Genomic DNA, 57,671 nt, shown 5'->3' with positions numbered 1-57,671 from the left:
GCAAGCGCGTGCAGCATGCATTGGTAAATACAATAGATGCCGGTGAAATTGCCTCAGTTAAGAGTATTTTTGAGCGCCTAGGGCTAGAGGTGCTTAACGTGCGCGAACGAATCGACGGCCGAGATTGGGACATTATCGCCATAGATATGACAGATACAACGCTTGCCAGCGCTAATGAGCTATTACCAGAGCTAATACAGCTCTATGGGCGAACTTGCCGACGCTACGAATTAACCGTGCATAACAAAGCCGATGTGTCGCTGAGCGTAGGATTAACCCACGTACAGTGGGATAGCTGCCACATTGATCACCCACTGCATTTAGCCGCACAAAATAAAGCCCAGCAACAATACAGCCACGGTTTTACTGATTTGCAAAACGAAAGTAGCCACGCGCCACTGCATGCAATAACGCACGATGTAAAACACACATTGCTACTCGAGCAGCTTTATCAATTTTTAGGGTGCGACAACCATGTAAGTAATACACATCACCAAGCAATCACCACCGATGTACAGCATGTTATTGCCGCACATCATCACTATGGATTTTTAAGTAAAGAGGGCGGTGTCAGTATCGCCAAGGAGCCATTATGACCCAAGCGATCACCGGCATTATGACCAATGCCGGTAAAGGTTACATCACAGCCCGCGCACTAGAAAATAAAGGGCTTGATGTAAAGGAGTTGGTATTAGCAAACGTACCAAATCTAAACGAAAGCGCACAGCGTAACCCGAACGAAAAAATGCCCAGTGCGCTACAAATAGTACACAGACGCGACATTGATGCAAAAGGTTATGTGGATGCAAATACCGTCGCCTGGGCAGTAATTCTTGAGCAGGACGTTGGCGACTTCGACTACAACTGGATTGGTCTTGTAACAAATGATGGCACATTATTAGCCGTCGATTACTTGCCATTGCAGCGTAAACGCCAAGGCGTGAATAACGTACATAACCGATCGTTTGTACTCAAGTTTGCAGCGGCTGCGGCACTAGCTCGCATTACCATCCCTGCACAATCATGGATGTTTGATTACAGCCCACAGATTGATGCAATTAACAGTGTGTTACTGATCACGGCCACAGCGCAAATTAATAATATGAAACGACATATTCACCGAGTATTAGAGGATAAATAACCATGACAGATATAAACCAGCAATTAGGTAATTTGATTGCATCAGCGGATGCATTAACGGAAGTCGTTGCAGGCCAAGTTGGAAAAATTAACGATACATTGGCAAAGCAAGAGCAGCGAATTTCGGCTAAAGAAGCGCAAGTTGATAATTTTATAAGCAGTGCACAACCTGAAAAGCGGATCGTGACGGATATAACGATAGGTGGATCTAGTGATTACTTATACCCGGTGTGGTTCACTTTCCCTCAAAATGGCGGAAAGCTAAAAGTATGGCGCTCTTATAACTGGAATAGCGACACAAAACCTTTAAATCCACTATCGGCGCATCAGTGTGGTTTGTTTGCTGAAATAGAAGGCTGCTCAACACCTTGGTCTGGTAATCCTCCCTTTATGCATTTTAAGCGCTTTGATGAAAATTATAACCAAGTATTTAGTCATCCTAGTTTTAAAATGAATTGCTTTAATGAAAAACTCGACCCTGATTTACCGCTTTATGGTGGTGGAACTGACGGTTTAATCGGTCCGTATTGTTATCGAGCATCTGGGTTTTACTTACGAGGAGGAGGCATTAAGTATCAATTGATTAGTAACTGGAATATTGATGTTAAATACAGTGATAAACATGAAACCACGCTCATTGATGAAGGTGTTGTGTCTGAGGCATCAGGTTCTTATAAATGGACAGTAAAACCTATTCCGTTTACTGAGCTTAAAAGCCCAATAGGTACACTTACACCATTTGATTCAATGCTTCAGCGCAAAGCTTAAATAAGGAGGAAACATGTTTTTTAAAGAATTAACCATTAACGGGGTTAACTTTGTAAATGTACCCGCAGACCCAAATATTTTACTTGAAATGGGTATTAGCGAAGCGGAAGTTGCCACGATGCTAGATACCTTAACCAAGGAAAGTGGACGTTTAGAGGTACTTTCTGAGCGGCTAGCGGCATACAAAGCAGAGTCTGACCCTTTGTATATGGAAGCGCAATTTGATGGCACACCCGAGTCACTGCAAAAGTGGCGCGATAAAGTGACTGAAATTAAAGTTCGCTATCCACTGCCTGACAATGCATAACGCAGCGCTTTGTTACCACCAAACTGCGGCCCCTTGCTCTATGCAAGCGGGCGCGCAGCTGCTTGCGTCTGCCATTAAAGATGATTCGCGCACCGATAAACCAACAAGCTATGGCGGTTTATTGTTATCAATGAGCGCAATTGATCCCTCACTACTAGCCAGTAAACTTGAATCAATAAACAGCTATTGCCCAATCCCTGAGTTCATCGCCTGCGCCCAGTATGCCAGAAGTCAAAGTACATTAGAGCAAACTCAGCTCGCAACCTATGACGGCCAAAGTATCGAATGGCAAATCAACACCCTGCAAAATTTATTGCCTGTACGCGAGCAGCTAATAGCTGACGAACTCGCCACAGTAAACAGCAGCGGCCAGCAATTAATCACCACTATTGACGATGCATTAACACAAACAGCAGAGCTAAAAACAGCCCGCGACGAGCGACTAAACCAGGCGCAATTCACTGTTAAAAATAGCGGGGTAGATGTGCAATTAATAACAGCAGGCACAGCAAAGCAGCTAGCCGACTCAGTTGCTAGCAAAGGCAATGATCATAGCTACTGGGCACTATGTTTATTCGTTGGTGAAATGGGCGAAATTAATAAAATTAAAGAGGTGTTATGAGCTTAGCAATTGATGGCTGGAACATACCGGGGTTTGAAACCCGTGTTGATGCATCGGTAAAACTCGCCGGTGGTGACATGTCGGGGTTTGGTAGCTTTGCGCTTAGTAGTGATCAGGGTGTTAAGCCAGGTTTAATAACTGTAAAAACAAAAATACCCATGCTGGATGAAAGCGAGCTAGCAGCCCTTATCGCTAAATCAAAAGCGCTAGACGAAAACGGCGCCCGCGTTGTTTACACAATTACCAATGCATTGGCCGAGGCATATAAAATTCGTAAAGCAAAATTTGACGGTGAAGTAAAAGCAATCGAGCTTGAAGAAAAACGCGCCTGGCAAGTAACATTTAAACTCGTTGAGGTTCAATCAGTCTCAGAGCGCGAACAACAGCAGTTAGACGAGCAAGCCAGCACCAACGCCGAGCCACAAGCAGCAACCAGTAACGACGATGTGCAAAACAAATTCAACGAGGTCGAAGGGCCATGACCGCGCGGTTATCTAACACCTTAAAAATAGCAGGTCAGCCGGTTACTAACATAGTAGCTAAAACCGTACAGCTCGATATTGCCAGCACAGGCCGCGCAAAGTTTGAGGTGGTTACAAAGCAAGAACCAAGCGGCTTAGTAGAGCTACACCTAGGTTACACGCTAGATAATATGATCCCGTATTTTCTTGGCGTCATAGAGTCAAAACACCAAGCCAACGGCCGCTGGTATTTAACTTGCCGCGAATTACTCGGCGCGTTAAGTTTTCCCGCGCTGATGGCTGTTCGTCATCCAACCATAAACGCCGTGCTTGATGAATTGGCAAAGCTCGGAGTTGAGTTTGTAACCCCTGAAAACGCCGAATACTTAAATCAAATAACGCCAGCGTTTTATCATAGCGGTACAGGCATTGAGGCGCTAAGACAAATAGGTAAAGTATGGGGTATTAATGATTTTATTTTTCAGCAGCGCCCAGACGGCAAAATATTTGTCGGCAGTTGGCACGACTCCCGCTGGCCGCTCGCAGCTATCAATGACTTTCCGGAGCACACAATAACCGCTAAAAGCTCAACCACCGGCGAGCTAATTGCCATTCCAAAACTAAGACCAGGCATAAAACTAAATGGCCGACACATTACCGAAGTAACCTTAATCAACGACAGGATGCACATACGATGGTCAAACAAGCCATTAAACGCCTAATACAGCGCTACTTTCCAGAGTTAAACGAGCGTAAACACCTGCCGCAACTGGCGCGTATAGAAAAAATATATGACCTGCCAAGTGACGGCGCAGCAATAAGCACCGCATTTAGGTCGCTAAAAGCCGCCGACGTACAGCTATTAAACCCGCTAACCTCTGAGCCATTAGCCGTGCCCGTATTTCAGCAAGTAACACTCGGCACAGGGCAAGCATCCGATCATGGTTTATTAAACGAACCCATGCCAGGCATGCAGTGTTTAATACAATATATCGACGGCCTAAACAGCCATCCCGTGATCACCAACTTATTACCATGGCAATGCTTAGTGCCAGAGCACAAACTTACCGATGTAACCCTACAGCAAAATAGCCGCAGTAAACTACAAGGGCGCGACGGCAATTGGCATTTAACCACCGACGGCGATATAACCCAAACTAGTGACACGAGCAAAACAGCAGCACGCAAAAGCGAACAAAACTACCATGAACGCACCTGCAGCATAGACACTCACGACGTTACAAAAATAGACGGCAACCAAATCACAGAGGTAATGGGCGCCTTAAAAACAGTGGTCGGCGAAAAAGCATTGATCATAGCCCTTGAAGGATTACTACTCGGTAGCAAAGAACAGGTAGATATTGAAGCCACCGAAAATATGAACCTAACAACCCTGAAAACCTTGCACGCCAAAGCCACCGAGCTTGCAAAGGTCGAAGGTGCAACTGTGTGGCTTGGGGATAGTTCAGTAAACGTGGCTCAAGTACTTCTTGATTTAATAAGCCTAGTAAAAGACATAAACCAAAGCCTAGAAACTCACGGACATACCGGAGCTGGTGCAGGGTCGCCAATAACAAAAGCCGAATTCACCGCCCATAAATTAACAGCTAATAGTTTGAAAGTGACACTAAAACCAGTAGTTGAGTTAAGTAAAAATTAAGTTTTAAATGTGAATTAATTGTGTTAGGTTGGTTGCTTAAGTATCATTTAAAGGAACGAAAATGAAAGCTAAATACTTATTACTTACTACTTCTATTATGGCTTTGAGTAATGCCGCACTTGCATATGACAATATTCCTTATGGCTGTACCCACAAAAAACATATTGACTACTCTGATGGCAATAATAATTTAGCTGGTTCAATAGAGTCAGGTTTAAATGCAGTTTATGGGGGCATTAACAATCAGTGGAGTTACTTAGATTGGGGCTCATTTATTTATAATGTTAATTCTTTGGTGAGTTCAGGTGCTGATATTGAAATAAGTGGTCCTGATTATGTAGTTCAAGGGGAGCCAGCCCGTTTTAAGGCTGATTTACCGTACGAACCAAATAACTTTTTACGGTCAGTTAATTTTGGTACTAGTGAATACAATAGTAAAGTCAAAAAGAAATCTGACTGGGATGCTAATGCTTATGCACAGTTATCATTTGACTACACATATGGTGAAGGGCTTGCGTGGAGTGTCTATTCTGATGATATTTGTTCTACTAAATCTGTCATGGTTCAAAAAAGGCCATCTATAGAAAAACTATCACTTGGTAAATATGGCAACTTAATCGATGTAACAGTGTCGTATTCCGTAGATAAGTATTCAAAGGCTAAAATATCGAATCAAAGTCCCCGTATAAAGTTTAGATATGTATCTGAGGAGGGGGAGTTGAATGTATCTGATTGGGTTGAAGTTAGCCTGAACAGCAGTGTCCATTCTATTAGGTTAAGTACACAATACGCAGGTACATTCCGAGTTACTGCAATAATTAATGATGGTACTTATACTGAGAGCCTTTATTTGGGTAATGTTACTGTAGGAGGAAGTCCCCACAGACCATGTCCCCAATGCCATCCTGATGTTTAGCTTATAAAAAGCCTTCCATTTTATATTTAAGTTTTTGTGGCCTCTAACTTGGGCCACTTCATCTATTATTTGGCTTTATTTAGTCCGTCTACTTGAATGATGAGCAGATACTGGTGTGTATATATGTGTGTATAAAATAACTTTATTTTAATTTAAATGTTAGTTTTATCAAATTCTTACATTTTTAATCTCATAATCGTGCCAATAAATAGTTGCTTGATTTTGCTCTTGATAAGCCATTTAAAAACCCTTTAAGTTAGCTTGCAGCGGTTGCAATACCGCCAAGTTACTAAATTCATGAATTATTTAGATTATGGCATATGGGCGCAGGAGTTTATAGGTTTAAAGGGCAAAGTTGTATTCGTTTAAATACTCAGTTTGGCCATCCATGGCTTATTTGTAATGTGTATGTCAGTGATTTTCACTTTATTTGATAAAAGAAAGCGTGGGGTCTGTTGGCTTTAGTTTATCGATTTTTAGTAAACCTTTTAGGCTAACTAACAACATTGGCAAAACAATCAATGTGAAAGCAATATTTGATAAAGGCACTGCTAACCATACTCCATTTATGCCTAAAAATTTTGGCAAAATAAATAAAAACGGAAACTGGATCAACATATTCCCCAGTGAAACAAGCAGTGCTTGGCCACTTTTACCCATTGCGACAAAATAAGTGGCGGCCATAAATAAAAAGCCATCTAAAAAAAGTGCAAAAAGATGTAAACGTATGGCATGTTTGCTTGTCTCCAAGAGCGTATTATCTGTGGTAAAAATATTAATAAAAATGTCAGGAGCAACATTCAACATGGCCACGAATACAATGCCAGATCCAACGGTCACAGAAAAAGCCAGTTTTACGGTATCGGTAATACGCTTGTATTGCTTAGCGCCCAGATAATAACTAACTGGTGGCTGCAAACCGCTTACTAATCCTTCGGCAAAAAGTAGTAAAAGCTAGCCAAATAACCAACAATTGCAAATGCTGCCAGCTCGGTCGTATTACCGTAGAGCATAAATAATTTGTTATGAACGGCGACGACAAAACTAAAATAAATAAACATAATGAGGTTTGATGCCCCTAACTGCACAATGCGAGTGGCTATCGCTTTATCAAATTGTTTAATGGCTAATTTGGTTTTGGCCTTTGCCGAAGTAAAGTAATGTAAGCACAACAAACAAGTGATTAGCTGAGCAATTAAAGTTGCAATGGCTGCCCCTTGTAAGCCCATGTCAAGGTGCGCTAAAAAGACGTAATCCAGTACAATATTAAGCACTGCACCAACAATAATAAAGAAAGTAGCCAAGTTAGGGCTGTCGTCATTTCGCACTAACATGGACATAGCACTGGCTCCAATCGAGATGAGCGCACCAAAAGACATCATTTCAATATATTGCCAGCTCATCTGTAAAGTAATGCCAGATGCTCCTTGCAAATGTAGCAACGGCTGAGCAAAAACAATAAACATCAGAGTTACTAATAAGCCAATAATGACGAGTAAAAAAAGTGCGGTTACTAAGGTGGCTTGGGTCGCTGCAAGATTGTTTTCTCCGCGATATTGAGACAACACACTGCCTCCGCCCATACCAACAAGCATACCAAAACCCATCACTAAACCCAGTAATGGCAAGGCCATGTTGATCCCCGCGAGGCCATCGGCACCAACAAAGTGGCCAACAAAAAAGCCATCAATAATTTGATATAAACCACTGACCAACATGGCGACAATAGCTGGAATAGCAAAACGCCAAAACGCGCTAGCTACGGAGTGTGAATTGTGAAGTGGTTTAGCAATTTGCATAAGCGAATACCCATAACGTAAGAATGAGGGCATAATATAATAAATTAAGATACAACAAAGTTAGTTGCTATCTTATTTTCGGATGGGTTGGCCTTTTGTTAAAACAACTAAATACGTAAGGAGAGGTAGATGAACTGGACACTTGATCAATTACTGGCTTTTGTTACGGCGGCTGAGCTTGGCTCTTTTTCAGCAGCCGCCAGAAAGTTACAAAAAGCACAATCGAGGATCAGTAGTGCTATCGCTAATTTAGAGCTCGATTTAGGCTTTGAATTGTTCGATCGCAGCGCCAAGTTTCCTGTACTGACCGTGTTAGGGCAAGAAATGCTGCCTGAAGCTAGAGCAGTATTAAATCAGTGTTTGCGCTTAAATTCGCGAGCGCTCACAGCCGCAAATAATGAGCCAATTTCATTACGTGTTGCTATCGACGAATCGCTACCGCTTGAAACGATGCACTCTATATTTTCTCAAGTAGGCACTTTATTCCCTAACATTCACTTGGTTATTACGAATGGCTCACAAGACGATATTGCCCTAGCGATTGCAAATAAAAAAGCGGATATCGGGTTTATGATCAGCAATAGTGCCTTACCAGCCCAGTTAACTTTAAATTCTTTAGGCTATTTTAAAAAAATATTGATTGTCGGTAAGCAGCATCCTTTAGCCAAAGAGAGCGTACTTAGCCTCTCACAATTGCAGCAATACCGGCAATTGGTACTTTGTAATCGCTCTGGAGAAAATCGTGAAAGCGCGCTTAGTCCTAATCATTGGGATTTAGACAGCTATTATTTTATTTGTGAGTTAGTTACACAAAACCAAGGATGGGCAATTGTGCCAGAGCATATTGCCAAAGCGCCTTGGTTTTTTGAACAAATAAAAATTGCTAAAAGCGATTTTTTAACAGATGTACTAATCGAAGTAGGCATAGTAAAACGCCTCGATAGTCCAAACAGCAAACTGACCGATTGGCTCACAGAGCACATGCGTCATTTAATGGACAAGCGCTTATATTGATTTGCTAACTAAGAAGGGTAATTGTGAGTATCAGCCTTGAAGTCTTTATAAATCAGTGTTCTAAATTAAAATCCATATTCAAATTTTTGTTGACCTTTTTGGCCTATAAGTAGAAGTATGCTTTAGCCACGAATGTTTTTTACCTTTTCATCATGCTCTATACTTTAAAGCTTTTCCCATTACTCAGATTGAATTTCATCAATTGCTTATTTTCAGATTGTTAAGACGAGAAAGGACTTAAAAGCATATTTGCAGCTAATTTATATAAATGGCGCACGGTAATCAGAGGTTCGTTTAGCCAGTGAGAATATTTTGATTTTGACAATAACATTTGGGCCGTACCGGCTGAGTATTGAAAAAAAATAAAGCCATCTGCCGGCCAATATCAATCAAAATGAAAAGTATTTTAAACACTCTTGCCGTGGTGTATGGCCGAAGCGGCTATTTAATACCGTGCAGCAAACCAATGACTATCCGCAGCATTAATCGGTATTGTTGCAGAATGTGGAGTTACCTGTTTGAAAAATACAAAATGCCTAAGTTTCTACCTCACGATGCCCGCCGTTCAATCTCAACATTACTAAGCGAAAGCGGTGTTGCACTGCACGTAACTGAAAAAATGTTAGGTCACACAATGCGCGGAGTAATGGTCGTATACAACAAGCACGATTGGATAAAAGAGCAAGCAGAAGGATATGAGCTTTATTGTAAGCTTATTGAAGATATAATTAAAATAGAGCTGCAAAAGAAATAGAAACGGCAGCAGACACCAAAAGACTTGTGCATACATAATTATTGACATAGTCGTCAATAGCTTTATTATATTACAGTGCATACAAAATTATGCATACAGCATAAAAAGTTATCAAAACGGCATTAAGGAGCTTGTTATGGCTACCACGTCATTTGAAAAAAACTTTGTAGTAACAGACCAAAACGCAATCAAAGCGTTTAAAGAAAACTGCAAAAAAGCCCATAAAGTTACAACTAATAACCGTAACCATGAGGCCGATAGAGTAAAAGGAATAGCGTTATTAAGACAACGGTTGTCCAGCTCTCAGAGCTAATAAAGGAGTTTGATGCACCCCAGCTACATCAACTCCTTTTTAGTTTTTGCAGCACAAAAAATACAGATGTTGAATCATTCCTAACTGATAAAAACAAAGCTATTCGCCTTGAAAACGCCTCTAAATCACGCACCTATTTAATATTGGATGATGGCAGTGGCCAAATACTTGCCTACTTTTCATTGTCTATCAAAGAAGTGTCTCTGAATCAAAATAACGAAACTAAAATAAGTAAAGGCCTGCGGAAAAAGCTTGACGGAATTTGTAAAAATAGTGAACGTGTAAACGCCTACCTTATAGGCCAGATAGGTAAAAATGATTCAGTAGCAGATAATCAAATAAACTTATCGTATATTCTTGAAGAAGCCTACACAATTATAGACAAAGCAAACCAGCTTGTGGGTGGCCGAGTAATAATACTCGAATGCGAAAAAGCTGAAAAATTGGTGGCGCTATATCAAAAAAATGGGTTTAATATTCTTATTGATAACCCCGCAGAGCGACTTATAACAATGTATATTTGTGTTAGATAGAGTAAATAATACAGAAGGTGAATCCATTAAAAACACTCCCGGATCATACTTTGTAAATAATTCTAATTTATAGTTAAAAACTTCAAATTCTAAAAAAGGCTGACATGGGGTGTCGGCCTTTTTTATGTTTGAAATTCATAGACTTTGCATACAATCCAATGTTATACACTTAAAATAATTATAATAAAGGGTTCAATGGAATGCTTAAAAGTCTGGATAAATACATGGATAATTTAAAATCCCCTTACTGGGAATTTTACTTTTTGGCGGGCGCTATGATATTTGGTATCTCAGGTGGTTTTGTTATTTTTATTGACCCAAATGGGTTAGCCGAAAAGTTTACTAATATAGCAAGTTTTTTGGGTGGTTTGTTTACTGTGGTTGGTGTAATTATTGCGTTTATTGCATACAGAAAAAGTAGGATAGAGCACAAAGAAAATTTATTATTTGAGGCACAAACAGAAATAGAAGTTAATTTATTATTAGGGCTCGATCAGGAAATAATTATTTTTATTAATAAGATAAATAAAATCATAGCTCAAATAAACGATAATAAAAGCGTAGGCAAGTTGCAACTTGAGAGAAATATAAGCGAATTAGATGTATTCAGATTGAAATTTGAACGTATGACCTTATATTTAAATAGGCTAGGTGCTTTAAATCAAAAGTATGAGAATGGATACGATAGTTTTATGCATACTCTATGTGATATTAAATTAGCTAATACTTATCTAATAAAAATTATTCAAAGTACAGATGATAACAAACAAATTTACAAAGATCAGTTAGAAAAATTATTAGATTCATGTGTCTTTTGCAAAAAATATCTAGTTAAATTAGGTGCTAACAATCAGTTAAGTATCAAAGATAATTTTACGATATATATCGACATAGGAATTATGAAAACCAATTTAGAAAAATTCTATAGTCTAAAACCCAATTAACTCTAATTGTTCTTCATGAGGTAAATTTCTAATCAGCGTAGCGGCAAGTTGTGCGGTAGATTTACAAGGCGGGTTTAGGTCGTAAGCTCACGATCAATTAAAGTTTCAAGTGTAGTACGCCTTGGGCGTTTTCTTTAACCCTTTGAGGGCGTAATCAAATAAGCCTCCGGCTTTGGCTTTGCCGGAGGTCAGTTAACTTCTAAAATTGATAACTCGCAAAATTAAAGCTTAAGGCGCTAGCTATTAACTAGCGCTTTCCTTCTTTTCCCGACTTCCCCAAAACGCTCTAAATAAACGCATTAACCCAAGCGTTGAAACGGTAAACCTACAATCACAAACTCAAAGTACCAGGGCGCGCCGTTATACTCCATAGCCTGCCAGCCTTTTTGCATATACGGTTGTATGGCGGGGATAAAGTGACACACAAATAAACCCAAAAAGAATAAAATGATCACTTCATCCATAATGGTTTTGTCGCGGTTCTTAAGTACCGGCAAGCCATAATCAGCGTCGTTGTTTTTCATTTTTTTGCTCTTTAGTGTTTATGTGTACTGCTAATGCATTATTGTAACTATTTCTATTTAAAGAGTAACGGCCATACTTAGCCGTTTATCCTAAAATAATATGCGGTTATGGTCCTGTATTACTTATTATTTACAAGGTTCAGGAATGCGTTTGAGGGTAACTAACCGTGGCAGTAATAAGCCGATGATCACAACAATAATGCCAATTAATTGTAGTTCGGTAATAGGTTGGCCCATCAAAAATGCTGTTAACATGGCAAATACAGGAACGAAGTTAAAAAATAACGACGCATTCGCTGAGCCAAGTTGGCGTATGCCATTAAGCCACAGCAGATAGCCGGCAACAGTTCCAAATAAGCCAATATAAATAACATCGATAATACCTACCATTGAGCTATTAATGAGTTCGCTGAGTGGGTGTACATTAGCGGTAATTAAACACATTAAGCCAATGATTGTTGCACCACTTAGCATACTAACAAAAGTATAAGGTAATACAGGCATGTACTGATTGATCCCTTGGCTAAAGTAAGTGTATGAACTCCACGCTAACATACCTAAAAAGATCATTTTGTCGCCGGCATTGATTTGCATATTCAAAAGCACGGCTAAGTCGCCATTGGTGATAACTAATAATACACCTGATAGGCTAACGATTAAGCTAAAACATTGCGCTGCAGTAGGCATTGAGCGCTTTGCAATTGAGCTTATTAATGAGGTTGCAAGTGGGCTCAGCGCCATTATTAACGAGCCGTTTGCGGCACTGGTATGCTCTAGCCCAGTAAATAAACCGAGGTTTAAGCCACCTACGCCAACAGCACTAACAATAATCACCCAAGCCCATTGGTTGAACGTTAAACTCGGTTTTGCACTGTTAATTATTTTTAAGTAGATAGCCAAACAAATTGCGGCAATACTAAAGCGCCAAAATACTAAAGTCAGTGCGTGTACTTGATTTAATGCATGTTTACCAATAGGAAAACAACTTCCCCAAAAAAATGCACATAATAACAGGAGTAAAATAGCTTTTGTGTTGGCTGAGAAGTTCATCAGCAATCCAGAGATGTTGAAAAGTTGCGACAAGTGTATTACTTTCCATAATGTGGATAAATGAGCAAAAATAAGAGAGTAGATTCCAAAAATGAAATATAGATATTCACTAGACGATTTACGCTATTTTTGTATTGTTGCCCATTTAAAAAGTTTTAAAGATGCTGCACTGGCTTTATCAGTGCCTTTATCAACATTGAGCCGTCGTATTCGACAACTTGAAGATGATTTACAGCTTAGATTGTTAAACCGTGATGCTCATCGCGTATCGCTGACCCATATGGGGGAGTTGTATTACCAACGTTCGAGTGCATTGTTTACTGAGTTAGATGGCATTAATGATGATCTTCATATCGAGAAAAATCAACCGAAAGGTAAGATCATAATCAGTGCACCTATTAATGCTGGCTCGCAATTTTTAAGGGATATTTTTTATGATTTTTTACTGCAATATCCTGAGATCCAACTAGATATTAGGCTCTCGAATACTTTAATTGATATTGAAGCGCAAGCAATGGATGTGGTGTTTAGGGTGGGTAATACGGTGGTTGATAATTGGATTGCGAGGCCACTTAAAGATATTCACTTTATTTTGTGCAGTAATTCGCAGATGGTGGCCGACAGTGTTAAGCATCCCACTGATTTATGTGCAAAAAGCGCTGTGATTTGCCAGCCGATGTCTATTTGGCAATTAGTAAATAAACAAAATGATGACGCTTATGATTTTCAACCCAGTAAGGGCATTCGTTTAGAGCTTGATGAAATTCAAATGCTCACACACGCGGTTAAAAAAGGCTTGGGGATTGGTTATATTCCTGACTATTATGCATTACCAATGATAGCTCAAGGTGAGCTTCAGCATGTTTTACCTGATTGGCAAAGCAAGGCACGCACTTTATTTATGTTATATCGGGATCGAGACCATTTACCATTGCGCGTCAGATTATTCATCGAATATGTGCTAGCTAGATTTGAGCAAGGTTAGTATGCTTTTTTATTACTTTTCTGAACTGTTGAGTAAGTAAAATACAGTCTGTTTGGTTATTGATAGCGCCGGACTACAAATTTTAGTGCCTGTATATTAAAAGGAGATATTAAATATGCAAACCAATTTAGTGGTTGAACGGTTTAAGCAGCAGGGGTTTGTACAAATTAAACAAGTACTTAAACCAAGTGTAATCACAAAGCTGCAGCACTTTTGTGATGAGTTAGTTGCTCAAGCACAGTCACACTATGTAGCCGGTTTACCATTTGATAATATTGCTGTTATGCAAACTGCAGATGAGCCTTTTGTTTATCGCGTTAATGAACTTTTTCAATTTCAGCCACAATTTGCTCATCTGCTAGCGCAAACCGAACTAATGAGTTACGTTGAGGCTATTATCGGCGAAGCTGTTTTACCTAGCTATGAGTCACTTGTGATAAAAAATTCATTAGATGCACGCGGATTTGATTGGCACCGTGATATGGCAGTGAAAACTCAAGAGCCTATTTTTACCGTGGGGGTATATTTAGATGATGCAATAGCGCAGCAAGGGGCGTTAACAGTGATCCCGCAATCTCATCGCAGCCAAGCAAGTGTGTGTGATTTAAAGCGCCAGCTATCCAATGCACAATTACAGTATGTGGATATTACGGCCAATGCAGGTGATGTGGTAATTCACCATGTAAACACGGTTCATGCATCAGGTAGACAGAAAGGTTCAGCTATACGAAGAACTATCTACTTTGAGTTCAGAGCTGTATCACATTTTATTGATAATCCATGCTTTCCTAGTGAGTGGATCGAAAAGCGCCAAGCGCTAATGGCTCACCTCAACACGCTTAATTCAGATCAAATGGCAAATAACTTACAGTTATCCAAAAATTTCTATGCAACTCAAATACAAATAGAGCCGGCAGAATATTGTATTGAGTTTGCCAGTTAACTGTATCACCACAGGTAGTTGCATGTGTGTAAAGCCTGTATATAAATTTGATCAGAACTAATACAGCCTATACAAGTTAAGCGACTACGATACAATTACGACCTTGTGCTTTTGCCTCATAGAGTGCTTTATCTGCGCGATTAAAAATAACTGAACTCGAGTCATCTGTCTGATAACATGTTACCCCAAAGCTTGCAGTCACTTTAGGTAAGCTTACCTCATCTAATTCATTAATATACACTCGTAATTGCTCTGCAAGTTGATGGGCTTGTTGCTTATCTTGTGTGGGGGAAATAATAGCAAACTCCTCACCACCGATACGAAATATCATATCTTCGGTGCGAATTTGCTGTTGTAATTGTGTCGCAAGATGTTTTAATAATCGATCACCTATTTGATGGCCAAATTGGTCGTTAACTTGTTTAAAGTGATCAATATCTAATATTATTAATGCAAACTGATACTCACTTCGTGATGCCATATTGATCTGGTTTTCTATCTGTTCTTCCCATTTATGGCGGTTAAATACACCGGTGAGGCGATCTTGTGTTGCTAATATTATTAATTGTTTTTCAATTTCCTCACGGCTGGTCATTTCTTGATTTAAGCGTGAAATGACAATTTTGATATCGTGTTCTAATGCAGCTAATTCATCTTTGGTTTTTATACCATTTTGCAGCTCTAATGGTAATTCGTGATGCTCAAAAGAGGTGCTTAAAGTCTCGATGTTAGATTGAATTCGCTGAATACGGCGTAAAATAATTTGAATAATATAGCTAGTTAACAGCAGCCCTAAAATAATTGCGCATAGGCCTAGGAGGGTGCTTACAAATAAAAAGTCTTTTTCGTGTTCATCTGTGTAATAAGCATCATCAGCGGTTAATTTATTTAATTGCAGTATGATTTTTCTCTGTGCATGTTCTAGTTCTGTGGCCATTTCTTCAACACGCTGGCGCTCTAGTTCAGTCAGTTGCTCTCGAGCGTATATATTAGAGAGGTAATTTTCGAACTCGTTACTTTTTTTTGCATAGTTTTCAATTTTGTTGGCCACCTTTTGATGAGCTTCAGCTTGTAAAACCACTTCTTTTGATGCTAATGAGTGGCTGATCAGTGCTACGGCTTTATCAAGCAATTTTTTTATTTGTTGTTTTTCAAAAGTAAACTGTTGGTGAGGGTTGAGTGGTTTATCACCCATCTGTTTTTTTAGTTGAAATTGTTCAAATTGCAGGTGTTGCTCAAGTTCTATGAACTCAACTTGTTGCATCAATTGACTTAACGGAATATCCAAAAAGGCTACAACGCGCATTTCACGTTCGATCTGATTGACTTTATAGGCCGAAAAAACGATAACACAAAACATAAACGCTAATAGAAAAACAAATAGTCCACCAATTTTTTGCTTAATTGATGCATGATACCAACTGAATACAGACATAAAGTTTTTCACTGCTAAAATCGTACCTTAAATAGAGTTTTAAAAAGCCGACAATTTAGTTTACTCAATATGACAGCAGCAAGATTATAAAGGAATTAAGCCAATTAGTAATATTAAATAAGGGTTAAAAAATTAACCTTAAATAGTTGCTGATTTTTATACGCTAACTTTAGAGCCGAATATGCGTTTTAAAAACTCTTTATGAAGGTAAATTTTGTAGTAGTTACATCGTAACTGCAGGTTTAATAAGGGGTGTAACTTGTTTTGTATTAGCCTCAAGTCTACGGGTTAGTTTTCTTCACCTATTGAGTTTATTTATATCGTTTGTAGAAGTTGAGTCAACACTCTAAAGTTCAGTTGTCGGCAACAAACACGACTAACCTAATAGGAATATCATTATGAACAAGCTAAAACGATTTGTACTAAAGCAATTACACTTTTACAAAAAAGCAGTGAGCCATAATTTAGAGTACATGAGTTTACAGCATAAAAAGTGATTAACCGTTTGTAGCGCTCATGATTGTTGCCAACAGCGAGATGGTTTTTTATAACCTAATTTACGCTGAATAACACTCTTCTTTATAAGCTTACGACTTATAGAAAAGCCCATATTGATTGATTCAATATGGGCTTTTGCGTTTATAAGACAGGGACCAGAGTTGGTGTGTTTAAAAATCTGGGGCAAACCTTGCCGTTATCACTTTACTACTATTTGCGTGACGGCTATATCTACCGCGACTACCACAAGCAATGCGGCCATCAATAAATTTATTATTTTAAAGTACGTTGCGTTGGTCATGTGTTTACCTATGGCTTGTCCTGCGAGTGAGTAGCTTGCCGGTGCGCCGAATGCTAATAGTGCGAGAATACATGACCACAACACAATACTACTGCCAGCAATGCCCGCTGCTGGAAACTGAATGGTAGTGATTGGCAAGGTTGCCGCTAGTGCTTTGGGGTTTAGCAGTTGCATAAATAGGCCGTTACTAAAGGTGAGCGGCTTTGTGCTGGTGGTTTGGTTGTCAAAGTTGACCTGTGTTTTAGCTATTCTCACCGCGATATAGAGAATATATAAACACCCTGCAAAGCTTAAAACCGGTAGTATTTTCGCTGGGATCAACTCAATCCCCACATAGCCTAAAAGTAAAAATAACAACAGCATCGCACTGGCTACACCGGCAAAAAAGCCTAAGTGAGCGGTGGTTTTATTATTGATACCACTTTGCAGACCGAGCAAATTTATAGGCCCAGGGGTATACATTATACCAATGGCATAAGCGAATATTTCTAACATAGTGAACCCTTGTAATTTAAAGCGAGAGTTGTAGTTGGTATTGTTTGGGTGTTAAACCAAAAACACGTTTGAAGTGACGGTTTAAATGACTGTTATCGGCAAAGCCCGTATCTAATGCGACCCGAGAGACATTAAAGCCAGACTCAATGTATTTTCGAGCTTGGTTGATCCGACAATTCAACACATATTGGTGCGGTGTGATGCCAAATTGTTGGTTGAATAAACGAATAAAATGATATTTCGACAACGTGGCGGCAGCAGCAATTTCATCGATCGAGATGTCATTGACTAAGTTTGCCATGATGTAATCTTTTGCCTTAAGTAATAAGGTGTCTTTTTTTGAGCTGATACTGAGTGCGGCAATAGCGCAGCCGGTTTGCTTGATGATCGAATGGGCAATATTAAACAGCGCAGCTTCGCCATCTATGCGTGTGTAGTTGCCGTTATTTGTGAGCCGTTTAAGGGCTAGGATTTGCTGCGCTAATACAGGGTTGTTTAATAAAGGGGATGCCACTCTAGGCGCTGCGTTTTTAGTGTAGCCCAATGCTTTAAACATTGGTTCAAATTCACTTGGGTGTACATAGAGCATCACGTATTCAAGATGTTCTGTTAAACCTGAGTGACCATCGTGAACGTCTTCTGGGTTAAATACTATCACTCCACCAGTAGGGCTTTTGTGAAACGCACGTTGACTGAAAAAATCTTGCCGACCTTGCAAAGTTACACCTAGAGAATATTCTTCATGGGCGTGTTTTGAATAGCTAAAGTCAGTCATCTTCGCATCAAGCAGGGTAAACTGGTTTAATGTTTTATCGTTGCTGTACTGAAATTGATTCATTTGCTTCACGCTCTTTACTAATAACCTATTGCCTGAGTATAAGCAGGTTGAAACTTAAAAACTTGAACAAAATTGCGCAATTTATCTGAGTTTTTTATATCTGATAGATTTCTGCATCACATTTAGTCACTGCGTATTTAGTCACGTAACTTGCAGAGTCCAATAATACCCACGCAGAAAGCCTGAAAATAGCTGAGGTAAGCAATAGCTCAAGCTAATTGTTGCCTTAAATCAATCACTACCTTTGCGTTAATCAATTCTTAATAAAATGTAATGCCTTGTAATGTTTCTATAGGGTTTGATCAAGTAATATGAAACTTAGCATTGAGGGTTGACTTATAAATACGCCTTTAGGGTGGTTTTTGGTGTTAATTTGTAAATTATTGGTTTTGTTAATGTTGGTCTAGTTTTTTTGTACTACTCTCTAGTCGCAATATTAATTATTTTTATCATAGTAACTTTATTTATTGGTATTTATATACCAAGTTTTAAATGAAAGTTATTGCAAAGTTAAGGTGCAGTTGATTAGCGTAGCTTGTGGTTTTAGCGGTTAGTTTACCTTTAAGTTTCAATACGTTACTTATATTTTGCGGATCACAAGATCTGCAATCGTTAACTAATGTAATGTTATGAATCTATGTAATTGATTATATTTCAATTTTAGTGGTTTATACACTGAGGCAACCAAGCTGTAGAAGTGCAGAGCTTTATTTTAGGCTTTGGTGTTGCAGTGAGCCGCAAACAAAAATAGGTCATGGAATGAATATAAATTTAGCGGCTAGGTTAGTTAAATTAGCTAACACGCGTGGTAGTGACACTGCATATCAATACTTTTATGACGATCAGCAACCTTGTAAAACACTCACTTATGCACAGTTAGATGAACGTGCTAAGCAAATTGCTCGGCACTTGCAGGAGCATTTTTCGCAAGGGGATAGGGCGCTATTGCTATTTAATTCTGGTTTTGAATTTGTGGAGGCATTTTTTGCGTGTCTGTACGCTGGCATTGTTGCTGTTCCTGTCTATCCTCCCAAAAAGAATCAAAATATTGACCGTTTAAGAACTATTGTTGTTGATGCTGGTGCGAAAGGTGCACTGACCACAGAAAAAATTAATGAAATAGCACGTCCATTATTTGAAGCTGAACCTTTATTGGCTGATTTAGCTATTTTTACCACTGACGCTGAACCCACTTATCAAATTGACACTATAGATTTTCAGCACTGCGAAGTAGCAGCTGACGAATTAGCCTTTCTACAATACACATCTGGCTCAACGGGTGAGCCAAAAGGGGTAATGGTTAGCCAAGCCAATATTCTCGATAATCAAGAAATGATGAAGCAAGCCTTTGGCCATGATCACACCACCGGCATTGTTAGCTGGTTACCGCACTTTCATGATATGGGTCTTATTTTTGGTATTTTGCATCCGATCTATATTGGTGCACCAGCGGCTTTGATGAATCCGACTTACTTTTTACAAAAGCCGTATCGCTGGCTCAAACTGTTAAGTGATACTAAAGCTGTAACCTCCAGTGCGCCTAACTTTGCTTATGATTTATGTGTCGATACAGTTAAAGATGCTGATTTAAAAAATCTCGATTTATCGCATTGGCGCTCTGCATTAAATGGTGCGGAGCCCGTTCGATCGACGACGTTGGAGCGCTTTGTTGAGAAATTTAAAGCCTGTGGTTTTCGCCGTGACAGTATTTCTCCTTGTTATGGCATGGCGGAAACAACTTTATTTGCAAGCGGGGGTAAGTTATCACACCCACCAACAGTGTTACGCCTTGTCACTGCCGAATTGCAAGCAGGTAAACTAACCAACGTAACGCATGGCGATGATGATTCATTTTGTGATTTACACACATCATCCGATAACTCGCCTTATTATGCGGTGTCGTGTGGCATTACCTGGCACAACCATACAATGGCCATTGTTAATACAGACACTAATAAACGTTGTGCTGACGGCGAAACCGGCGAAATTTGGATCAAAGGTGCAAGTGTTGCACAAGGTTATTGGGGAAAAGCCGCATTAACAAAAGAAATATTTCAGGCCTATATTGATGATAACGATGGTCCATACGTACGCACTGGCGACTTAGGCTTTGTATATCACGATGAGTTGTTCGTCACCGGTCGCTCTAAAGACGTATTAATTTTTCGCGGTAAAAATTATTACCCGCAAGATATTGAATTGACGGTAAGTAATGCAAATGCGGCACTTGATAATAACGGTGGTGCGGCATTTTCGATAATCTGCGAACAGCAAGAGCGACTCGTCATTGTGCAACAAGTAAAGCGTACTGCGGTGCGTAACCTTGATCCTGAAGCGATATGTAAAGATGTGATCCAAGCGATTACAGAGCATCACGGTATTACGCCCTATGATGTGGTACTGATAAAACCTGGGCGGGTATTAAAAACATCGAGCGGAAAAATTCAACGTCAAGAAAACAAACGTCATTACTTAGCGCAGCAGCTAACGCCGCTTTACCAATTGCGTGGTTGTTTTGAGAGCGAAACGTTTGCGCCACAATCAGCAGATATATTGCGTAGTCACTCTGTGCATGAAGATGAACAACAGGCAAATTTACTTAGCTTGTTGCAAAGCGTCGTTGCACAGGAAGTTGATATGGATCCGCAATTACTTGCTGTTGATGCCTCATTTCAATCTTTAGGGGTTGATTCAATGAAGGCGGTGCGTATTTCGGGTGAGTTAATGGAATTGCATGATATTGAGTTAGAGCCGACGGTTTTATATGACTATCCATCTATTTCACAGCTTGCTAATTATTTATGGCAATTTGCTGCGATCCGCACCGCTGCTATATCATCAAATGCAGTCACTATGCCCGCAGATATACCCACATTTAATGAAGCTGCTCACTCTCCAAGGGACACCACGAACAAAGACATTGCTATTATAGGAATGGCATGTCGTTACCCTGAAGCTGAAAGTATAGAAGCGTTTTGGCAGCTATTATGTAACCAACAAGATGCAATTGGCCTGCCAAACGAAAGTCGCGGCATGTTATGCCCACATTTGGATAATACCCGTCTAGGTGGTTACATCAGTGACATTGAACAATTTGATGCAAATTTATTTGGTATTTCTCCAACCGAAGCTAAGCATATAGATCCTCAGCATCGCTTGTTGCTAGAAACCAGTTACCATGCCATTGAAGCCGCAGGTTATGCGCCGATGCAATTATCGGGGGAAAAAGTAGGGGTTTATATTGGTATCTCGCAAAATGATTACTTCTTACTTTCTCAGCAATATGAAAAGCAAAATGCTTATTTAGGTACTGGTACTGCGCTGAGTATTGCGGCTAATCGGTTATCGTATTATTACAACTTCAGCGGGCCAAGTATTGCAGTTGATACAGCATGCTCATCTTCGTTAGTTGCATTGCATTTAGCCATGCAAAGTATTCACAGTGGTGAAATAGCCCAAGCTTTGGTGGGCGGGGTGAATCTGATCCTCAGTGATGAGGTAACGAACGCCTGTGAAAACGCGCAAATGCTTGCAAAAGATGGCCGTTGTAAAACGTTTTCAGACGCCGCAGATGGCTATGTAAGAAGTGAAGGGGTGGGATGTTTATTATTAAAATCGTTAGCGCAGGCAGTACAAGATAACGACCCTATTTACGGCGTACTAAAAGGCAGTGCAGTCAATCAAGATGGCCGCAGTAATGGCATTACAGCACCTAATGGCTTGTCACAGCAAAGTGTTATTAAGTCGGCGTTAGCTAATGCACAAATTGCAGCAGCTGACGTGCAATATGTTGAAGCCCATGGCACTGGTACAGAGCTGGGTGATCCAATAGAAGTATCGGCGCTGAGTAAAGTCTATAGGCCACAAACAAGCCTAGCTGAGCCACTTACTGTGGGCGCTGTGAAAGCGAATATTGGCCATTTGGAATCGGGTGCAGGCATCGCTGGTGTGATCAAAACCATGTTATGTATGCAACATAAAAAAATACCCGGCCAAGCTCATGCTAAAGCGCTTAACAAGCACATTGCTTGGCATAAAATTGCGTTAAAAATTAATCGTGATTTACAGCCGTGGCCTGTTAGTTCAGATAATGGCTGTATTGCTGGTGTTAGCTCGTTTGGTTTTGGTGGCACCAATGCACATATTATTTGTGCGAGTGCACCACAACGTGCGGTGGATAGCATTGATTTAGCCTCGCAAACGGGATTTTACCTGTTACCGCTATCAGCGAAAACTCCTGATACGTTAGCCGCTTTACTGACGCGTTATGAAGCGAGATTAACGAGTGCATCTGAGAATGAATTTGATGCGCTGATCTACACAGCAGCACATCTGACTAAGTGTAAAGAAGCAAAACGTGCCGTATGCGGCGTAGATCGTGCTGATTTATTACGTGCGATGCGTGGCTTAAATACAACCTCGCATTTAAGTGCGGCTGAAAATGATAAAGCTGCGACAAATTATGAGTTAGTAATGCTATTTACTGGTCAGGGCTCGCAATATCCTGCAATGGCAAAACAATTGTATGATACGCAAATTGTATTTAAAAACGCGCTTGATGAATGTGACCGTTTACTTGGCGATAGACTCGGTGAGTCATTGCTAACGGTTCTGTATCAGCAAAGCCATAAACAGTTATTAGAACAAACTAACTGGACTCAAGTCGGCTTATTTGCAGTTGAGTATGCTACGGCGAAACTAATGATCCACTTTGGCGCCACCCCAAAGCTGTTATTAGGTCACAGTGTTGGGGAGTATGCAGCGGCATGCATCGCTCAGGTGTTTTCGTTAGCTGATGCTATTTTATTGATAGCTGCGCGTGGCCAGCTCATGCATCAACTTGCTGATAATGGCGGCATGTTTGCAGTGCGTTGTAGTGAGCACGTTGCCCAGCAAGTCATTACAAAATGCCATGACAATGGCCAGACGCAAATTGCAATTTCAGCCTATCATGGTGCTTCTGGCGTGGTGTTGTCAGGCGAAAACTCAGCGCTTGAGATGGCCATTGAGTTGTTAAAAGAACAGAATCTAACGGTTAAACAGCTCAACACAGCACGCGCGTTTCACTCACCACTGATGGAGCCAATGCTTGATGATTTTGCGGCTGTAGCAGCGCAAGTAAACTATAGCAAACCTTGTTATCCCTTGTTGTCGTCGGTGACGGGTCAGTTAGAAACAGACGCTTTAGCAACCCCTCAATACTGGATTGAGCAGATCACTAAACCTGTTCGCATTGATTTATGCGTGAAGGAGTTAGAAAAACGTGAGCATTTGTGTGTGGTAGAAGTTGGCCCAAAACCTGTGTTGATGGCGTTATTGCAAGAAAACTTGCCCCATTTAGCTGCTGAATATTTACCTATATTGCACAGTCAAGGTGCTGATAAAACACGCTTAGTAACCAGTTTAGGGCGTATTTTTGAATTAGGCATTGAGCTAAATTGGGGGCATATTTATCCACAAATAAATGTTCAAAAACAGCCATTACCCGCTTATCCGTTTGCAAAAACTGCACATTGGATAGTGCCAACAGCAAAGCAACCAGCGCTAAAAAGTACTGCAATGCAGGAAAATATGCAGGCCAATAAATCGGCAACAAACATAAGCCAAGTTGTTGCGCGAACTGAGCTTATTCGTGACATCGTACTCTCTAATCTTGCAAATTTATTATCATTACCAGTTGCTGCTATTAAAACGAATGTGCCCTTACTTGAAATGGGGGTTGATTCATTAATGATAATGCAAGCCGTACGCACCTATGAAAGAGAATTTGGTTTAGAGTTTAGCGTACGCCAGTTTTACGAAGAACTAAGCACAGTGGACAGTTTATTGGATTATATTGCGCAACATAGTGATTTTTCCCCAGACACTGACGATGCCCAGTTAACCTCGGATATTGCACTTGTAGAGCAAAATAAACCTTCGCACTCTGATACCACAACTTCTTCAGCCAATATGGGTGTCGATCAACAGACTATCATGGCAATTTGCCAGCAGCAGCTGCAAGCGGCCGCGAGTGTAACTAATGATTTTGGCCGTCAAAGCATTGCCGCGGTGACAGCGCAACAATTAGGTTTTTTACAGGGCAGTGCTATAACCGCCACGGCAAGTGTTACGCCAGACAATATGCCTCAGCAGCAAGTAAAAACAGTTGCAATGCCGGAAAATAAACGCGCCACAGAACTGCCTGCATCGCAAACTAGACAATTACACATGCAGCACCAGTCACCCGCTATGCAGCAGCATTTTGCACAACTAAAAGCTGACTACTGCGCAAAAACCAGCGTATCTAAAAAGCTGGTTGCTCAACATCGTGGCTACTTAGCTGATTGCAGAGCCTCAGCTGGGTTTAGGTTATCAAGCAAGGAAATGCTTTATCCAATTTATGCAAAGCACTGCGAGCAGGCCAGATTATGGGATATAGACGGCAATGAATACATCGATATTACCATGGATTTTGGGGTTAATTTATTTGGCCATCAAGCCGAGTTTGTGACTGCTGCCTTAGCGCAACAACTAGAGCAAGGTATTCAATTAGGCTTAGCCAGTCCTTTAGCATGTGAAGTGGCTGCTTTGATCAGCGAATTAACTGGTTTGGCGCGTGTGACGTTTTGTAATTCAGGCACCGAAGCGGTCATGACTGCACTGCGTTTAGCACGCAATCATACAAAACGTGACAAAATTGTGCAGTTTAGTGGGGCATATCATGGTCATTATGATGGTACTTTGGCGCACTCTGTGGGCCAAGGAGACATTGAGCCTATGTGCGCAGGTGTTCGCCAAAGTGCAGTTAATGACAACTTAGTATTAGATTACGGCAGCCCGCAGGCGCTGGAAATTATTCGTGCAAATGCACATACAATTGCTGCGGTATTGGTTGAACCGGTTCAAAGCAGATACCCAGAAATACAACCGTGGGAATTTTTAAAAGAGCTCAGAGCAATAACCGCAGAGCATGGCATAGCACTGATCTTTGATGAGATGATCACCGGCTTTCGCGCTCATCCTGGCGGCGTACAGGGATTAGTGGGGATCCAAGCTGATATGGCAACCTATGGCAAAATTGTTGGTGGAGGGTTACCAATCGGAGTTGTTGCTGGTAGTGCCGATTACTTAGACGGCATTGATGGCGGTGCATGGCAATATGGCGATCAGTCTTATCCACAAGCTGATACGACTTTTTTTGCTGGAACATTTTGTAAACACCCAATGGCAATGGCCAGTGCAAAAGCGGTTTTAAGCGAAATTAAACGCCAAGGACCACAGTTACAACAAAGGCTAACTGATAAAACCAGTTATTTGAAAACAACCCTTAATCGCTTTTTTACTGATGCAATGATCCCAATCCAAATTGAAGCTTTTAGCTCTTTATTTCGTTTTAGATTTAGCCAAAATCTAGATATGTTTTTTTATGAAATGCTTAATCGTGGCATCTTTATTTGGGAAGGGCGTAACTGCTTTTTATCAGCAGCACATACCGATGCAGATATAGCGATCATTATTACCGCAGTTAAAGACAGTGCCTTGAGCTTAAAGGCGGCAGGTTATTTCGGTAGTGACCGTGATGATAAGACGGGCTTAAACACCTTGCCGGCGACATTTCCATTGACCGAAGCGCAGCAGCAATTACTTGCCTTAGCGTCAAAGTCACCAGAGGGGGCTTTTGCGTATCATTTACAAGCCGTACTTAAATTAACAGGTAAGTTAGATACAAGTCGCTTAGTTACCGCAGTTGATAAAACAGTACAAGAGTGCACTATTTTACAGTATGCAATTGATAGCGATACGCTTTGCCATAGGTTAGTGGCTGAGCATCGTCCTCAATTGTTAGTTATTAATCTACAACACTCAGATAATAATATCGCTGTAGCAACTCAATTGCAGGAGTTACGTTACCATGCTTTTGATTTTAATAATGAAGTTGCATGTCGCTTTGCGCTACTAAGAGAAAATGATAATACTGCTTACTTAAGTGTGGTTACGCATCATTTACTCTGTGATGGCGTATCGTTGCAGATTATTTTGAGTAAAGTTGCCCAACACTATAACAACACCACAACAGAGGCGTTGGCAGCACCGGTAGACTTTAGTGCATATGTTAAAGCACTTGACCACTATAAAGAGTCTGCTAATTACCAGCAAGATAAGGCATTTTGGTTGGCACAACTAGCGCCAAGTATGCCGTTGCAACTACCAACAAACACTGCGATTGCAACGACAACGAACTATGCAGTATCGGTATTGACTGTTGAGCTTAATGAGCACACCAAAGGAAATATTGCTGATCTGGCTAAACAGCAGGGCTGCGGTCAATTTGCCACTTTATTGGGGTTATATATAGCGTGGTTAAGTAAGCTTAGCCAGCAGTCAATGATCACCGTTGGGATCCCTTGCTCTGATCGACAATTACTCCCTCAAGCTGATAGCGCAGAATCTTCCGATAGCGAATTAGTCGGGTATTGCACGAATATTTTACCAATTTGCATTGATGTTGCAAACATCAGTAGTGTTCGAGCGTTAATCAAAACAGTGCAATCTGAATTATTAACTGCATTTGAACATCAACATTTCCCTTATTCAGCGTTAGCAAATGAATCGCTTAATTTACCTAATACTTTATTTAATTTAGATAAAGTTACGGCCTTACCGGCATTTACTGAATTGCAATTAAATACCATGCCAAGCAATAGCTGTTATAGCCAATTCCAATTAAGTTGTAACTTAACTCAGTTTGCTAACAGTTGGTCACTCACCCTTGAATATCAACAAGATAAATTTACATATGAACAGGTAAATCATTGGTTATCTGGGTTAATAGGGTTGTTTAGCAACGCTGTTGGGACAGACGAACTAAACAGTGCGAACTGTTCATTGTTAGATGATGTACAAATAGCGACACTAGTTACTGAGCAATGTGAGCGTGTTGATAAGCCACTTTGTGGCGATTCTTGTATCGTTGCATTTGAATATGCTGCGACTCAATATCCTGACAATATTGCTATTACCTGTGATGGCCAAAGCCTTAACTATTCACAGTTAAATCAACGCGTAAATACCTTCGCCCATTATCTTATAGAGCAAGGTATTGGGTCCGGCAGCTTAGTGGCAATTGCACTACCAAGGCGTGCGGAGCTAATTATTAGCTTATTAGCGGTATTAAAAACCGGGGCTGCATTTTTGCCACTCGATATTACTTTTCCGCAAGCACGGATTGAATATATTCTGGCTGATGCACAAGCTGATTTACTGTTGTGTGACAGTTTTAGTGATAGTAGCCCAATTATCGCGAGCAACAAATTGCCAGTATTAGATATTGATACTGTGGTGCTTACAGGCTTGCAAAGCAGTAATCCAGATCGCATTATTGCTCCTTTATCAACCGCTTATGTTATTTATACATCGGGCTCAACGGGGCAACCTAAAGGTGTGGAAATTAATCACCAAGGGCTACAAAACCTGTTGCTCGCTATCACGGTACAGCCTGGCATCGAGCCAACCGATTGCTGGTTAGCAGTTACCACTATTGCCTTTGATATCGCGATGCTAGAGCTGTTTTCGCCCTTAATTGTTGGGGCCAATGTACTGCTTGCGAGTGAGCAAACATGCAGTGATCCATATGCAATTACCGATCTAATCGCACATTTCCCAGTGTCTATTATGCAAGCGACTCCGACCTTATGGCGATTAATAATAAATGCAGCACCTGATTGTTTAGCGGGTATCAAGGTCTTGTGTGGTGGCGAGCCGCTTGATCCAGCACTTGCTCAGGCGGTGCTGTCGCAGCAGGGGGATTTATGGAATATGTATGGTCCAACCGAAACCACCATTTGGTCTGCAATTAGCCATATTCAGCACAGTGATGATATTACCATAGGTTCAGCAATTGCTAATACGAGCTTGTATGTTATGGCTGAGGATGCACAAAGTCCATGTTTACCGCTACCCATTGGCGTGTGGGGGGAGTTATGGATCGGTGGTTTAGGATTAGCGACTGGCTACTTACAGCAACCAGTACTCACCGCTGAACGTTTTGTTAGTCATGTTTTTAATCGTCAATCGCATCAGCGTTTGTATAAAACGGGCGACCGTGCAAGGCGTTTACTCGATGGTCGGATTGAACTACAAGGGCGGTTAGATCAACAAGTTAAACTCAATGGGCATCGTATTGAATTAAGTGAAATTGAACACCACCTGCGCTTGTTATTTGCGAACCAAGATGTACGTGTTTTTATCAAACCAAACAATCAAGGCCAGCCGAGTTTATGTGCTTACAGCCTTGAGGACGACAGTTTAGAAAGTGTTTGGAGTGTGAGTGAATTACGCCGTGTGCTATCACAATCACTACCAAGTTATATGGTGCCAGAATCAATCTGTTGGTTAACGCAGTGGCCAACCACACCAAATGGAAAATTAGACACTAAAGCATTACCGCTGCCGACTGTGGCTATGCAATCGGCAATAGTGCGTATTGCCCCCAGCTGCGCGACTGAAATGAGCTTACTGCAACACTATTTAGCATTGCTTAAGGTTGCAGTATTAGGTACCCAAGAAAGTTTCTTTGATTGTGGTGGTAACTCTGTACTCGCTATGCAGCTTGTGTCACGAATTAATCTGCAATTTAAAGTACGGGTGACGGTAGGCGATATTTTTGACTACCCTAGCGTGGCGCAATTAGCGCTACGAATTGACGATTTATTATCAGCGCGAGCAGCAAGTACCGAGCAAAGTCAGCCTCAGGTTACTGTTGTGAGCGATATAGTGAGCGGCCGTGATATTAGTAAAGCCCTTGATGATAGCAGCATGACAGAAATGGACTTGTAACATGGATAATGTAGCAATTAAAACTTTACTGGCCGAATTGGACGCACAAGGTATCTACGTTTATTTGCAAGATGGGCGGTTAAAGTTACGAAGTAAGTTAACGACAGTCCCAGCGCCAGAACTGGCAAAGATCAAAGCATCTAAGGATGAGCTGATTGCCTATATGCAACGTCATCATCAGCAACAAGGGGATTTATCAAGTGCGCAACAACGTATTTGGTTTATTGATCAATATGAGCAACAGTCAACTGCATACAATATGTGTGGTCTGTTGCAGCTGTCAGACTCATTGACAATAAATGAACTACAGCAGGCATTTGACACATTGTTGGCTCGCCATCAAATATTAACAACGCAATTTTTTAACACCGAGCAAGGTGTTGTGCAGCGGGTTAATAGCCAGTTGCGCTTAGCATTGAATACACTAGATATAGCAGGGCATGAAATACCCACACAAATAGTTGAAAAATTACACGATGAATTAAGTTACCGCTTTGATCTGGAAAATGATTTACTGATACGTGCAACGTTAATTGGCCACTCAGGTGCAGGTAAATGGTTATACATTGCGATGCATCATATTATTGCCGATGGTTGGTCTGTGCGGCTTTTGGTGCAAGAATTATTGGCGATACTTACAAATAATAATACCGTTAATAATGCGGCTGCATGTAAACCGTTACAGTATTTAGATTATGTACATTGGCAAGGTCAGTTTAAACAATCAGCTATATATCAACAGCAGCTAAGTTATTGGCAACAAGCGCTAACAGGGATGGAGTTATTTGAGCTGCCAACGAGTTATCCTCGTGATAAACAAAAAACCTATCAAGGCAAGAGCCAGCACAGTGTTATCGATACACGGCTGGTTACCGAATTTGATAGTTGCTGTCAGCAATTAACGGTGACTCGGTTTGTCGGGCTGTTAAGTGTGTTTTATGTACTATTACAGCGCTATAGCCAAAAGCAGGATATTACGGTTGCGGTGCCGGTGTTGAATCGTGAACAGCCCGAATTTGAGAATGTTATAGGGTGTTTTATCAATACCTTGCCGATGCGACAAATGGTGTCACCGCAGAGCTCTTTTGCACAATTAATAGCGCAAACCAAAGTGCTAGTGGCGCAAGGGCTCGCAAATCAAAGTGTGGCAGTTGAAGATATTATCGAAACACTTGGCTTAGCTAAATCGTCAGCACATTCAGCCTTATTTCAAATACTGTTTAATTATAACGGTGTAGATACCGGTACTGTGGAAGTCGCAACATTGTCGGCTAAATTGTTGCCATTAGATAACGGTACTGCAAAATTTGATTTAACCCTGAATGTAAGTGAATCAGAGCAGGGCTTAGAGATTAGTTTTGATTATTGCAGTGCGCTATTTGATGACCATGTTATTCAGCAAATGAGCAATGATTTTAATCAGTTAGTTATATCTCTTGGCAATAACGCAGCACAAACTATTGCAACCGTTGAGTTACCCTCTGCGCGTTATGCCAGCCAGTTGCTAGGGCGTAAAAAAGCTCATGAAAAAGTCAGCAGTGATGTGCTTGCATTACCTGTACAGGTGATAAAGCAGGCTGAGCTTAGCGCTGAAAAAATAGCCTGCATTGAAGCTGACCAACATGGCAAAACAGCACGAAGTTTGAGTTATCAACAATTAGTGCAACAAAGCGCAGCACTCGCCAGCCATATTTTAGCGTTGCAAACTCATCACCAACAAACAACTTCAGCACCCATTGCATTATTGGTATCTCGCTCAATCGATGCCTTATTAACGATGTTTGCACTATTGCAAACAGGCCGTGCTTACTTACCGATTGAGCAAGGCACGCCAGTGGCGCGTATTGCGGAAATTTTACAGCAGGCAGGCTGTGAATATTTAGTAACATTTGCTGATACAGCGCTCGAAAAGCAAGCAGTTACGGTATTAAATGAGCAACAGATTACATTATGGCCGTTTGCGCAGCTGTTAAAAGCGGCGGTTAATGCAACTGACTTACCCAAGTTAAACCTTGCTGATGGCGCGTACGTGATATTTACCTCAGGCTCAACAGGCACGCCAAAAGGGGTAGAAATTAATCATGCTGCATTAGCGCACTATGTACAAAGTATTACTAAGCGGCTTGAATTTAATAATGATACTAAGTCAGCTGTGGTGACAGGGCTGGCGACCGATCTTTGTTTAACTGGCATATACCCAGTATGGGCGAATGGCGGCACTGTGGTATTAATTTCGCCACATGTAAAAAGTGATCCTGTTGCGATTGTCGATACGTTCAGTGAGCAAGCAATTAACTTTTTAAAGATCACTCCCAGCTTTGCTGCTGAACTATTAGCCACTATTGCTACGAGTCAAACACCTCGCGCACCTCTGCAACAGTGGGTGTTAGGGGGGGAATCATTAACAGCGCAATTAGTTGCGCAAATTCGGGCGCTTTATCCAAGCGCTAAATTAATCAATCATTATGGGCCGACAGAAACCTGCATTGGCGTGACTAGCTATGAAATTGAGGATCATCAAACTGCTGAGCAGATGAGTTATCCTATCGGTAGCGCGCTTGCGCATGTTGAACTTGCCATACTAGATGCACACCACGAGCCCGTTGCTATGGGCATGCCTGGACAGCTTTACATTGGTGGTGAGAGTTTAGCAACTGGTTATATTCGTGCAGCGGAGCAGACTGCGCAAAGTTTTGTCATGCTTAACACCACCAAGGGACAACAGCGTTATTATTGCTCTGGTGATAATGTCCGATTGCGCAAAGACGGTACGCTGGAATATTTAGGGCGTTTAGATAAGCAACCTAAAATTAGAGGCTTTCGAGTTGACTTACTTGATATTGAGGCAAAGTTAACGGCTTTATCTGTGGTTAAGAATAGTGCTGTGATTTGTCGTGAAATTGCCTCTGCGGATACTTTAGTTGCCTACTATGTGGCATCTGCTGAAGGCCAGCAATTAACTGCTGAGGCCTTACAACAACGGATCAAAACAGACTTAAAGTGTGTATTACCAGAGCCGATGATCCCCAGTTTCTTTGTGTTGCAAGAGCAATTACCTTATCTTGAAAATGGCAAAGTTGATCGTAAATTTTTACAACAACAAATGGTACGCAGCAGCGATACTTTTGTCGCACCAAAAACGCTAATGCAGCAGCAAGTAGCGGCGTTATTTGCACAGTTAACGGGCTTTGCTAGGGTGGGTCTAGAAGATGACTTTTTTGCAATCGGTGGGCATTCCTTACTAGCAATTAGATTACTTAATCAAATTCGCCAGCAGTTTGGCGTTTCATTGTCACTTAAAGACATCTTCAATCATGCAACCGTTGAGGAGTTAGCCCAGTATTTAACCGGTAGTGAACAAACCAGCTCCAAGGTGCAATTACCACATAGTGAGTTAGCTGGGGAACAGCCGTTGTCATTTTCTCAGCGGCGTATTTGGTTTGTTGATCAGCTGCAAGGACACAGCCGTCAATATAATTTACAGGGCGTGTTTACGCTGCGCGGTGATGTTGATGTGGTGGCATTGCAGCAGGCATTTAAAGATATCATTAAGCGCCATACGATCCTAAGTTATAACTATAAAAGTACAGCGGATGCACAGCCATGCCAATATTTTAACGGCCATTTAGCTTTTTCGTTGCAACAGCTAGATCTTTGCTCACAAGCAGATCAACAGCAGCTGTTACAGAAGATGATAGTGGATGATTATAATCAGTCATTTGATTTAACCTCACAGCTGATGTTACGGGCAAGCTTGATTAAAATAGCCGAGCACCATTATCAGTTACTTGTTACTGTTCATCATATTGTTGCCGATGGTTGGTCTATTAGCCTGATCTGCCGTGAACTCGCGAGCAACTATAATCGGCATATTGGTATGACAAGCGCCACTGAGTTGCAAACGCTTAAGCATAATTATATTGATTTTGTACATTGGCAGCATAGTATGCAAGCCGATCCTCAGTGGCAAATAAGTATTGACTACTGGCGTCAGCAGTTAGCGCAATTACCTACAGTGCATGAGTTACCGACACAGTACCAGCGAGGTAACGATGTGCTCAGCGGCGGCGGTTTATATAAAACCGTGTTGTCGCCTGCATTAACTGAACAATTAAGATCGTTTATTGCAAACCAAGGTGACACTTTGTTTGTAACCTTACAAACTGTATTTACTTTGTGGTTTAGTCGAGTTTCTGGGCAATCAGATTGTGTGCTAGGTACGCCAGTTGCAGGGCGAGTTGCCGCAGAGCTTGAACCTATTATTGGCAACTTTGTTAACACGCTGGTGTTACGTAATACGGTGTCAGCAGATACATGTTTTAACCAAGCATTAGCTGCTGTAAAAGCAACGTTGAGCGAAGCACTGCTTCATCAACAGATCCCATTTGATCTCTTAGTGGATGAATTAGCCACTGAACGCAGTTTAGCAATTCCCCCGTTAGTACAAGTCATCTTTAGAGTAAACAATACGATAAATGAAAATTTACAGCTAGCAGGGCTGTCAATTACAGCCTTACAGAGCAAGGTGCGTAGCGCTAAACTTGACTTAGAAGTCTCAGTTATAGATAGCGGTGACGTGCTAGAAATTGAGTGGTTATACGACACCGCACTATGGCATCAAGCGAATATAGAGACATTCTTTGCTCAATTTAGTTATGTGTTGCAGCAATGCTTGGCTGATCAAAGCGTCAAGCTCGCAGAGTTAATGCTGTGGAGCCCGAGTCAGCACGCAGCGGCATTATCTCATAGTGACTCAATTGAGATACAAAATACTCAACCATCGCCTTTACATCTGTGTTTTTCGCAGTTTGCAAAGCAGCAACCGCAACACCCCGCAGTAAAATGTAATGGCCAAACCTATAGTTACCTCGCGCTTGAACAACGTGCTAATCAACTTGCCCATTGTTTACTCGAAATGGATTTTGCTGCGCAAAGTCGCATTGCCATTTTGCTGCCATCAGGTGCCGCTATGGTGGTGGCGATACTCGCTATTTTAAAGGCACGTCATGTATATGTGCCGATACACCAAGATACGCCAATAAAGACGTTAAGTTATATTGTTGAAGATGCTGAGTTGATGATGATTTTGACATTGAGTGAGCATGCCGACACGGTGATCAACAGTGGCGCAGATTTTTTGCTCGTTGATGATGTTCTTGATGACGATTCTAATTTCGATGGCTATCCGGTGGAGCAGCCAGATGAACAACTCAGTCACCATGTTAAAGACGATGATTTGAGTTACATTATTTATACTTCTGGTTCGACCGGACGGCCGAAAGGGGTGATGATCAACCATGCCAATTTAGCGGCTTATTTACAGCATGCGGTTGCGCATTATATGCCCGATAATTCAGCCCTCTGTAGCAGCGTATTGAGTACGCCTTTGGCGTTTGATGCAACGGTTACGGCGTTATATCCAGCCTTGATGCAAGGTGGCGTGGTGGAAATTATTGCGCAAGGGGATGAACAGCTAACCCAGTTGACGGAACTACTCTTTACAGCAACAGACGCTAAACTGTTTAAGCTCACGCCAGCTCATTTACGTGCCATTTTGGCATTATCGCAGCACTATTGTGTAAGCAATGTTACCCATACATTGGTGATCGGTGGTGAAGCACTCACAACTGAATTGTTGTTGGCGATCCGTGCAAAGTTACCACTGTGTCGTTGGATTAACGAATATGGACCAACAGAAACTACAGTCGGTTCAAGTACTTTTGTAATTGATCACAGTACCAGTGATGAGGTTTTACTGCGTCATAATGATGTCCCAATTGGTTTAGCTAACGATAATGTAACGCTGTTAGTGGTTGACCAATTTGATCAGCCAGCAGCAGTGAATATGCGTGGTGAATTACTTATTGCAGGACCGATTGTCAGCCCAGGTTACATTAATCAAACTGAGCTTAATAGTACCAGCTTTATTACTTTGCAGCTGCCCAGCCAACAGGGCGAAAAAGTGACCAAGCGTTTTTATAGAACGGGCGACATAGCGTTGTGGCAAGCTGATGAAACAGGTGCTGCTGGTTATTTAAGATACTGTGGACGTAAGGATCAACAGATCAAGCTGCGCGGTTTTCGAGTTGATTTAGCCGCGATTGAGCAGCTGCTCCAGGAACTCCCTGAAGTGGCTGATTGTGCGGTGACGGTTGATAGCAAACAGCAAACGTTAGCGGCACATATTGTTTACCATCAACATGAAAAGCCATTAGCCGTTAACACCATTAAATCGCATTTATCGCATTACTTAGCGCCGTATATGATCCCCGCACACTGTTATGCTATTGCTGTGATGCCACTGACGAAAAACGGCAAGGTTGATAAAGCCAGATTGATAGCTGATGCGCGTAGTTGTTTACAGCCCACTCGCACAACACACAGCAAGCAAGCGCAAACCCCATTACAGCAGTATTTGTTACAGCTGTTTAGTGAGATTTTACTCACTACACATATCGGTTTAGACGATAACTTTTTTGATTTAGGGGGGCACTCGTTATTAGCGATCCGCTTGATTGGTAAGATTCGTGAAACTAAGCAACTTGACATAACATTACCGCAATTATTTAAAACCCCAACGGTTGCAACGTTAGCGCAAGCATTACAAAACTGTGAAAAAATTCAGCCACACCAAGAGATTGTGAAAATATCTCGCCAGCAGGCGCTACCTCTTTCCTATGCACAGCAACGATTATGGCTTATTGATCAAGTGCATAATGAAAGTGTGCAATATCATATGCCAGCGAGCTTTGTGTTTACGGGGACGTTGGATCTGACTGCGTTATCAGGCGCGTTATATGCACTGATTGAACGTCATGAAGTGCTGCGTACTGTTATTATTACACGCGACCAAGGCTCAGCGCCTGAGCAATGCATTAATGAACAGTTTGCGATCCCACTTGAGCTGCACGATTTAAGTATGCTTAATCGCGAACAACAAGATGAGCAATGGCAATCACTGTCGTCACAAGCAAGTAGTAAAGCGTTTGATTTGGCAAGCGACGTTTTACTGCGTGTGGTGGTTGCTAAAATTAGCAATGAGCAAAGTTTTGTGCATTTTAATATGCATCATATTGCAAGCGATGGCTGGTCAATGGCAATTTTAGTTCGCGAGTTTATTGCTTTTTACCAAGCTGCCAGTGTTGAGTCGCAATTTGTTTTACCTGCAGCATTACAGCAACCGTTGGCTATTCAATATGCTGATTTTGCGTATTGGCAGCGTTTAGTTTGCAGTGAAACTGCCTTGCATGAATCACTTTCCTATTGGCGAACTCAGTTAACGGGGGCCCCTTTTGTACATCAATTACCGTTAGAGCAGCCCCGAGCAATCCAACAGCAGTTGCAAGGGCAATGTTTTACCCAGCATTTGTCCGCTGCAACGACTAAAGCTATCCATCAACAATGTGCCACACACGGCGTTACTTTATATATGTGGTTACACACAACCTTTTCCTTGTTAATGATGCGATTGAGTGAAGCGACGGATATTTTAGTTGGCTCTCCAGTTGCTGGTCGTGAACAGCCACAAATAGCTAATCTAATTGGTTTTTTTGTTAATACCTTAGTGATCCGCACCCGCAGTGAAGGACAGCAAAACTTCACGCAGTTATTAATGCAGCAAAAACAGGTGATTTTAGATGCTTTTAAACATCAACAAGTGCCATTTGAACAATTAGTTGAAGTGCTGCAGCCGGAGCGAAACTTAGCACATCATCCTTTATTTCAAATTTTATTTGCACTGCAAAATAATGAAACGAGTGATTTTTCACTGCCAGGTTTACATATTGAAATGCAGCCACACGCAGCACCAAAAATGAAATTTGATTTAGAGGTCAATGCAATTGAGCAAGGCGATGGCATTGAGCTGCAGTGGAATTTTAGTGAGACATTATTTAATGCCAGTAGTATTACTGAATATGCAGCAGCATTCGAGGTATTGATTGATGCGATACTAAGTGACCCTCTTATGCAGTTGCAGCTATTACCGGTAGTGCCAGCAACTAAAAAAAATCTGCTGCTTAATTTATCTTCGCCACCCTATGCAAGGCAAACTCAACCACTTAACCTTGTTGGGCAAATCGCCCGCCAAGCCGTACAATATCCAACACGTAATGCGGTCGCAGGCCCTGATGGTGAGCTGTTGAGTTATGCTGAATTACAGACTCAGTCACAGCTGTTAGCCAGTTATTTACAAGCACAAGGCATAACCGCCGGAAGTAAAGTTGCTTTATGTGTTAGCGCAACGGCACAAATGCTGGTTGCCATGTTAGCGATTTTAAAAACCGGCAGTGCCTATGTGCCGATTGATCCAAAATTACCAGTAGCCAGAGTGCAATTTATTATCGATGACAGTAAAGCACAGTGTTTGATCACACAGTCTGCGTTTGCTAAACAGCATTTAACGGATGAGCTCGGGAGTATTATTGCGCCATTATGTGTATTGCTTGATGAGCCAAACAGTTGGCAGTGTGGCTCACTCAATGGTTCAATAAGTGCACTGCCTGCGTCATATTCGGCGGATGATCTTGCTTATATTATCTATACATCAGGAACCACAGGCACCCCAAAAGGGGTGATGATCAGCCATGCTAATTTAGCCTGTTACTTAGCACATGCACAGTGTGAGTATCTATCAGCTGCGTTAACAACCAGCGTGGTGAGTACGCCATTGGCATTTGATGCCACGGTTACTTCGTTGTGGGCACCTTTACTAATGGGTATCAGTATTACACTACTTGCTGATGATGAGCAGATGCTTGAGCAGCTTGCAAAGCAGATATTCAGCTCTCAAGCCTGTTTATTTAAAGTCACTCCTGCGCATTTACAAGGCTTACTTGCGTTTGCTCCAGCGGCTGCCGTTGCAACCGCACATGTGGTTGTCATTGGTGGTGAAGCATTACCCACTCAGTTACTTAAATCGTTAACTCAGTATTTGCCAAATTGCCAGTGGGTGAATGAGTACGGCCCAACTGAAGCAACGGTAGGTTGCAGTGTTTATCATTGCGAGCAAAAGCAAATTAGCGAGCTTGAACGGCGTAAAATGGCCCAAGTGCCAATCGGTCGGGCGATTGCAGATAGTCAGTTGGTGATACTAGATGAGCATCAACAATTAACCGCAGTGGGCGCCATTGGCGAGCTTTATATTGCCGGTGACAATGTTGCTCAAGGGTATTTAAATCAAGCGAGTTTAACGGCGCAATGTTTTGTGTGGTTACCTTTTGGGCATCAGCAAGCGGTGCAACGATTTTATCGTACCGGGGATAAAGTGCGTTGGTTGCTTGATAAACATGGCCAACCAGAACAGCTACTATTTTGTGCTCGAGTGGATGAACAAATTAAATTACGCGGTTATCGCATTGAGCCGGGCGAAATAACAGCACAGTTAATCCAGCATAAAGAGATTAGTGAGGCATCTGTAATATTAAATAAAGACACTGCAAACCTTGAGGCTTACTTAGTGTTTACGCCACACAGTTCAGTGATCACAGCGTTTGGGCATGAGCAGCAAATAACACTTTTAGACGCACAGCAACAGGCTATGCTTAGCAACTACCTGGCGAACTATTTACCTGCTTATATGGTGCCAACAAAATGGCATGCGATAAGCGCTATTCCCCTGACATCTAACGCAAAAGTTGATAGTAAACAACTACTGCAATGGGGCCAATCAGTCGCAGTAGCAACTGAAAATGTACCACCGCGTAATGACTTAGAAGCTGCCTTGGTCGATATTTTTGCTGCGCAGTTACAAGTTGACTCTGTTGGTATTACCGATAACTTTTTTGCGCTGGGTGGGCATTCATTATTAGCAACGCAATGTATGGCGTTGCTCAAGGCGCGGTTACAAGTTGATATCCCTGTGAAAATACTGTTTGAAAGGCCGACCATTGCGGCTATTGCTAGCTGGTACGCTATTCATCAAGCCGCTAATAAAGCCATGAGTGAAAATGATAACTCAGAAGAGATGTTTTTGTGATGGAAAATAAACTGCTAGAAATTGAAGAGTTAATCGCAGATGCTTTACGAGCAGGTGTTACTTTGTATGAAAAACAAGGTGCTTTAGCATTTACACAAAGTAACGGTTTTCCAAGTGAACTTAAAGCTCAGATCACTGAGCATAAAGCGGCGATTATTCGCTATTTTCAGCAACAACAATCAGTGGTTACGTTGCCAAGTAATATGGACGCAATTGCCATCGCTGCGCGAGATAGGTGTTTGCCTTTGAGCTTTGCTCAACAAGGCTTATGGTTTATTGAGCAGTTACAAGGCAGCCAACAATATTATATGCCTGCTGAGTTTACCCTAAAAGGCCACATAGATGTGCCGTTGTTACGCACGGCAATCAACCAGATTGTTGAACGCCATGAAATATTACGCAGTCAGTTTATAACTGATCCGCAAGGTATACCGTATGTGCAAGTAACAGACACTTTTGTGACGCCTTTTCAGTGGCTTGATGCAGCAATATTCCCAGTTGCACAGCGACAAAGCCAAATAACAGCGGCGCTGATACAACATCAAGCTCAGCCATTTGATTTGACTCGAGATGTATTACTGCGGGTGCTATTGGTATCTGATAATGAGCAACATTATTTAGCATTTAATATGCATCATATTGTTAGTGATGGCGCGTCAATGCAAATACTTGCTCAAGAATTACAAACCATTTATACGCAACTACTGCAAGGTGATGTCGAATTAGACCCCTTACCAATTCAATATGCTGATTACGCTGCGTGGCAACGAAATACCTTAACAGCAGAGTACTTTACAGCAGCAATTAATTATTGGCGTACGACACTTGGCGATCTTGAACCGTTGCAATCATTACCAACTGATAAAGTTAGATCGAGTGTTCAACAGCAGTCTGGGTTAGTTTATCGGCAACGCTTAAGTCACTCGTTAGTTGAAAAAATACAACAACATGCGGCGAGTCAATCAGTCACACCATTTATGTGGTTGTTAAGTAGCTTTATGTTATTTATTGGCCGTATTAAACAAACAGAGCAGGTACTGATCGGCACGCCAACTCAGGGCCGTGAGCATCCACAGCTAAACGATTTAATCGGTTTATTTGTTAATACCTTAGTGATGCATGGTGTATTGTCGGATGAATTAACGTTTAATGTATGGTTGCAGCAACAAAAAGAACGTATTTTACAGTCGTTTGAATATCGCAATATGCCATTTGATAAACTGGTTGAAGGGCTCAATTGTCAACGCGATTTAAGTCATCATCCTTTAGTACAAATCTTCTTCACTTTAACTGTTGATGAGCAACCAACCTTCCAGCTACCGGGTGTTGAAATAGCTGAGGCTCGCAGTGCAGTGCGAGAGCACCACAGCGCAGTAAAATGTGATTTGGAGCTTAATGCGGTTATCGATAACCAAGGTTTAACAGTCACTTGGAAGTTTGATGAAGCACTTTATGAGCTTGCGACAATTACTCACTGGGCAGATAGTTTTGCCGTATTATTAGCAAACATTGTTGCTGCACCGGATAGCCAAATCTCAAAATTGGCATTGCTTGATGAACGGCAGATGCAGGCATTAACTGACGCTGCCACATCGCAGCAAGCGGATAGTACAAGTTGGGATCAAAGCGCCAGTATCGTGAGTGTATTTGAACAACAAGCAAACAGATTTGCTGACCAATTGGCGCTGGTTGATGAGTACGAGACACTCACTTATAAACAGCTTAATGAACGGGCAAATCTACTTGCCAGAGTATTATTAAGTCAGGGTGTTGAAGCGCAAGATATGCTGCCAGTGAGCGTGACCCGTAATGTTAATTTGGTGGTGACGTTATTAGCGGTGCTAAAAGCTGGCGCTGCTTATGTGCCTATTGACCCTAATTACCCTCGCGATCGGATCAGTTACATTGTTGATGATGTCCAGAGCCACTTAGTGTTGTGTGATAACAGTAGTATCGAGTTGTTTTCGCAGCATAACTTAACGTGCATAAATATTGATGATAGCGCGATCTACACAGCTATTAATCAGATTAGTGCTACACAAAACCTCGAGTTAGCTATTTGCTCATCCCACTTAGCGTATATGATTTACACCTCTGGCACCACTGGACGGCCTAAAGGTGTGCAAATTGAACACCGCCAAGTGATCCGGTTATTGTGCGTACAGCCGAGTTTATTTGATTTTAATGAGCATGATGTATGGACGCTGTTTCATTCATTTTGTTTTGATTTTTCGGTGTGGGAAATGTACGGCGCGTTACTTTTTGGTGGACGCTTAGTTATTGTGGATGCGGATACCGCAAAAGACAGTGATGCATTTGCAGATTTATTGCTAGATCAACACGTCAGTGTGCTAAATCAAACCCCCAGTGCTTTTTATGCGCTACAAACAGCAATGCTAACCAAGCCTTCGCAGCGGATACAGCAGAGCAAAATTAGATACGTTATTTTTGGTGGCGAAGCATTACAGCCCGTTAAGTTGGCCCCTTGGGCAAAACGCTTTAGCGACTGCCAACTGATCAATATGTATGGCATTACTGAAACAACGGTTCACGTTACTTTCAAGCGTTTACATGACGCAGATCTAGCGTGTGGCGCAAGCAATATTGGTCGGCCAATTCCAACGACCAGTTGCTACGTTTTAGATAAGTATCGTCAGTTACTGCCTGTTGGTGCCGTTGGTGAGCTATATGTAGGAGGGGATGGGGTTTGCAGGGGATATTGGCGCCGTGATGAGCTCAATGCTGAGCGCTTTGTGGCAGATACATTTTCAGCGAACGCAGCTAAAAAACTATATAAAACAGGTGATTTAGTACGTCAGTTAGCAACTGGCGAATTGAGTTATATGGGTCGTATTGACGACCAAGTAAAAGTACGCGGTTACCGTATTGAACTGGGTGAAATAGAAAACCAGTTACGTGGCCACCCTAAGCTTAGCAGCGCAACAGTATTACTGAATACTGCACAGCCGACTAATCCGCGGATCAGCGCATTTGTTATCGTTAAAAATGATGCCGTATTTGCGGCACTCACCAGTGAAGTGCAACAGTTTTTACGTACCACATTACCCGAGTTTATGCTGCCAACGAATGTTATTGCCGTGGCGCAGATGCCATTAACGGTGAACGGTAAAATTGATAAAAAAGCACTCTTAGCGCTGGATCAATTACAGCTTAAAGCAACGGCAGATGAGCCTCCCCGATCGGATGACGAACAAGCAATCGCTGCGGCATTTGAGGCGATATTAAAGGTTTCAAATGTCGGTCGGCAAGGGAACTTTTTTGAATTGGGTGGGCATTCATTATTAGCTAGCCAATTAGTGAGTCACTTAGCACAACACGCTCAGTTGTCGATTACTTTAGCTGATCTGTTTTACGCACCGCAGGTGCATACACTCGCGTTAGCGGCTGCGCGCAATAAAGCCGCCAATTACACTGTTGCATCAGCGGTTATCCCGAAAGTGCAATCAGCAACGCCTTTGCCGTTATCTTTTGCTCAACAACGATTATGGACCATAGATCAATTGCAGCCGGGAAACGTGCAATATCATATGCCAGCTAATTTTGAACTACATGGTTTGCTTGATATTGATACATTTCAACGCGTGTGTGACGCTATCGTGCAGCGTCATGAAGTGTTGCGAACGTTGCTCACCGTCGATAAAGCAAACTTACCTCAGCAGGTGATCCAAGATACATTTGCGTCGGTGTTAAAGGTCATTGATGCCAGTGAACTTAACGATGAACAACAGCAACGACTGTGGTTAAAAACGCTGCGCGATGACAGCCAAACTGCCTTTGATTTAAGTTGTCAGTTACCGCTGCGTATTATTTTAGTTAAGCTGCATGCACAGCATTGGAAGTTACGGGTAAATATCCATCATATTGCCTCTGATGCACATTCTTTGGCAATATTAGTGAGTGAATTTGAAGCGTTTTATCAAAGCTTTACGAGCCAAACTCGGTTGCCTGAAAAGCTTGCGCAACCTTTATCAATTCAATACGGGGATTATGCTCATTGGCAGCGTAGTCAGTTACACCAGCAGCAGTTAGATAAACACCAAGCATTTTGGTTACAACAGTTACAAGATGCCCCACCGATACATCAAGTACCGCTGGATAAAGTGCGCCCTAAACAGCTCATGTCCGCTGGTGCGAGCTATCAAATACAGCTAGATAAAACCACAGTTACGGCGATCCACAGGCAATGCCAGCAGTTTGATGTGAGCTTATTTATGTGGCTGCATAGTGCTTATGGCGCATTTGTAGCTAGGTATAGTCAGTGTGATGATGTTGTCATTGGTGCGCCATTTTCAGGGCGTTCACAAACGCAACTAACTCCCTTAATTGGATTCTTTATTAATACACTGCCGATCCGCTGTCAATTGCGCGAAGGTATGTGTTTTGCAGAGCTACTGGCACAGCAAAAACAATTAATTGTTGCCGTTGGTCAGCATCAAGCCATGCCCTTTGAAAAAATTGTTGATGCTTTGCAGTTACCGCGTGGCATGAGTCAGCAGAGTATTTTTCAGCTTACATTTTCGTTAAACCCAGCCTTAAATACACAGTTTAAATTACCTAATATACAGGTTGCAGCGATTGATGAGCAGCCACCGCAAGTAAAATTTGATATTGAGTTGGCATGTAGCGAAGATGACGGTGAGTTACGCTTTAGCTGGGCTTATAACGCGGCGTTATTTACCCCACAAACAATTCAAACCATGGCTACGGCATTATGTACTTTAATTAGGTCATTCACCGCCGATCCGCAGGTTGCTATACAGTCAGCTGCAATGTTGACAGATAAACAGCGGCATAACTGCCTGCTCAAAGGTGAGCAACGGCTAAATACGCCAGTTGCAACCGTCATAGATGCATTTACTGCTGTAGCCGAACAGCAAGCTAAAACTGACACTGGCGTTATAGAGGCAGCCTCAGGGCAATTTGCGAGTTATCAGCAAATTCATCAGCGTAGTGAATTATTGGCAAAATACTTGATACAGCAAGGCTTACAAGCTGAACAGCCTGTTGTTGTAAGCATGCAAAGCGGTATTGACTTGATAGTTGCATTGCTAGCAATCATGAAAGCGGGTGGCTGTTATGTGCCTGTTGATCCGAATTATCCAGTATCTAGAATTGCTTATATTATCAAGGATTGTGGTGCGCAGTGGCTGGTTACTCACACTGCATTTGCTACGCTGTTAGAAGATAACTGTGGTACGAACAGCCAGCTTATTTGCCTTGATGATGAGCAATTTAAGCACACGCTAAACCTTGCAAGTAATACGTTAAACCAAGTGCAATTACCCAAAGTAGAGGCGGCGCAATTAGCGTATGTCATTTATACATCAGGCACAACGGGTAACCCTAAAGGGGTGATGATCCCCCACCAAGGGCTGAGCAATTTATGCCGCTGGCATCAACGCGCATTTGCGGTTGATAAATCAAGTATTGCCAGTCAAACAGCAAATATCGCGTTTGATGCTGCAAGCTGGGAGATCTGGCCTTATTTAAGCGTCGGGGCAAAGCTGGTGATTGTGCCGCGAGTAAGCTTAGATAACCCGCAAAAATTAGCGCAATTACTTGATGAACATCATGTGAGTCACTGCTTTTTAGCCACTCCAATCGCTGAAATAATGTTGGCAGATCACGCTTTTACGCCTGCTACTTTGCGTTATTTACTGGTTGGCGGCGACAAGTTAAAAACATGCACCCCAGCTACAAAACCGTACCGTATTATTAATAATTATGGCCCTACAGAGACCTCAGTTGTGGCCACCTCGGCTGAGGTTAGTAACACAACGACAGAGCCGGAAATGGCTCCCGATATAGGTTATGCGATTGATAATGCAGAGTTGTTAATTGTTGATCAGCAGGGGCAACCGGTTGTGCCTGGCATGATTGGTGAATTATATATCGCTGGTGCAGGATTAGCGCGCGGCTATTTGAACCGTCCAGAGCTTACCGCACAGCGTTTTATTTATTTAACGACCGTTGCAGAGCAACAACTGCGAGCCTATCAAACCGGTGATTTGGTTAGGCAATTAAATAACGGCCGTATTGCCTACATTGGCCGCAATGATGCACAAGTTAAATTACGCGGTTACCGTATTGAATTGTCTGAAATTGAGTATCAGTTACGTGCCATTGCAGGCGTAACGGATTGTGTTGTTAGCGTGTGTGAATTGGCTGAAGGCCATAAACAGCTGCTGGCTTTTATTGTCACGCCACAGATAAGTGACTCGCTCCAAGCGCAATTTAAGCGCCAAAGTATAGCAAGTCTTAAAGTGAAGTTACCGGATCACATGATACCGAGTGAGCTTATTCAGGTAGATGAAATTCCCCTGACGGCACATGGCAAAATAGATCATCTGCAATTACATAAACAGCTAAGAACAGCAAGCGAACAAACTGTTACGCAGCAATTAACTCAAGTTCCAGCAGCACCACAAGCAAGCGGATTAAGCAGCTTATTACTCACTTTGTATCGACAAGTATTAAATCAGCCGATGCTGCAAGTTGATGATGATTTTTTTGCGGCGGGAGGGGACTCAATCCTCAGTATTCAAATTGCCAGTCGGGCAAGAGCGCAAAATATTAGTTTGTCAGTAGCTGATATTTTTAACTTTAGTACCGTTGCAGTGCTAGCTGAGCAATTGGTACACCAGCAGCCACAACGGAAACAGGTTGAGCCACAGCAAAGCTTTTCAGGCGCATTGCCATTACTTCCCATTCAACATTGGTTTTTTGAACAACAATTTGTAGCAGCCAATCATTGGAACCAGTCACTCTTACTCAGTGTTGATAAAACAGTGACTGTGCAACATATTAAAGAGTTAACACGCGCTTTATTAGCACACCATGATGGTTTGCGGTTAGTCGTTGATGATAAAGGCCTGCAACCGCAATTATCGATAAAACCGCAGCTAAGTGCCGATCACGTTTGCCACTTTATTGATTTAGCTGAGCACAAAGATGATTGGTCTCAAGCATTAGCGAAAGTGTGTGAAGTGCAACAAGGAGCGTTTCGTTTTGATGGCACTGCATTGTTGCAAATCTGCCATATAAAAACCCCAGCTCAGCAAACTGATAACCGCTTGCTGATCATCGCTCATCACTTATTAATTGATGGTGTAGCTTGGCGGATTTTGCTGGAAGATATTAACCAAGCGTTGTTATCAGCAACATTACAGCAGAGTATTTGTTTTGCTTCTCGTACTGCTAATTTATATGACATTAGTCAATTTTTAATTGCGCAAGGTAAAGATGAAGATGATTTAAAACAGTGGCAAACATTGGTTGCTGTGGCGAGTAAGCCCAGCTTTTTTAGTTTTGCAACGCCGCCAGAGCCAATCAAAAAACAACTGCAACAACATACATTAACGCTCCCTTGTGCAGTTACGCAGCAGCTCTTGACGACAGCAAATAGACCTTATAATACCAGTATTCAAACGTTATTGTTGGCCGCTTTACAATGGTCTGCTGTTAGTCATTATGGTTTAGACGATCATCTTATTATTCTTGAAGGGCACGGCCGCGAATTACTTAATAAGCAACTTGATAGTACTCGAACGCTTGGTTGGTTGACTGCTATGTATCCATTTCGGTTATTTAGCAATACGCCAAATATTGCCGATCTGATCTGTGATATGAAAGAGCAATTAGCCAGTCTATCGACTAAAGCGAGCCGCTATGGAGCCTTACGTTATTATCATCCTGATGAGGAGATCCGCCAATCGTTGACTATTTCGACGGAGGATCATCTATTTTTTAATTATTTAGGCCAGCTAGATAGTGCGCTGCAACATAATGGTTTATTAGCTGATGCGCCAGAATCCGCGGGCAGTTTACATAGCCAACATAATCACGCCTACTATGCTCTGCAATTAACGGCAGCAATAGTCAATGAGCAATTATCGATGCATCTGGAGTATGATGCTGCCCGCATAGCGGAAGCCGATGTCGCTTCATTTATGACGCATTATCAAGCAAGTATTATGACGGTGCTTGAACATTGTCTACAAGACGACATTAAGCGCCATACGGTAAGTGATTTTCCACTTTTGCCAACGATGGCAAATCATCAGTTACAGCATTTATTAGCCCCTTTTCAGCAATCAGCCATTGTTGATATTTACCCGCTGAGTGCACTACAAGAAGGCATGTGGTTTCACAGTCAACGAACTGGTGAAGTAGCACAACCTAGTGCTTATTATGAACAAACGACGTTGTTACTTGAGGGCGCGCTTGACATCGAAGCTTTCGAGTATGCATGGCACCAGCTACTTGATACACATAGCATATTACGCACTGCGTTCGTGGCAAGCCCGGTGGGACCGGTGCAAATAGTGGTTGATAAATACCAAGTACCATTGCGGGTTGACTCAGTAACTGAAGCAGTGCTTGATGAGCAAGCCTATATTACTGCTATTGCAGATCAACAATACCAACAAGGTATTGATCTAGCTGCGGCACCTTGTATGCGCTTACGTTTGCTTGCATTGAGTGAACGTAAAATGGCATTTATCTGGACATACCATCATTTGATCATGGATGGCTGGTCATTACCTGTTTTGTTTTCAGAGTTATTACAGCATTACCAGGCTCGCCTTGCAGGGCATAGTTTATCTCTAAAAAAAGATAATTATAGCGACTATATTAAATACTTACAGCAACAAGATAAAACAACCGAGCAACAATTTTGGCAAGGTTATTTAGCCAATATAGATGAAGCAACATTATTGGTTGAGCATATTGCGCAGCGTAAGCAAGGCGATGATATCAACACGATGACTGAACAAACCTTAGTACTTGAGCCTGAATTGTGTTCACAACTGGTTGAGTTTGCTCGTCAACAGGGTTTAACAGTGAATCATTTACTGCAAGGTGCATGGGGTTACTGGCTGAGTGTTTGTTGTAATTCAGAGCATGCCTTATTTGGGCAAACGGTATCCGGGCGACCAAGCCAACTTGCTAATGTTGAACAACGGGTTGGTTTATACATTAATACCCAAGCGGTGTTGTTAACCACAACGGGTGAGCAGTCGGTGTTAGCGTATTTAAAATCAGTTAAGCAAAGCTTATTAGCGGTGTCTGACTATGCCCATACTCCATTAACCCAAGTACATAACTACAGTAATATTGCTAATGGCAGTCCCTTGTTTGATGCTTTGTATGTATTTGAAAATTTCCCGACAGATCCACTGGCAGAAATTGCAAATATGCCATTTAAGGTGCTAGCGAATGACAGTAAAGATCATACGCATTATGCAATGACTTTAGTTGTTGGCCAAGCTGAGCAACTCTCACTGACTTTGAGTTATCAAAGCGCACTATTTAATGACTCGCTTGCCAGTCATTGCTTGGCTATGTTGCAGCAGTTATTACAGGCGTTTGTAATGACACCAGAGCAGCTATTGTCTAGCTTAGCAATTGATTTAGTAGATCATCAATTTACAACAGGTATCGATAAGCTCACTGAGTTTAGTTTACCAGCTAAGCAAGTGGCAGCTGTAAGCTGGGATATCGAAACAACGTTGCAGCAACGATTTAGCCAAATTGTGGCAAGTTATGGTGAGTTAACAGCGCTGGAATATTACCATGCTGACAACAACCTACCAGTTAAAACAATGAGTTATAATGAGCTGGATGCAGCCGCTAACAGACTGGCTAATTACTTACTCACACATACGCTAGACTCTGACCAAGCTTTGCGCATCGGGATCTGTTTAAACCCTGGTTGCGATTTGATTGTCGCTATTTTAGCGAGTTTAAAGATCGGTGCGGCTTATGTACCGATTGCACCTAGTTTACCGCTAAAAAGGCGGCAGTTTATGGCCGCAGATGCAGAGCTTGCAGTATTGCTAACGTGCGAAGCAGACTGGCAGGGCGCATTACCGCCAACAGTTAACATCGATCTTCATAGTTGTGCTGCGGCACTTGCTTTACAACCTAATTGCAGCCCAATAGTAACTTATACGCCGGATGATTTATGTTATGTGATCTATACCTCAGGTACAACTGGGGTGCCAAAAGGGGTTATGGTTGAGCAACACAGTGTTATTAACTATGTGCAGTGTTTACAACAAAATTATGCGATCAGTTCGCACGATAATTACTTACAGTTTGCAAGTTGCAGCTTTGATGTATTTGCAGAGGAAGTTTTTTGTACTTTGCTAAGCGGTGCCACTTTAGTGATGGCCGATCAACAAAAACTACTCGATACCCAGTATTTAGCTAAACTATCGCAGTACAGTCAATTAACCTTGATGAGTTTACCCACAGCCTATTGGCATCAATTAGCTGCAGCGCCAGTCACACTTGGCGAACAATTACGCATTATCACAATTGGTGGAGAGCAAATGCAAGCGGCAAGGTTGCAGCAATGGCAAGCTTATTACAGTAATAACATTATTTTGATCAATGCTTATGGACCGACAGAAGCAACTATTTCTGCAACATTAATTGCGGTAACTGATTATACGGGTTCTGAAATACCGATTGGCCAACCAGTGGCAGGGCTGCAATTACACATCCTAGATAAATATTTAAGAGCGGTTCCCTATTATGTGAGTGGGCAGCTGTACCTCAGTGGCAAAGGGTTAGCAAGAGGCTACCTTAACGATGTAAAGAAAACGGCTGCTGCATTTATTATTGAACCAAACAGCGGCGTTAGGTTATATAAAACGGGTGATAAAGTGCGTTGTACAAATACCCAAGAAGTAATTTTCTTAGGGCGTTTAGATGAACAAGTTAAAATTCGCGGCTATCGTGTTGAGTTACCCGAAATAGAACGTCATTTACTTGCGCTACCACAAATAAACGCCTGTGCTGTGGTGGTTCGTAAAGATAACAGTGGTAATGAACAGCTAGTTGCATTTGTTGATGTGGGTGATCAAGAACGAGCCAGTGAGCCACTAATTCGTAGTTTAGCGGGTGTTTTACCAGCGTATATGGTGCCACAGAATGTTCAATTTGTTGATAACTTACCCTGTACAAATAATGGCAAAATCGATCGAAAGCAGCTTAGTAAAACAGCGCAACAATTAAGTAGCCAGAATGACTTTTCATACAGTGCGCCGATCACGCCATTGCATAAATTATTGGTTGAACAATTTAGTCAGTTGTTAAACATAGAGCAAGTGGGGATCAATGATGATTTCTTTATGCTAGGTGGTCATTCATTACTAGCAATGCGCTTGGTATCGCAATTGAGCTATCAGATGCAGTTAACGGTGCCCATTGATATGTTATTTCGCCATCGTACTGTAAACGGCTTAGCTGAGGCAATTGAGCAATTACAAAAAAGCAACGCTGCTGATCTTCAGTCGACAACTTTAGTTTGTTTACAGGCCGGTGAACAAGGGTTTCAGCCGGTGATTTTAGTCGCCGGTGCGGGAGGATTACTGATGATCTATCAAGCATTAGTTAATCAACTGGATCAACGTATTCCAGTTTATGGTTTGCAGCCCGATCTGATCGCTTTAGAACCCGATATTATTAATTCCTTATCACTGACCGCACACCATTACTGCAACGCATTAATTGAACAGGGGGTAGACGCTAATATTCACTTGGTTGGTCATTCATTTGGAAGCTTTGTGATTCATCAAATGGCGCAGCAATTAGTACAGCGTAATAAAGCCCCAGCCTCACTGCTAGTTATTGATACGCCTATGCCTAATGTTGCGGTGCTAAACCTGCAAGATAGGCAAATAGCAGCGTTACTAATCGCGAACCTGAGTGAATTTTTTCAATTGCACTTAACTGACGATGAGCAGCAGTTATATTGCACGCTTGCTGATGAGCAACAAACACAGTGGTTAAGTAAACATTTAGCCACTGCGGGCTACCAGTTCAGTGCTCGTCAATTGCAGGCACTGCAATGCGTATATAAAGCGCAGTTACAAGCAAAGGTAGCAATAAACGATGAGTTACTTGAGGTGCCGCTGATGGTCATAAAAGCACACGATACTAAAGAGTTTGCAGGCCAATTGCTTACTGATGATATGGGCTGGCGAGTTGTTAACCCAGATCTTGCGGCAATAGAGATCACAGGTAATCACCTGTCAATCTTACAGTATCAGCATGTTGGTGCAATCGTTAAACAAATTGCAAGTAAATATACGCTTTGTTAACAAGTGGGGGAGCTATGTTCTACAGTAAACCCCTTACCTATTAAAAGGATGGAAATGAAATGGATCAGTTATTAGCAATAGATATGGCTTTAGACACCGGCAATAGCGATTGTCGAGTGCATGATATGAGTGCTGAAAAGCAAAGTGGTTTGGCATGGGTTAAAGCCAATACTGACTTAATAAATGATTGGGTAAATCAAGATGGTTTTGCGCTACTGCGAGGACTAAATATTGTTAGTACGCATCAATTTAGTACTATTTTAGAAACTATCTTTGGTGAGCCTCTAAAACAGTATGTGTATCGTTCTTCGCCACGCACTGCGTTGAAGAATAATATTTATACCACCACAGAATACCATGCTGATCAGGTGATTTTGCAACACAACGAAAATGCTTATTCGAATAGTTGGCCGATGAGAATGGGGTTTTTCTGTGTGGTGCCAGCGACGACTGGGGGCAATACCCCCTTGGCCGATAGTAGAGCTGTGTATAACCACATACCCGTGCAGATCAGAGAAAAGTTTGAGCGCTTAGGTGTTATGTACGTGCGAAACTACGGCGATATTGATTTACCTTGGCAAGAAGTGTTTCAAACACAGAGTAAAAGTGAAGTTGCACAGTATTGCCATGCAAACGACATACAATTCGAATGGCTTGATGGCGATAAATTGCAAACACGTCAATGTCGCCCTGCGGTTGTTACTCACCCCTCAAGTGGTGAGAAAGTCTGGTTTAACCAAGCCCATCTTTTTCATTGTTCAAGTATGGACAGTGCAGTGGTGCAATCAATGCGAAGTAGTATCGGTGAAGCACATTTGCCCCGTAATGCGTACTACGGTGACGGCACGCACATTAACCCACAAGATATAGCCGCGATCAATGATGTGTATCGTGGGCTTACATTCTCTTATCAATGGCAGCGCAATGATATTTTGTTGCTTGATAACATGCTGTACACCCATGGACGAGAGGCATATAGCGGTCCTCGAAAAGTACTGGTTGGCATGGCCTAACTGGTTGTTATTATAAGAAGTTTACTAAGACTATGTTCACTTTGTTAGCAGTGATGATTTTGGCAAAGAGATGTGGCTATTTACAGGAGAAGAATAATGAAATGGCTTACGCATGTAAAATTTAAAATCATGATTGTCTGCTTATTAAGTTTGATCTTAGCGTCTTGTTTGCAAAAAAAGAGTGTGGCAAAAAATGTCACTATCACAGCGACTCAGATAGAAATGATTGCTGCAACAGTGCAGGAATATTGCGACACTTTAGTCTTTTTTGGCACTGTGTATATTACTTCTGCTGATGCGGTTGTCTACGAGGCAAATTGTGGACCGCAAAATATGCAATATGATATTGCAAATACTACCGAGTCAAAATACCGAATTGGTTCTAACACTAAAGCATTTGCAGCAACCATGTTAATGAAAATGCTCAAAGGCAAAGATTTAAGAACCCAGACTATAGGTGACTATTTACCTTGGTTTCCTAAAAATCAATGTGCGGATGTGTCATTGCACAATTTATTGACTATGTCTTCAGGCATTAATAATTACAGTGATAATGAAGATGTTTATGATAATTATGGTTGGCGGCCGTTTCTTTATGATCAAACGCTAAATTTAAATGGCCCTGAAGATTTCAGTAATCGTTTCTGTACTTGTACAGAACAAGATGAAAAACCGACATTTACCCCGGGCTCTAAATATCAATATAGTAATTGTAATTATTATTTAATCGGCAATATTATTGAGCAAATTGCTGCGGGTAGCCAAGGCGATATTGATCGCAGCTTTTGGTTCGAAAACCTCCTTAAAGAACAAATATTAGATCCGATCAATATGAACGATAGTGGTTCATTTAGCGCTATTGGCGTGTATCAAAATATGACCACAGGTTATATCTCAAATCAAAATCCATATTTACCACTAGCCAATGGCCGGCCTCCCTTAGTCGGCGGTCCTGCACCATATGAGAATATTTTAAAGAATCCTTATAGCAATCCACTGGTACTTTATGCTGCTGGTGATATGTACTCAACAGTGACTGATATGCATAAGTGGGATCAGGCATTGTACACAAGTAAAATTTTAGATGAGGCACAAAAGGTAGTGGCATTTGCACCTTATGCTAATACCGATAACAGCACGCAATGCGAATACTATGGCTATGGTTGGTTTGTTACATTTATTGACCCGTTACAGTTTGGCAAAGTTGCCGATTGTCCATCCGATCCTGCTGATGCCAATCTGCGAAAGTATGAAAAATTTTTACAGTACTCAGGTAGTTATCCATATTCATGGGTGACGAGCTTTAATCGTTTAGTGGAACGGGATCAGTCAGTGATGGTCTTTAGTAATTACGTTAAAACAGGGCTAGAGTCGGACTGCATCGCAAGTGAGATCAGAAATATAATTTTTTACAGTGATAAGCACCGTGAACAGAAGTGCCAAGCGCTATTAAATGATGCATAAAGTTGTGTCGATGGATTAATAAGTGCCAAAAGAATTGCATTGCTTAGTCCCTTGCATTAGCAATGGGCTAAGTACTAATAAAGTTGGAACCAAACCTGAACAAGGAGTGGTTGTAGTCCAATTACTGTTTGCATGTTTATGCAAAGTGTTACTTTTCTTTTTATATTCATGAAAAGAAAAGTGAAAAAGGGCAAGTTACTGACTAAAGTTTTACTAGAGCAGTAATTTGGTGGGTTCAACAACTGTTAATTTAATTCATAGAGGAAAAAATATGACAGCGGCAAAAACAGCGAAGGACGAAAAGGCGAATACTGACACCGTTTCTGAGCAACAAGCAGATCTCGTTGAAGCAGAAAATCGAGTGGCTGTAGCGCAGATCATTGTCGATAAGTATAGCAAATGGTCATTTGGCAGCGGACTTATTCCAATTCCGGTGGTTGATTTGGTAGCTTTGACAGGTATTCAAATAAAAATGATTGATGAGATTGCTAAGGTATATGGCCAATCCTATAGTGAGAATAAGCTGCGAGGCACTATTAGTGCCGTAATTGGTGGCTCTTTTCCACAGACATTAGGTGGGGCTGGTTTAAGTAGTTTCCTCAAGGCTATTCCTATCATTGGAACACTCAGTTCCATTGCATTTATGCCTGTGATCTCGGCGGCATCTTCGCATGCAGTCGGTTCTACGTTTATTCGACACTTTGAAAATGGCGGTACATTGATAAACCTTAATTTAGCAAGTATTAAAGGTGATATCTCTGAGATCGCAGCGAAGTATCGTAAAGACAAAGGTGATGTAAGTGCTCAACCAAGCCAAGCTGCAGTGTAAGTAGAATGAGCTAAACCCTAAATAAACCAGCAGTTATTGCTGGTTTATTTATCAATTGATTACAGCTTAACTGAAAGGAATTAATAATGATCGTCATTTTATATTTAGGATTATGTTTATTGTGTGGTTACTGGGGGCGAAATACGTTTGCAGGCCCTGTTGGCTTTTTTTTGCTTTCGCTGATGCTGACACCTTTTGTTGGTTTATTAATATTGATTTTTGCGCATAAAAAAGAGTCGACACATAGCCAAGATACATAACAACTAATACAGCGACATGGATAACAACGTTTAACGCTCAATTACTTATACAGCTTAGTTAAACCATTTGTTTAGAAAGCAGTGGTAATACTACTTAGCTGTACGTTAATGGGTGTTGATAAAGACCATCAAAAACAATAAAAGACCCTAACATGGTATTATACGATTTAATTAGTCGAAACATCACAGTTAAAAAAAGAACATTTGCTGCGCTAGGCTGTATTTCCGGATTAGCAAATGCCCTCGTTTTAGCGCTAATAAATAATGTTGCGGAAAATATTGCTGATATTCACCGCGAAAATCATATTCTTTATTATCTCGCTTTATTTTCGTTAACCATTGCTATTTATGGTCTCACCCAACATAGATTAATGACTAAAGCCGCAAAAATGGTTGAACAGGCCATAGATGGGTTACGTGTCGAGTTATTTGAATGTGTTCGTCACACTGAACTGGCGACCTTAGAGAAGATTGGTAAAGAGAGAATTTTTACTACGCTAAGCAAAGAATTACAGACTATTTCTCAGTCTGCACAATTGTTTGTGATTATAGGACAGTCAATTAGCTTAGTTTTTTTTACATCTATGTATATTGCATATCATTCCTTTGTCGCTTTCATTGTGTTGGCCGTATTGATTATGCTTGGAGGCAGCATTCACCGACTGCGGGCAGACGAAATACAAAAGAATATGCAGCAGTCATTTGAGAGCGAAAACAAATTAATTCAACGCTTATCTGATTTACTCGATGGCTTTAAAGAAGTAAAGCTAAGTGTGCCAAGAGCGGATGATCTTGAATATGAGTTTGCAATGGACTCAGCACGCGCTAAACGCTCGAAGACCAAAACACAAACTTTGTTTGCCAGCGATTTTATTTTATCGCAAATCAGTTTTTTTGCGGCAACTGGGGCTATGGTTTTTATTGTCCCCGTGTTATCGCATGTCTACACCGATGTGGTTATTAAAGTCACCACAGCTTCGCTATTTTTAATTGGCCCGATCACCAGTATTGTCGGCGGTATTCCTATTTTTACCGCTGCCAGTGAGGCAGGGCAAAATGTGTTAGCGTTGGAAAAGGAGTTGCAGTGTGAACAGGAAAAAACTCAACATACAAACTCGGCTCATGCTGAGCTTGCAACATTTGAGCAGATACAATTAAGTGGTGCATATTATCAGCATAATCGTGCCCCAGGTGAACATGCCTTCGTAGTTGGGCCCATTGATTTTCAGCTGCAGCGGGGCAAAATTACGTTTATTACTGGGGGAAACGGAAGCGGAAAAACCACCTTTATTCGTATGCTCACCGGTTTATATGAGTTACAGGCTGGAAAAATACTCCTTGATGGTCAACAGCTCAATGAAACTTCGCTGCAAGGTTATCGTAGCTTATTTACAGCGGTATTTTCTGACTTTCATTTATTTAAACAGCTGTATGGTATTCACGATACAAAACAGCAAGAAATTGATGAATGGTTGGCATTTTTAGAAATGAACACCAAAGTGAGTATCGTCGATGGTCAATTTAGCACGGTTGACTTATCGTCAGGACAGCGAAAACGTTTAGCGCTATTGAGTACAATTTTAGAAAATCGACCTGTATATATTTTTGATGAATGGGCAGCCGATCAAGACCCTATTTTTAGGCGTAAATTCTACGAGCAAGTGTTACCGCGACTCAAAGCAAGAGGAAATACAGTGATTGCAATTACCCATGATGATACATACTTTCATTTAGCCGATGCCCACTTAAAAATGGTGGAAGGGCAGTTAACCGATAATAACGATATTGTAAGCAATGGGGTCTCATCATGAATATTGTCATTACTCCCGATTTGACCCTGTTGGTGCTTGCGGGTTTACTGCTTGCAGTATTAATCACTAATATCAGTATGCGGTTTATTAAACGTTACAAGCCTAAATTTCATAAACGTATATTGTCATGGCGTTTTAGGGCTGGGATCACATTACTGATTTTTATGTTTCTAGCCATGGTGTTGGTGCCAGTGATGTTTATTAAAATTGATTCAGGCCAAGTCGGAGTTTTGTGGAAACGTTTAGGCGGTGGTACTTATTTGGAAAAACCGTTTGGTGAAGGAACCGTGTTAGTGTTGCCTTGGGATACGCTAACTTTATATTCTAGTCGATTTCAAACCGCTGATGAAACCATCCATGCTATTACGTCGCAGGGCTTACAAATTTCGTTAGAGGTGACTGTGCGTTATCGACCTGTGGTCGCACAAATACCTTATCTACATAAATTAGTTGGCACGGATTACTTAAAAGAAACAGTGTTACCCGAGGTTAACTCTGCAGTGATCATGATTGTATCGCGTTACACGGCAGAGCAAGTGTACGGTAATATGCGTTTACAAGTACAAAAAGAGCTTTTAGATGAAGTATTAAAGGAACTGCAATTACAAGAAAAAACAATTTTACAGCAAGAGAAAACAACGCATACAGAGCAAGTGTTAGTTAATTTGGATGATATGTTGATCAAACGCGTTAATATCCCAGAAAAGGTCCATAATGCGATTATCGCAAAAGTGAATCAAGATTATTTGAATGAAGAATACGACATGCGTTTAGTTGTAGCCAGAAAAGAAGCACAACGTAAAAAAACGGAAGCCGAAGGGATCCGAGATTTTCAGCAAACAGTCAGTGGTGGTATTTCTGAAACTTATTTACGCTGGCGAGGGATTGAAGCGACCGTTGAGTTGGCCAAATCTAACAATAGTAAAGTTGTGGTGATAGGTGGTGGTAAAGATGGTTTACCATTAATTTTGAACACAGAAACAACGCAAGGCTCAGTCGCGCCAAGCCCTATACTGCCTAGTACAACAGCTGAACAAGCGGTTACGAAGGATGATCCTGTTTTACC

At 41.5% G+C, this 57,671-nt stretch carries 31 protein-coding genes and 1 pseudogene (2 of these 32 running past the window's edge); 25 read left to right on the top strand and 7 right to left on the bottom strand.

Going from position 1 to position 57,671, the window contains the following annotated elements; translation table 11 throughout:
* The 9 genes from ENH88_RS22040 to ENH88_RS22000 form a co-directional block, all read left to right on the top strand.
* Window positions 1–596 carry the 3' portion of a hypothetical protein gene (locus ENH88_RS22040; RefSeq protein ID WP_304185634.1) on the top strand. The gene continues 208 nt to the left of window position 1, outside the view, so 596 of the gene's 804 nt are visible here — the last part of the coding sequence; its start codon lies off the left edge, out of view; the stop codon is at window positions 594–596.
* Window positions 593–1,141, top strand: a complete 549-nt coding sequence (locus ENH88_RS22035) for a phage tail protein (protein WP_304185632.1) — start codon at window positions 593–595, stop codon at window positions 1,139–1,141. The genes ENH88_RS22040 and ENH88_RS22035 overlap by 4 nt, the downstream gene beginning before the upstream one ends.
* A 2-nt stretch (window positions 1,142–1,143) precedes the next feature.
* The gene (locus tag ENH88_RS22030) at window positions 1,144–1,908 is read left to right on the top strand and encodes a phage tail protein (RefSeq protein WP_304185630.1); all 765 of its coding nucleotides are present in this window, start codon (window positions 1,144–1,146) and stop codon (window positions 1,906–1,908) included.
* Window positions 1,909–1,921: 13 nt separating this feature from the next.
* The gene (locus tag ENH88_RS22025; RefSeq protein ID WP_304185628.1) at window positions 1,922–2,215 is read left to right on the top strand and encodes a hypothetical protein; all 294 of its coding nucleotides are present in this window, start codon (window positions 1,922–1,924) and stop codon (window positions 2,213–2,215) included.
* The gene (locus ENH88_RS22020; protein ID WP_304185626.1) at window positions 2,208–2,837 is read left to right on the top strand and encodes a hypothetical protein; all 630 of its coding nucleotides are present in this window, start codon (window positions 2,208–2,210) and stop codon (window positions 2,835–2,837) included. Before ENH88_RS22025 ends, ENH88_RS22020 begins: the two co-directional genes overlap by 8 nt.
* Window positions 2,834–3,319 (top strand): hypothetical protein, encoded by a 486-nt coding sequence (locus ENH88_RS22015; RefSeq protein WP_304185623.1) that lies wholly within the window; start codon window positions 2,834–2,836, stop codon window positions 3,317–3,319. Before ENH88_RS22020 ends, ENH88_RS22015 begins: the two co-directional genes overlap by 4 nt.
* Entirely contained in the window at window positions 3,316–4,020 is a 705-nt protein-coding gene (locus ENH88_RS22010) for a hypothetical protein (RefSeq protein WP_304185621.1), read from the top strand. The genes ENH88_RS22015 and ENH88_RS22010 overlap by 4 nt, the downstream gene beginning before the upstream one ends.
* Window positions 3,993–4,958, top strand: coding sequence for a hypothetical protein (locus ENH88_RS22005; protein ID WP_304185620.1), 966 nt, complete (start codon window positions 3,993–3,995; stop codon window positions 4,956–4,958). The genes ENH88_RS22010 and ENH88_RS22005 overlap by 28 nt, the downstream gene beginning before the upstream one ends.
* Window positions 4,959–5,019: 61 nt before the next feature.
* On the top strand, window positions 5,020–5,874 hold the full coding sequence (locus ENH88_RS22000; RefSeq protein WP_304185619.1) for a hypothetical protein: 855 nt from the start codon (window positions 5,020–5,022) through the stop codon (window positions 5,872–5,874).
* A gap of 426 nt (window positions 5,875–6,300) precedes the next feature.
* On the opposite strand, the gene ENH88_RS21995 is transcribed toward ENH88_RS22000, so the two are convergent.
* Both ENH88_RS21995 and ENH88_RS21990 read right to left on the bottom strand, forming a co-directional pair.
* Entirely contained in the window at window positions 6,301–6,792 is a 492-nt protein-coding gene (locus ENH88_RS21995; protein ID WP_304185617.1) for an MATE family efflux transporter, read from the bottom strand.
* A gap of 8 nt (window positions 6,793–6,800) precedes the next feature.
* On the bottom strand, window positions 6,801–7,673 hold the full coding sequence (locus ENH88_RS21990; protein ID WP_304185616.1) for an MATE family efflux transporter: 873 nt from the start codon (window positions 7,671–7,673) through the stop codon (window positions 6,801–6,803).
* A gap of 129 nt (window positions 7,674–7,802) precedes the next feature.
* Between ENH88_RS21990 and ENH88_RS21985 the strand changes: the two genes are divergently transcribed.
* From ENH88_RS21985 to ENH88_RS21965, 5 genes are all read left to right on the top strand, one after another.
* Window positions 7,803–8,687, top strand: a complete 885-nt coding sequence (locus ENH88_RS21985) for a LysR family transcriptional regulator (RefSeq protein WP_304185614.1) — start codon at window positions 7,803–7,805, stop codon at window positions 8,685–8,687.
* 352 nt (window positions 8,688–9,039) lie between these two features.
* Window positions 9,040–9,441, top strand: a complete 402-nt coding sequence (locus ENH88_RS21980) for a tyrosine-type recombinase/integrase (RefSeq protein ID WP_304185613.1) — start codon at window positions 9,040–9,042, stop codon at window positions 9,439–9,441.
* A 136-nt stretch (window positions 9,442–9,577) separates the two neighbouring features.
* Window positions 9,578–9,754, top strand: a complete 177-nt coding sequence (locus ENH88_RS21975) for a hypothetical protein (RefSeq protein ID WP_193051044.1) — start codon at window positions 9,578–9,580, stop codon at window positions 9,752–9,754.
* A 143-nt stretch (window positions 9,755–9,897) separates the two neighbouring features.
* The gene (locus tag ENH88_RS21970; RefSeq protein WP_304185608.1) at window positions 9,898–10,287 is read left to right on the top strand and encodes an acetyltransferase; all 390 of its coding nucleotides are present in this window, start codon (window positions 9,898–9,900) and stop codon (window positions 10,285–10,287) included.
* A gap of 224 nt (window positions 10,288–10,511) precedes the next feature.
* Window positions 10,512–11,231 carry a hypothetical protein gene (locus ENH88_RS21965; RefSeq protein ID WP_304185607.1) on the top strand — a complete coding sequence of 240 codons (720 nt, stop codon included), beginning with the start codon at window positions 10,512–10,514 and terminating at the stop codon, window positions 11,229–11,231.
* A gap of 243 nt (window positions 11,232–11,474) precedes the next feature.
* Here the strand turns inward: ENH88_RS21965 and ENH88_RS21960 are convergent.
* A pseudogene (locus ENH88_RS21960) lies at window positions 11,475–11,752 on the bottom strand (hypothetical protein); the annotation flags it as partial.
* A 129-nt stretch (window positions 11,753–11,881) separates the two neighbouring features.
* The gene (locus ENH88_RS21955) at window positions 11,882–12,838 is read right to left on the bottom strand and encodes a DMT family transporter (protein ID WP_304185606.1); all 957 of its coding nucleotides are present in this window, start codon (window positions 12,836–12,838) and stop codon (window positions 11,882–11,884) included.
* Between the two features lie 58 nt (window positions 12,839–12,896).
* Between ENH88_RS21955 and ENH88_RS21950 the strand changes: the two genes are divergently transcribed.
* Both ENH88_RS21950 and ENH88_RS21945 read left to right on the top strand, forming a co-directional pair.
* Window positions 12,897–13,790, top strand: a complete 894-nt coding sequence (locus tag ENH88_RS21950) for a LysR family transcriptional regulator (protein ID WP_304185605.1) — start codon at window positions 12,897–12,899, stop codon at window positions 13,788–13,790.
* A 115-nt stretch (window positions 13,791–13,905) separates the two neighbouring features.
* Complete coding sequence (locus tag ENH88_RS21945) at window positions 13,906–14,733, top strand: phytanoyl-CoA dioxygenase family protein (RefSeq protein WP_304185604.1); 828 nt, start codon at window positions 13,906–13,908, stop codon at window positions 14,731–14,733.
* 76 nt (window positions 14,734–14,809) lie between these two features.
* Here ENH88_RS21945 and ENH88_RS21940 read toward each other — a convergent pair whose 3' ends face one another.
* The 3 genes from ENH88_RS21940 to ENH88_RS21930 form a co-directional block, all read right to left on the bottom strand.
* Window positions 14,810–16,168 (bottom strand): GGDEF domain-containing protein, encoded by a 1,359-nt coding sequence (locus tag ENH88_RS21940; protein ID WP_304185602.1) that lies wholly within the window; start codon window positions 16,166–16,168, stop codon window positions 14,810–14,812.
* A 697-nt stretch (window positions 16,169–16,865) separates the two neighbouring features.
* A complete protein-coding gene (locus ENH88_RS21935) occupies window positions 16,866–17,462 on the bottom strand; it encodes a LysE family translocator (RefSeq protein WP_304185601.1) in 597 nt (198 codons plus the stop codon).
* A 16-nt stretch (window positions 17,463–17,478) separates the two neighbouring features.
* Window positions 17,479–18,300, bottom strand: coding sequence for an AraC family transcriptional regulator (locus ENH88_RS21930; RefSeq protein WP_304185600.1), 822 nt, complete (start codon window positions 18,298–18,300; stop codon window positions 17,479–17,481).
* A 759-nt stretch (window positions 18,301–19,059) separates the two neighbouring features.
* Between ENH88_RS21930 and ENH88_RS21925 the strand changes: the two genes are divergently transcribed.
* From ENH88_RS21925 to ENH88_RS21885, 9 genes are all read left to right on the top strand, one after another.
* Window positions 19,060–29,118: a non-ribosomal peptide synthetase/type I polyketide synthase gene (locus ENH88_RS21925; RefSeq protein WP_304185599.1), complete on the top strand. Its 10,059-nt coding sequence runs from the start codon at window positions 19,060–19,062 to the stop codon at window positions 29,116–29,118.
* 1 nt (window position 29,119) lies between these two features.
* Window positions 29,120–39,094, top strand: a complete 9,975-nt coding sequence (locus ENH88_RS21920; RefSeq protein WP_304185598.1) for a non-ribosomal peptide synthetase — start codon at window positions 29,120–29,122, stop codon at window positions 39,092–39,094.
* Entirely contained in the window at window positions 39,094–51,228 is a 12,135-nt protein-coding gene (locus ENH88_RS21915) for a non-ribosomal peptide synthetase (protein ID WP_304185597.1), read from the top strand. The genes ENH88_RS21920 and ENH88_RS21915 overlap by 1 nt, the downstream gene beginning before the upstream one ends.
* Window positions 51,229–51,287: 59 nt before the next feature.
* Window positions 51,288–52,241, top strand: coding sequence for a TauD/TfdA family dioxygenase (locus ENH88_RS21910; RefSeq protein ID WP_304185596.1), 954 nt, complete (start codon window positions 51,288–51,290; stop codon window positions 52,239–52,241).
* A gap of 96 nt (window positions 52,242–52,337) precedes the next feature.
* Entirely contained in the window at window positions 52,338–53,705 is a 1,368-nt protein-coding gene (locus tag ENH88_RS21905) for a serine hydrolase domain-containing protein (RefSeq protein ID WP_304185595.1), read from the top strand.
* Between the two features lie 271 nt (window positions 53,706–53,976).
* Window positions 53,977–54,534 carry a YcjF family protein gene (locus tag ENH88_RS21900; RefSeq protein WP_304185594.1) on the top strand — a complete coding sequence of 186 codons (558 nt, stop codon included), beginning with the start codon at window positions 53,977–53,979 and terminating at the stop codon, window positions 54,532–54,534.
* A gap of 86 nt (window positions 54,535–54,620) precedes the next feature.
* Window positions 54,621–54,794, top strand: a complete 174-nt coding sequence (locus tag ENH88_RS21895) for a hypothetical protein (RefSeq protein ID WP_304185593.1) — start codon at window positions 54,621–54,623, stop codon at window positions 54,792–54,794.
* Window positions 54,795–54,946: 152 nt separating this feature from the next.
* Complete coding sequence (locus tag ENH88_RS21890) at window positions 54,947–56,605, top strand: cyclic peptide export ABC transporter (protein WP_304185591.1); 1,659 nt, start codon at window positions 54,947–54,949, stop codon at window positions 56,603–56,605.
* Window positions 56,602–57,671 carry the 5' portion of a prohibitin family protein gene (locus tag ENH88_RS21885; RefSeq protein ID WP_304185590.1) on the top strand. The gene runs 10 nt beyond the window's last position, so only the first 1,070 of its 1,080 coding nucleotides appear in the window; the start codon lies at window positions 56,602–56,604; its stop codon lies beyond the right edge, outside the window. Before ENH88_RS21890 ends, ENH88_RS21885 begins: the two co-directional genes overlap by 4 nt.

The sequence above is a fragment of the Pseudoalteromonas prydzensis genome, assembly GCF_011050055.1.
Lineage (GTDB): Bacteria > Pseudomonadota > Gammaproteobacteria > Enterobacterales > Alteromonadaceae > Pseudoalteromonas > Pseudoalteromonas prydzensis_A.
This window is presented reverse-complemented; position numbering and strand designations above follow the sequence as displayed.

What these genes read in the sequence shown, in the direction of transcription:
- ENH88_RS22035 (WP_304185632.1), top strand. Translation starts at nt 593, where the DNA reads ATGACCCAAGCGATCACCGGCATTATGACCAATGCCGGTAAAGGTTAC.
- ENH88_RS22030 (WP_304185630.1), top strand. Translation starts at nt 1,144, where the DNA reads ATGACAGATATAAACCAGCAATTAGGTAATTTGATTGCATCAGCGGAT.
- ENH88_RS22025 (WP_304185628.1), top strand. Translation starts at nt 1,922, where the DNA reads ATGTTTTTTAAAGAATTAACCATTAACGGGGTTAACTTTGTAAATGTA.
- ENH88_RS22020 (WP_304185626.1), top strand. Translation starts at nt 2,208, where the DNA reads ATGCATAACGCAGCGCTTTGTTACCACCAAACTGCGGCCCCTTGCTCT.
- ENH88_RS22015 (WP_304185623.1), top strand. Translation starts at nt 2,834, where the DNA reads ATGAGCTTAGCAATTGATGGCTGGAACATACCGGGGTTTGAAACCCGT.
- ENH88_RS22010 (WP_304185621.1), top strand. Translation starts at nt 3,316, where the DNA reads ATGACCGCGCGGTTATCTAACACCTTAAAAATAGCAGGTCAGCCGGTT.
- ENH88_RS22005 (WP_304185620.1), top strand. Translation starts at nt 3,993, where the DNA reads ATGGTCAAACAAGCCATTAAACGCCTAATACAGCGCTACTTTCCAGAG.
- ENH88_RS22000 (WP_304185619.1), top strand. Translation starts at nt 5,020, where the DNA reads ATGAAAGCTAAATACTTATTACTTACTACTTCTATTATGGCTTTGAGT.
- ENH88_RS21990 (WP_304185616.1), bottom strand. Translation starts at nt 7,673, where the DNA reads ATGCAAATTGCTAAACCACTTCACAATTCACACTCCGTAGCTAGCGCG.
- ENH88_RS21985 (WP_304185614.1), top strand. Translation starts at nt 7,803, where the DNA reads ATGAACTGGACACTTGATCAATTACTGGCTTTTGTTACGGCGGCTGAG.
- ENH88_RS21975 (WP_193051044.1), top strand. Translation starts at nt 9,578, where the DNA reads ATGGCTACCACGTCATTTGAAAAAAACTTTGTAGTAACAGACCAAAAC.
- ENH88_RS21965 (WP_304185607.1), top strand. Translation starts at nt 10,512, where the DNA reads ATGGATAATTTAAAATCCCCTTACTGGGAATTTTACTTTTTGGCGGGC.
- ENH88_RS21950 (WP_304185605.1), top strand. Translation starts at nt 12,897, where the DNA reads ATGAAATATAGATATTCACTAGACGATTTACGCTATTTTTGTATTGTT.
- ENH88_RS21945 (WP_304185604.1), top strand. Translation starts at nt 13,906, where the DNA reads ATGCAAACCAATTTAGTGGTTGAACGGTTTAAGCAGCAGGGGTTTGTA.
- ENH88_RS21940 (WP_304185602.1), bottom strand. Translation starts at nt 16,168, where the DNA reads ATGTCTGTATTCAGTTGGTATCATGCATCAATTAAGCAAAAAATTGGT.
- ENH88_RS21935 (WP_304185601.1), bottom strand. Translation starts at nt 17,462, where the DNA reads ATGTTAGAAATATTCGCTTATGCCATTGGTATAATGTATACCCCTGGG.
- ENH88_RS21930 (WP_304185600.1), bottom strand. Translation starts at nt 18,300, where the DNA reads ATGAATCAATTTCAGTACAGCAACGATAAAACATTAAACCAGTTTACC.
- ENH88_RS21925 (WP_304185599.1), top strand. Translation starts at nt 19,060, where the DNA reads ATGAATATAAATTTAGCGGCTAGGTTAGTTAAATTAGCTAACACGCGT.
- ENH88_RS21920 (WP_304185598.1), top strand. Translation starts at nt 29,120, where the DNA reads ATGGATAATGTAGCAATTAAAACTTTACTGGCCGAATTGGACGCACAA.
- ENH88_RS21915 (WP_304185597.1), top strand. Translation starts at nt 39,094, where the DNA reads ATGGAAAATAAACTGCTAGAAATTGAAGAGTTAATCGCAGATGCTTTA.
- ENH88_RS21910 (WP_304185596.1), top strand. Translation starts at nt 51,288, where the DNA reads ATGGATCAGTTATTAGCAATAGATATGGCTTTAGACACCGGCAATAGC.
- ENH88_RS21905 (WP_304185595.1), top strand. Translation starts at nt 52,338, where the DNA reads ATGAAATGGCTTACGCATGTAAAATTTAAAATCATGATTGTCTGCTTA.
- ENH88_RS21900 (WP_304185594.1), top strand. Translation starts at nt 53,977, where the DNA reads ATGACAGCGGCAAAAACAGCGAAGGACGAAAAGGCGAATACTGACACC.
- ENH88_RS21895 (WP_304185593.1), top strand. Translation starts at nt 54,621, where the DNA reads ATGATCGTCATTTTATATTTAGGATTATGTTTATTGTGTGGTTACTGG.
- ENH88_RS21890 (WP_304185591.1), top strand. Translation starts at nt 54,947, where the DNA reads ATGGTATTATACGATTTAATTAGTCGAAACATCACAGTTAAAAAAAGA.